At 70.5% G+C, this 57,438-nt stretch carries 46 protein-coding genes, 1 tRNA gene, 1 pseudogene and 1 riboswitch (1 of these 49 only partly in view); of the genes and pseudogenes, 30 read left to right on the top strand and 18 right to left on the bottom strand.

Going from position 1 to position 57,438, the window contains the following annotated elements; genetic code table 11:
• On the top strand, positions 1–148 hold the final stretch of the coding sequence (locus tag K8640_RS40885) for an alpha/beta fold hydrolase (protein ID WP_223752022.1). The gene continues 614 nt to the left of window position 1, outside the view; the window shows 148 of its 762 coding nt (coding positions 615–762); the start codon falls outside the window, past its left edge; its stop codon occupies positions 146–148.
• A gap of 151 nt (positions 149–299) precedes the next feature.
• Positions 300–770: a DUF2730 domain-containing protein gene (locus K8640_RS40880; RefSeq protein WP_223752021.1), complete on the top strand. Its 471-nt coding sequence runs from the start codon at positions 300–302 to the stop codon at positions 768–770.
• Between the two features lie 15 nt (positions 771–785).
• Here K8640_RS40880 and K8640_RS40875 read toward each other — a convergent pair whose 3' ends face one another.
• Entirely contained in the window at positions 786–2,402 is a 1,617-nt protein-coding gene (locus K8640_RS40875) for an alkaline phosphatase family protein (protein WP_223752020.1), read from the bottom strand.
• A gap of 100 nt (positions 2,403–2,502) precedes the next feature.
• Between K8640_RS40875 and K8640_RS40870 the strand changes: the two genes are divergently transcribed.
• From K8640_RS40870 to K8640_RS40855, 4 genes are all read left to right on the top strand, one after another.
• The gene (locus K8640_RS40870; protein WP_223752019.1) at positions 2,503–2,913 is read left to right on the top strand and encodes a thioesterase family protein; all 411 of its coding nucleotides are present in this window, start codon (positions 2,503–2,505) and stop codon (positions 2,911–2,913) included.
• A 13-nt stretch (positions 2,914–2,926) separates the two neighbouring features.
• Positions 2,927–3,895 (top strand): class II fructose-bisphosphatase, encoded by a 969-nt coding sequence (gene glpX / locus K8640_RS40865; RefSeq protein WP_223752018.1) that lies wholly within the window; start codon positions 2,927–2,929, stop codon positions 3,893–3,895.
• 33 nt (positions 3,896–3,928) lie between these two features.
• On the top strand, positions 3,929–4,354 hold the full coding sequence (locus K8640_RS40860; protein WP_223752017.1) for a type II toxin-antitoxin system RatA family toxin: 426 nt from the start codon (positions 3,929–3,931) through the stop codon (positions 4,352–4,354).
• A gap of 384 nt (positions 4,355–4,738) precedes the next feature.
• A complete protein-coding gene (locus K8640_RS40855; protein ID WP_194869062.1) occupies positions 4,739–4,915 on the top strand; it encodes a hypothetical protein in 177 nt (58 codons plus the stop codon).
• Positions 4,916–5,034: 119 nt separating this feature from the next.
• On the opposite strand, the gene K8640_RS40850 is transcribed toward K8640_RS40855, so the two are convergent.
• Positions 5,035–6,102 carry an ADP-ribosylglycohydrolase family protein gene (locus K8640_RS40850; protein WP_223752016.1) on the bottom strand — a complete coding sequence of 356 codons (1,068 nt, stop codon included), beginning with the start codon at positions 6,100–6,102 and terminating at the stop codon, positions 5,035–5,037.
• A 79-nt stretch (positions 6,103–6,181) separates the two neighbouring features.
• Here K8640_RS40850 and surE point away from each other — a divergent pair, with 79 nt between their 5' ends.
• The 4 genes from surE to K8640_RS40830 all read left to right on the top strand — a co-directional run bounded on the left by surE (position 6,182) and on the right by K8640_RS40830 (position 10,327).
• Positions 6,182–6,964 (top strand): 5'/3'-nucleotidase SurE, encoded by a 783-nt coding sequence (surE, locus tag K8640_RS40845; RefSeq protein ID WP_223752015.1) that lies wholly within the window; start codon positions 6,182–6,184, stop codon positions 6,962–6,964.
• Between the two features lie 2 nt (positions 6,965–6,966).
• Positions 6,967–7,923, top strand: coding sequence for a peptidoglycan DD-metalloendopeptidase family protein (locus K8640_RS40840; RefSeq protein WP_223752014.1), 957 nt, complete (start codon positions 6,967–6,969; stop codon positions 7,921–7,923).
• A gap of 124 nt (positions 7,924–8,047) precedes the next feature.
• A complete protein-coding gene (locus K8640_RS40835; RefSeq protein ID WP_223752013.1) occupies positions 8,048–9,172 on the top strand; it encodes a hypothetical protein in 1,125 nt (374 codons plus the stop codon).
• A 15-nt stretch (positions 9,173–9,187) separates the two neighbouring features.
• Positions 9,188–10,327, top strand: coding sequence for a lipopolysaccharide assembly protein LapB (locus K8640_RS40830; protein WP_223752012.1), 1,140 nt, complete (start codon positions 9,188–9,190; stop codon positions 10,325–10,327).
• Between the two features lie 33 nt (positions 10,328–10,360).
• On the opposite strand, the gene lexA is transcribed toward K8640_RS40830, so the two are convergent.
• The gene (gene lexA, locus K8640_RS40825; protein WP_046714584.1) at positions 10,361–11,026 is read right to left on the bottom strand and encodes a transcriptional repressor LexA; all 666 of its coding nucleotides are present in this window, start codon (positions 11,024–11,026) and stop codon (positions 10,361–10,363) included.
• A 198-nt stretch (positions 11,027–11,224) separates the two neighbouring features.
• Here lexA and K8640_RS40820 point away from each other — a divergent pair, with 198 nt between their 5' ends.
• The 7 genes from K8640_RS40820 (at position 11,225) to K8640_RS40790 (ending at position 27,954) form a co-directional block, all read left to right on the top strand.
• On the top strand, positions 11,225–14,551 hold the full coding sequence (locus K8640_RS40820) for a response regulator (RefSeq protein ID WP_223752011.1): 3,327 nt from the start codon (positions 11,225–11,227) through the stop codon (positions 14,549–14,551).
• Positions 14,548–16,395, top strand: coding sequence for an ATP-binding protein (locus K8640_RS40815; protein ID WP_223752010.1), 1,848 nt, complete (start codon positions 14,548–14,550; stop codon positions 16,393–16,395). Before K8640_RS40820 ends, K8640_RS40815 begins: the two co-directional genes overlap by 4 nt.
• A 36-nt stretch (positions 16,396–16,431) precedes the next feature.
• The gene (locus tag K8640_RS40810) at positions 16,432–17,400 is read left to right on the top strand and encodes a FecR domain-containing protein (RefSeq protein ID WP_223752009.1); all 969 of its coding nucleotides are present in this window, start codon (positions 16,432–16,434) and stop codon (positions 17,398–17,400) included.
• Positions 17,401–17,475: 75 nt separating this feature from the next.
• A riboswitch (cyclic di-GMP riboswitch) is annotated at positions 17,476–17,556 on the top strand.
• A gap of 93 nt (positions 17,557–17,649) precedes the next feature.
• Complete coding sequence (locus K8640_RS40805) at positions 17,650–19,323, top strand: hypothetical protein (RefSeq protein WP_223752008.1); 1,674 nt, start codon at positions 17,650–17,652, stop codon at positions 19,321–19,323.
• A gap of 52 nt (positions 19,324–19,375) precedes the next feature.
• Positions 19,376–21,274, top strand: coding sequence for a hypothetical protein (locus K8640_RS40800; protein WP_223752007.1), 1,899 nt, complete (start codon positions 19,376–19,378; stop codon positions 21,272–21,274).
• A 68-nt stretch (positions 21,275–21,342) separates the two neighbouring features.
• Positions 21,343–24,882 carry a flagellar motor protein gene (locus K8640_RS40795; protein WP_223752026.1) on the top strand — a complete coding sequence of 1,180 codons (3,540 nt, stop codon included), beginning with the start codon at positions 21,343–21,345 and terminating at the stop codon, positions 24,880–24,882.
• A 9-nt stretch (positions 24,883–24,891) separates the two neighbouring features.
• Positions 24,892–27,954, top strand: a complete 3,063-nt coding sequence (locus K8640_RS40790; protein ID WP_223752006.1) for a hypothetical protein — start codon at positions 24,892–24,894, stop codon at positions 27,952–27,954.
• Between the two features lie 9 nt (positions 27,955–27,963).
• Here K8640_RS40790 and K8640_RS40785 read toward each other — a convergent pair whose 3' ends face one another.
• The gene (locus K8640_RS40785; protein ID WP_223752025.1) at positions 27,964–29,367 is read right to left on the bottom strand and encodes a response regulator; all 1,404 of its coding nucleotides are present in this window, start codon (positions 29,365–29,367) and stop codon (positions 27,964–27,966) included.
• A gap of 13 nt (positions 29,368–29,380) precedes the next feature.
• On the opposite strand from K8640_RS40785, the gene K8640_RS40780 reads away from it, so the two are divergent.
• The 3 genes from K8640_RS40780 to K8640_RS40770 all read left to right on the top strand — a co-directional run bounded on the left by K8640_RS40780 (position 29,381) and on the right by K8640_RS40770 (position 33,240).
• Positions 29,381–29,767 (top strand): VOC family protein, encoded by a 387-nt coding sequence (locus tag K8640_RS40780; RefSeq protein WP_141323825.1) that lies wholly within the window; start codon positions 29,381–29,383, stop codon positions 29,765–29,767.
• A gap of 54 nt (positions 29,768–29,821) precedes the next feature.
• Positions 29,822–31,234: a general secretion pathway protein GspE gene (locus K8640_RS40775; RefSeq protein WP_223752005.1), complete on the top strand. Its 1,413-nt coding sequence runs from the start codon at positions 29,822–29,824 to the stop codon at positions 31,232–31,234.
• Between the two features lie 113 nt (positions 31,235–31,347).
• Positions 31,348–33,240, top strand: a complete 1,893-nt coding sequence (locus K8640_RS40770) for a hybrid sensor histidine kinase/response regulator (RefSeq protein ID WP_223752004.1) — start codon at positions 31,348–31,350, stop codon at positions 33,238–33,240.
• Between the two features lie 87 nt (positions 33,241–33,327).
• On the opposite strand, the gene K8640_RS40765 is transcribed toward K8640_RS40770, so the two are convergent.
• Complete coding sequence (locus K8640_RS40765; RefSeq protein WP_223752003.1) at positions 33,328–35,436, bottom strand: protein kinase domain-containing protein; 2,109 nt, start codon at positions 35,434–35,436, stop codon at positions 33,328–33,330.
• 78 nt (positions 35,437–35,514) lie between these two features.
• Entirely contained in the window at positions 35,515–36,867 is a 1,353-nt protein-coding gene (locus tag K8640_RS40760) for a trypsin-like peptidase domain-containing protein (protein ID WP_223752002.1), read from the bottom strand.
• A 243-nt stretch (positions 36,868–37,110) separates the two neighbouring features.
• On the opposite strand from K8640_RS40760, the gene K8640_RS40755 reads away from it, so the two are divergent.
• Positions 37,111–37,725 (top strand): response regulator, encoded by a 615-nt coding sequence (locus K8640_RS40755; RefSeq protein ID WP_223752001.1) that lies wholly within the window; start codon positions 37,111–37,113, stop codon positions 37,723–37,725.
• Between the two features lie 3 nt (positions 37,726–37,728).
• Here the strand turns inward: K8640_RS40755 and speB are convergent, their stop codons facing one another.
• From speB to K8640_RS40730, 5 genes and pseudogenes are all read right to left on the bottom strand, one after another.
• Positions 37,729–38,766 carry an agmatinase gene (gene speB, locus K8640_RS40750; RefSeq protein ID WP_223752000.1) on the bottom strand — a complete coding sequence of 346 codons (1,038 nt, stop codon included), beginning with the start codon at positions 38,764–38,766 and terminating at the stop codon, positions 37,729–37,731.
• Positions 38,767–38,809: 43 nt separating this feature from the next.
• Positions 38,810–39,334 (bottom strand): hypothetical protein, encoded by a 525-nt coding sequence (locus K8640_RS40745; RefSeq protein ID WP_223752029.1) that lies wholly within the window; start codon positions 39,332–39,334, stop codon positions 38,810–38,812.
• Positions 39,335–39,379: 45 nt separating this feature from the next.
• Positions 39,380–40,180, bottom strand: a pseudogene (locus K8640_RS43380) (DUF4215 domain-containing protein); the annotation flags it as partial.
• 141 nt (positions 40,181–40,321) lie between these two features.
• Positions 40,322–41,344 carry a hypothetical protein gene (locus K8640_RS40735; protein ID WP_223751999.1) on the bottom strand — a complete coding sequence of 341 codons (1,023 nt, stop codon included), beginning with the start codon at positions 41,342–41,344 and terminating at the stop codon, positions 40,322–40,324.
• A gap of 13 nt (positions 41,345–41,357) precedes the next feature.
• Positions 41,358–44,189, bottom strand: a complete 2,832-nt coding sequence (locus K8640_RS40730; protein WP_223751998.1) for a serine/threonine protein kinase — start codon at positions 44,187–44,189, stop codon at positions 41,358–41,360.
• 453 nt (positions 44,190–44,642) lie between these two features.
• Between K8640_RS40730 and K8640_RS40725 the strand changes: the two genes are divergently transcribed.
• The gene (locus tag K8640_RS40725; protein WP_223751997.1) at positions 44,643–45,176 is read left to right on the top strand and encodes a hypothetical protein; all 534 of its coding nucleotides are present in this window, start codon (positions 44,643–44,645) and stop codon (positions 45,174–45,176) included.
• Here K8640_RS40725 and K8640_RS40720 read toward each other — a convergent pair.
• Positions 45,173–46,162, bottom strand: a complete 990-nt coding sequence (locus K8640_RS40720; protein ID WP_223752024.1) for an NAD(P)H-quinone oxidoreductase — start codon at positions 46,160–46,162, stop codon at positions 45,173–45,175. The two genes, K8640_RS40725 and K8640_RS40720, sit on opposite strands and share 4 nt — an antisense overlap.
• 85 nt (positions 46,163–46,247) lie before the next feature.
• Between K8640_RS40720 and K8640_RS40715 the strand changes: the two genes are divergently transcribed.
• The 3 genes from K8640_RS40715 to K8640_RS40705 are packed head-to-tail and all read left to right on the top strand — an operon-like array spanning position 46,248 to position 48,267.
• Entirely contained in the window at positions 46,248–46,457 is a 210-nt protein-coding gene (locus K8640_RS40715) for a DNA gyrase inhibitor YacG (protein WP_141333120.1), read from the top strand.
• Positions 46,454–47,185, top strand: coding sequence for a tyrosine-protein phosphatase (locus K8640_RS40710; protein WP_223751996.1), 732 nt, complete (start codon positions 46,454–46,456; stop codon positions 47,183–47,185). The genes K8640_RS40715 and K8640_RS40710 overlap by 4 nt, the downstream gene beginning before the upstream one ends.
• Before the next feature lie 17 nt (positions 47,186–47,202).
• Positions 47,203–48,267: a lysylphosphatidylglycerol synthase transmembrane domain-containing protein gene (locus tag K8640_RS40705; protein WP_223751995.1), complete on the top strand. Its 1,065-nt coding sequence runs from the start codon at positions 47,203–47,205 to the stop codon at positions 48,265–48,267.
• Positions 48,268–48,274: 7 nt separating this feature from the next.
• On the opposite strand, the gene K8640_RS40700 is transcribed toward K8640_RS40705, so the two are convergent.
• The 3 genes from K8640_RS40700 to K8640_RS40690 are packed head-to-tail and all read right to left on the bottom strand — an operon-like array spanning position 48,275 to position 49,210.
• On the bottom strand, positions 48,275–48,727 hold the full coding sequence (locus K8640_RS40700; RefSeq protein WP_223751994.1) for a hypothetical protein: 453 nt from the start codon (positions 48,725–48,727) through the stop codon (positions 48,275–48,277).
• 58 nt (positions 48,728–48,785) lie between these two features.
• Positions 48,786–48,956: a hypothetical protein gene (locus K8640_RS40695; protein ID WP_223752028.1), complete on the bottom strand. Its 171-nt coding sequence runs from the start codon at positions 48,954–48,956 to the stop codon at positions 48,786–48,788.
• A complete protein-coding gene (locus tag K8640_RS40690) occupies positions 48,953–49,210 on the bottom strand; it encodes a ribbon-helix-helix domain-containing protein (protein ID WP_046714565.1) in 258 nt (85 codons plus the stop codon). Before K8640_RS40690 ends, K8640_RS40695 begins: the two co-directional genes overlap by 4 nt.
• A gap of 179 nt (positions 49,211–49,389) precedes the next feature.
• On the opposite strand from K8640_RS40690, the gene K8640_RS40685 reads away from it, so the two are divergent.
• Both K8640_RS40685 and K8640_RS40680 read left to right on the top strand, forming a co-directional pair.
• The gene (locus K8640_RS40685; RefSeq protein ID WP_223751993.1) at positions 49,390–49,947 is read left to right on the top strand and encodes a hypothetical protein; all 558 of its coding nucleotides are present in this window, start codon (positions 49,390–49,392) and stop codon (positions 49,945–49,947) included.
• Between the two features lie 231 nt (positions 49,948–50,178).
• Positions 50,179–51,501: a hypothetical protein gene (locus K8640_RS40680; protein WP_223751992.1), complete on the top strand. Its 1,323-nt coding sequence runs from the start codon at positions 50,179–50,181 to the stop codon at positions 51,499–51,501.
• A 331-nt stretch (positions 51,502–51,832) separates the two neighbouring features.
• Here the strand turns inward: K8640_RS40680 and K8640_RS40675 are convergent.
• Positions 51,833–51,906: transfer RNA gene (locus tag K8640_RS40675), tRNA-Ile, on the bottom strand.
• Between the two features lie 106 nt (positions 51,907–52,012).
• Between K8640_RS40675 and K8640_RS40670 the strand changes: the two genes are divergently transcribed.
• Complete coding sequence (locus K8640_RS40670) at positions 52,013–53,233, top strand: site-specific integrase (RefSeq protein ID WP_223751991.1); 1,221 nt, start codon at positions 52,013–52,015, stop codon at positions 53,231–53,233.
• Here K8640_RS40670 and K8640_RS40665 read toward each other — a convergent pair.
• The gene (locus K8640_RS40665) at positions 53,195–53,617 is read right to left on the bottom strand and encodes a helix-turn-helix domain-containing protein (RefSeq protein ID WP_223751990.1); all 423 of its coding nucleotides are present in this window, start codon (positions 53,615–53,617) and stop codon (positions 53,195–53,197) included. The two genes, K8640_RS40670 and K8640_RS40665, sit on opposite strands and share 39 nt — an antisense overlap.
• Positions 53,618–54,111: 494 nt before the next feature.
• On the opposite strand from K8640_RS40665, the gene K8640_RS40660 reads away from it, so the two are divergent.
• A complete protein-coding gene (locus tag K8640_RS40660; RefSeq protein ID WP_223751989.1) occupies positions 54,112–55,176 on the top strand; it encodes a hypothetical protein in 1,065 nt (354 codons plus the stop codon).
• A gap of 663 nt (positions 55,177–55,839) precedes the next feature.
• Entirely contained in the window at positions 55,840–56,589 is a 750-nt protein-coding gene (locus K8640_RS40655; RefSeq protein ID WP_223751988.1) for a hypothetical protein, read from the top strand.
• A 615-nt stretch (positions 56,590–57,204) separates the two neighbouring features.
• Here the strand turns inward: K8640_RS40655 and K8640_RS40650 are convergent.
• A partial coding sequence (locus K8640_RS40650; protein ID WP_223751987.1) for a DUF932 domain-containing protein occupies positions 57,205–57,438 on the bottom strand: 234 nt, incomplete at its 5' end.

The raw sequence follows: 57,438 nt of genomic DNA, 5'->3' as shown, positions 1-57,438 counted from the left end.
GCACAACCAGGGGCCGGACGCGTACCAGCACGTGGTGTCCGAGCTGCCGTGCCTGAAGGTGGAACCCGTCACCGGACACTGGCTCCAGCTCGATGCGCCTGTGTGGGTGAATGGCGTCCTGGATCGGTTCCTCGCGACCACAAGTTGATCCACGGACGCGTCGGCCTCATCCTCGTTCCGAAGGGCGGCGAGGGTGTCGCGTGGTGGGCATTCGTGGTGTGCGGGCGTTGCCGGGAAATGTCGTGATGTGAAGATTCGAAGCGTAGGGCCAGCGTCGCGCCGTCATCCCCCAGCCGACCATGATCAAGTTTCCCAAGAAGCCCGGGGCCCGAGGGCTGCCGGACATTCCGCCGAAGGCGTCCGTCCCCGCACGTCCGCCTGACCCGAAGCCCCTGGCGCCGACACCGGGGAGGGCCAGCGCGTCTCCCAAGGACGCGTTCCAGCCCACGGCCAGCGTGCCCCGCACCGGCTTCGCGGCCTCGCAGGCGCGACTGTCGGTGCTGACCACGAAGAAGTCCGAGCTGGAGCTCCAGGCCCAGCACATCCTCCAGTCGCGCAACCAGCTCAGCCACCTGATTGGCGTTTTGTCCAACCTGGCGGCGAAGCACCCACCTGGCTCGCGCGAGGGACGGACGCTGGAGTCGCGCATCGCGAACATCCAGCAGGTGGACAAGGCGTTCGAGCTCCAGTTGCAGCAGCTCTCCACCCAGCGTCAGTCGGTGGAGGCGGAGCTCGACGCCGTCCAGAAGCTCATCGCGAAGACCCCCTAGGACCGGGGACTCGCGTCACTTGCCGGTGAGGATCTCCGCCCGGGGCTTGCCCTCCGTCGACGCGGGCATGCCCATCTCCATCAGCGCCGCGAGCGTGGGCGCCACGTCCACCGGGTCCAGCTCCGTCATGTACGTGCCCGGCTTGACGCCCTTGCCCGCGAACACCACGGGCACCTGCGAGTCGTACGAGTACGGCGAGCCGTGCGTGCTGCCCTGCGCGTCGTAGTAGACGACCTGGAAGGGGGCCAGCATGTAGAGCACGTCGCCGCTGCGCTCCGGGTAGTAGCCCTTGCGCAGCGTGGCCAGGTGGCCCGCCGGGTCCGGCGCGGAGAACAGCTCCTCGCGCGTCACCGCCGCCACCACGATGGGCTGCTTCTTCAGCCAGTCCACCACCGCGCGCCGCACCTGGGCTCCATCCACCTTGCCCGACGCCAGCGCGGGGCCTCCCAGGTACACGTCCAGCTCCTCCATCGCCACGGTGACATCCGGCCCGAAGCGCTCCTTCACCATCGCCGTGATTCCCTCGCTGATGGCCTTCGGGTGCATCCGCTGCGCGGGCAGTCCCGCCGCGGCCCACTCCTCGGGCGCCGCCGCTCCGCCGTGGTCCGCCACCAGCGCGATGCTCAGGTTGGCGCGACCGCCCGCCGCGCGCTCGGCCGCGGAGATGAGCTCCCCCAGGGCCTTGTCCAACCGCAGCACCGTGTCCTGCATCTCCCACGAGTACGGGCCGTACTCATGGAACACGTTGTCCGTGCCGCTGAAGCTCACCATGAGCAGGTCCGGCACCGCGTCCTTGCCCAGTCCCTCGCCGGCGATGGCCGCCTTGGCCGCCTCCACGAGGAACTCGTGCGAGTCCGGGGATACGCCGAACGCCTTGTAGAAGTCCGTCCCCGGCGCCTTCAACCCTCCCATGAGCGGGTGGGGGAACACGCGGCCCAGGCCGTACGAGTCCGCCTCGTGGGGCAGGTCATCCTCGCCCACGTACTCGGCGCGCGGACGCGACAGCTCCCATGTCTTGCCGAAGGACCGGTCCGGAAGCTTGCGCGCGTTGAACTGCTGGAGCCACTGGGGGAACTCCTTCGCGTACCAGGTGCCGGTGACGAACTTGCCGCTGTCCTCGTCGAACCACCACGCCTGACCCAGCCGGCCCGCCATGGCGATGGCCGAGCGGGACTTGAGCGACATCGACACCGCCTTGCCGCGCTGCTGCGTGGCCATGCGCAGCCGGTCCGCCAGCGTCTCCGCCATCAGGTTGACGGGGCTCGCGTCCTGGCCCGGCTTGGACGCGGCCTCCAGCACCGGGTGCGCCGGGTCCACGAACGAATAGACCCGTTTGCCCGAGGCCCGGTCCCACCAGCGGTTGTCGACGATGCCGTGGCGCCACGGGTTGGCGCCGGTGGCCAGCGTGGTGTGGCCCGGCGCCGTGCGGCACTTCGCGTAGCCATAGCGCGCGTACGGGAAGTAGGCGCCACTGTCGAGCAGTTGACCCAAGCCGCCCTGGAGCCGGGGCCGGTTGCGCAAGAGGACGTCGCTGCCGAGCGCGTCCACGGTGATGAGCAGGGTGAGTCGGGGAGGACGCGCGGCGGCGGGGAGCGACGCCAGCACCGCGGTCAGGACGAGGGCGCGAATCATACGTCCGAGAAGCTGCACTGCCCGGCCGCGTGGATGCAATCCAGAAGGTACGTCGCGGCTTGGACGCAGGCGCCCACCCCCTGCTACGGTCCGCGCCCTCATGGTCGAGGCCCGACTTCGCGTCATCTACGGCGACACCGATCAGATGGGTGTCGTGTACTACGCGAACTACTTCCGCTACTTCGAGTTCGCCCGGAGCGAGTTCTTCCGCGCGCGCGGTGGCAGCTACCGGGAGCTGGAGGGCTCCGGGTTGATGCTGCCCGTGGCGGAGGCGAGCTGCGCGTACAAGGCGCCCGCGCGCTATGACGACATGCTCGTCATCCGCGCGAGCGTGAGCGAGTTGCGGCGGGCCTCGGTCGTGTTCACCTACGAGCTTTTTCGCGAGGGCGAGCCGCGCACGTTGCTGTGCACCGGTCGTACCCTCCACGCGTGCGTGGGGCGCGACGGCAAGCCCACGCGGTTGCCGGAGTCCGTGGCCCGGCTGCTGGAAAATCCGAACGCAGGACCTTGAAGGAGCACAGAAGATGGATCGCAACCTGGCAATGGAGGTGGTGCGCGTCACCGAGATGGCGGCCATCGCCTCCGCCCGCCTGATGGGCCGTGGGGACAAGAACGAGTCGGACCAGGCCGCCGTGGACGCGATGCGCCGCGCCTTCGACGCGCTGCACATCGACGGCACCATCGTCATCGGCGAGGGCGAGCGCGACGAGGCGCCCATGCTCTACATCGGCGAGAAGGTGGGCCGCCGCGCCGACGGTGACCCCGCGGTGGACATCGCGTTGGACCCGCTCGAGGGCACCAACCTGTGCGCCTACGGCCGTCCGGGCTCCATCACCGTGGTGGCCATGGCCAGCAAGGGCGGGCTGCTCAACGCGCCGGACACGTACATGGAGAAGCTGGCGGTGGGCCCCAAGGCCCGGGGCGCCATCGACCTGCGCAAGAGCCCCACGGAGAACCTGCGTACCATCGCGGAGAAGATGAAGGTCTACGTGTCGGACCTCACCGTGGTGGTGCTGGACCGCGAGCGGCACCAGGACCTCATCAAGGAGATCCGCGCCGCGGGCGCGCGCATCCGGCTCATCGAGGACGGTGACGTGGCGGGCGCCATCGCCACGTGCTTCGAGGGCACGGGCGTGGACGTGCTGATGGGCACCGGCGGCGCCCCCGAGGGCGTCATCGCGGCGGCGGCCATCCGCGCCACCGGCGGCGACATGCAGGGCCGGCTGGTGCCCCGCAACGCGGGCGAAGTCGAGCGCGCGAAGAAGATGGGCATCACCGACATGGCGAAGATCTACGCGGCGGAGGAGCTGGCCCGGGGCGAGGTGATGTTCGCGGCCACGGGTGTCACCAGCGGCGACTTCCTCAAGGGCGTGCGCTTCTTCGGCGGCGGCTGCGAGACGCACTCGGTGGTGATGCGCAGCAAGACGAGCACCGTGCGCTTCATCCAGTCCCTGCACAAGTTCGACAAGAAGCCGGGATACGCTTCCATCTAGGCCGTCCCCTCGACGCTTTCGGAGACCGACACCATGCCTGGCGCCACGCGGACCATCGTCATCAACGCCCCCATCGAGAAGGTGTTCGATGTCATCACGCAGTACGAGCGCTACCCGGAGTTCCTCCCGGAGGTGAAGGAGATCCGCACCGCCAACCGCAAGGGCGACACCGTCGACGTCCACTACAAGGTCGACGTGATGAAGACCGTCCGCTACTCCATCCGCGTGGTGGAGGAGCGCCCGCGCCGCATGGCCTGGACCTTCATCGAGGGCGAGGTCATGAAGGACAACAAGGGCAGCTGGCTGCTGGAGGCCGAGGGCGAGGGCAAGACGCGCGCGACCTACAACGTGGAGATGGCCCTGGGGCTGCTCGTGCCCAAGGCCGTCGTCAACGCCCTGGTGGACACCTCGCTGCCCAAGATGCTGGACGCCTTCAAGAAGCGCGCGGAGTCGCCCTGAGTCAGGGGTCCACCCGGACCCCTTGCCGGACGTTGACCCCGCCTGTCACGCGGCAGGCAGGCGGGCGAGCCCTTCCAGCAGGGAGGCTGACCTCCCTGAAGGGCGACGTGTGCCCGAGAAGGGTCTGCTTGCGGGCCGTCGTGAGGGCATTAGAATCAACACCATCCCGACCGGAAGTTTCGGATGTCCATGACATCTATGCCACGGTTCCCCTGGCCCTGATGTCGGATGGCGGACGAGCAACCGTGCGAGATGGCGGCAGCGTACCCAGTGCGGAACCGGGGTTCTTAATTTGCATCTGAGTGTCGTGGAAGTCGAAGCGCTTTTCGGGCGGGACGGCGGGCGTACATCGGGGTACGTAGGCTGAGGGGAGACGGAAGACCCATGCTCGACGCCTTCATCATCGAGGAAATCAAGCGCCGCGAGCGCCGCCGCGAGGACCACGACAGGCCCGTGGTGGAGCTGCCGCTGCCCATGCCGGACGACCGCCCTCGGCGGCGGACGGAGACCGAGGAAGAGAAGCCCCAGCGGGGCGTGGTGGTCATCGACATGCTCTCGTGAAGAGACAACCTCACGCGGCCCCATGGCCGCGTCGTGTGGCCAGGAGCCCGCGGCGGACGTCCCGATGAGGACGGTCCACCGCGGGCTTCGTGCATCCTGGGCCCGGGCGGGGACGGCCCTCAGGTGGCCGCGAGCCCCAGCAGGTGGCGGGGGTGGTAGACGTCCCACAGGGGGCCCTTCTGGGTGGAGAGGGCCTCCAGCACGTGCTTCCGCCACTCGGCGGGCAGGGCCTCCTCGCCGTGGAAGGCGCCCACCAGCGCGCCGGTGACGGCGCCGTGGACCTCGGTGTCTCCGCCCCGGTGGATGACGTCGATGAGGGCGGCCTGGGCGGTGGGCGCGTGCAGGAGCTCCCAGAAGGCCAGCCGGAAGGCGACGTGGATGGCGTGCTGGGCGCGGTGCACGTGCAGCTCCGGGCCGTACAGGCGCGGGTCGTCGTCCCGGGCGCGCGCCAGGTCCTCGCGCAGCAGCTGCTGGGCGAAGGCCACCTCCTGGACGTAGTCGGGCGCGGAGCGGCCGAGCGCCGCGCCGGCGAGCAGCAGGCCGGACTCCGCCGCGGTGAGCACGTCCTCGAGCTTGAGCTCCGCGCCGCTGGTGACGGCCTTGGCGATGGCGGCGGTGAGGCTCGCGCAGGCAAGCTGGCAGCGTGGGTCGTAGTGGGTGAGGGCGGAGTCCTCGAGCGAGGCCTGGGTGCGGGCCTTCGGGTCGCTCGCCAGGTAGACGCCCAGGGGGGCGACGCGCGCGAGGCTGCCGGCGCCCACGGCCTTGCGGTGGCCCCGGAGCCACACGCGGCGGCCCGCGCCGAGCGGTGGCAGGCCGGACTGGCACTCCTCGAACACTTCCTTGAGGGGTTCGCTGACGTCGAAGGCGTGGGGCTGCCAGGCGCGGTAGCGGCGCAGGGCATCCGCGGCGTCGTAGCGCTTGAAGTCCCGCAGGCTGTGGCCCAGGGCGCAGGCCAGGTGGACCTCCTCCGTCACCTGGCCCTTGCGCAACTGCTGGGGTCCTCCACCGGACATCGCGGTGTAGATGCCGTCCGCCAGGGTGGGGAAGGCGGGCGCGTGGAGGGGCCGGTGCGCGGTGGGCACCGCGAGGGCGTTGCCCACGGCGAGCCCCAGCAGGGCGCCCCTGCGTCGCTGGGCGAGGAGCGGATCAGGCCCCTGAGGGGCATTGCGGCGACGGGGCGGCGGCATTCGGCGGGTGGACACTGTAGCAGCGCGGTCCCCGAGTGTGCTTGCCCACTCCGGAGGGCTCCTCTACAACCGCGCGGCCATGCGGAAACCGCGGATTCTCGTATCCAACGACGACGGCTATTTCTCCGAGGGACTCCAGGCGCTGGTGGAGGCGGTGACGCCGCTGGGAGAGGTCTGGGTGGTGGCGCCGGACCGCGAGCAGAGCGCCGCGTCCCACGCCATCTCCCTGCACCGGCCCCTGCGCATCAAGGAGGTCCGCGAGCGGTGGTTCGCCATCGACGGGACGCCGACCGACTGCGCTTATCTGGCCATCGTCCATCTCCTGAAGGATGATCGCCCCACGCTCATGGTGTCCGGCATCAACCACGGTTCGAATCTGGCCGAAGACGTCACCTACTCGGGGACGGTCGCGGCGGCGATGGAAGGGGCCCTCCTGGGGGTGCCCGCCATCGCGTTCAGCCTCGTGGCGCGAGGCACGTTCGACTTCGCGCCCGCGGCCCGGTTCGCCCGCGCGCTGGTGACGGAGGCGCTGTCGCGTCCGTTGCCCAAGCGGATGCTGCTCAACGTGAACATCCCGGGTGGGGTGGAGCCGGAGGGCTACAGCGTCACGCGGCTGGGGCGCCACTCGTACGGCTACGGCGTGGTGGAGAAGGAGGACCCTCGCGGCCGGAAGTACTACTGGATTGGCGGCAGCGACTATCAGCACGAGGACATCCCGGGCAGCGACTGCAACGCCGTGCACCTGGCGAAGCGGGTGTCGGTGACGCCGCTGCACCTGGACCTGACGGACCATGGTCGCCTCGAGGACCTGGGAGGGTGGAACCTCCAGGGCTTCGCCCGACACGAGCCGGATGGTGCCTAGCGTTGAGGCCCGGCATCTGCATCCGAGCGGCCAGGGCGCTCCTGTTCCTCCTGTCGACCGTCGTCGTGACGGGCTGCGTGGGCCCCCGGGCGTCTTCCTCCGGGACGGAGCTCTCGCTGGTGCAGGAGACCAGGTCGCAGGCCGTCTCGGGTGACGGAGCCGGTGCGTCCGCCGCGTCGGGTGAAGCGCCACCGCCGAAGTCGGGGGCGTTCCCGTTCGCGCTGCGCTCCTCGCACGACGAGCCGGAGCTGGTGGCCGTGCGCCACCGCGTGGCCGCGGGCGAGACGGTGTACCGCATCGCCAAGACGTACGGGCTCACGGTGGACGAGCTCAAGTCCGCCAACGGCATCAAGGACGTGCGCTCGCTGGCGGTGGGCCAGGAGCTGACGATTCCGGGCGTGGAGCGGCGCGTGCCGGTGGATGCGCCGGAAACGATCGCGGCGGAGGCGGACCCGGAGCCGGTGCGCACCTCGGTGGAGACCCCGCCCCGTCGCGGTGGGCCGGTGGTGGCGCGGCGCGAGGAGCCGCCGCGTCGACCCGTGTCGCGTCCGGGCGCGCGGCCCCGGCTGGCCACGCAGGGGATGATCGACTGGCCCCTCAAGGGCGTCCTGTACGGGAGATTCGGGAAGAAGGGGCGCGAGCCGCACGACGGCATCGACCTGGCGGCGCCCTCGGGGACGCCGGTGAAGACGGCGCAGGAGGGCACGGTGCTCTACGCCGGCGAGCAGCGCGGCTACGGCAACATCGTCATCGTCGAGCACGAGAACCGGCTCATCACGCTGTACGCGCACAACCGCGACTTGCGCGTGCGCACGGGGCAGAAGGTCCGCCGCTCGCAGGTCATCGCGACGGTGGGGGAGTCCGGCAAGACGTCCGGTCCGCACCTGCACTTCGAGCTGCGGCTGGATGGGAAGCCCGTGGACCCGCTCGACTACCTGGGGCCGATGCCCAGCCTGTGAGCGCCTGGCCGGGGAGGGCGGGGCTCGCCTCGTCGCCTGCTGGGGGCGGGTTCCCGTGAGAATGTTCCATCGAGGCCGGGCAGGCCCTCCGGGTGGGGGCCGGGGAAGGGTAGAGTCCCGCGCCGTGTCGCGCGTCTTCGCCCAGCTCGTGGTCCTCCTCGTCCTTGCTCCCTCCGCGTGGGCACAGTCCCCCGTGGCGTCGGTGCCGCCCCCCGAGGCTCCGCAGGTGGGCTCGGCCCCAACGCCTCCAGCCTCCGAAGCTCCCGCCGTCACCGCGCCGTCCGCTCCCGCTCCAGACGAAGCGCCGATGAGCGTCGCGGTGCTCGCGTTCGACTCCAATCCTTCCGCGCGTGACTCGGTGACGGGCGTCACCTCGCTCATCACCGCGCGCCTCGCCGAGTCACCCCGCCTCTGGGTCATCTCCCAGCGCGACATCGAGGCGTCCCTCGACGCCGAGCGCCGCCGCCAGCTCGCCGAGCTCGAGACGTGCGACGTCGGCCCGTGCCTCCAGCAGCTCGCCACCCTCACCGGCGCGCGCTACGTCGTGTCCGGACGCGTGGACCGCTTTGGCGACTCGTACCTGCTCACCGCCCGGCTGGTGGACACGGAGGCGGGGCTGACGCTCGCGAAGCCGCGCGCCGAGTCCCCCGAGGCCGACACGCTGTTCCCCACCGTCTACGCCATCGCCGACGCGCTGGTCGCCGAGCTCGTCAACCCCGGCGAGAACCACGGTGCCCGACCGCTGATTGGCGGAGCGCCCCGCACGGGCGGCGGCGGCCTGTCCCTGGGCCTGCGCATCAACAACAACTTCGTCGACAAGCTCGCCACCCTGAACCCGGGCGCCGACGTGGAGGTGGGCTACTGGTTCCACCCCGAGTGGCTCGGTTTCATCCAGGTGGGCTTCTCCTACGTGCAGTCCACCACCGAGGGCGCCAAGGGCGGCCTCAACGTCCTGCCCAGCGTCGTGGGCGCGCGCCACTACCACAACGTGGAGAAGTCCCTGCGCCCGTACTGGGGTTTCGGCCTGGGCGTGCAGCTGTCCTTCGGCGACTTCGGCATCTTCCAGTCCACCGGCCCCCTGCCCACCGTCGTGGGCTTCATCGGGCTGGAGTACCTCATCGCCGGCCACGTCGGCGTCCAGCTGGAGGCGGGCACCAACGTCGCCCAGGCGGTGCTCGGCCTGGCGGAATCCCAGCTCGGCGATGGCCTCAATCTGGACCTCAACCTGGGCATCGCGTACCACTTCTAGGATTCGGAGCCCCTCATGTTCCAGCGCCTGCGCGCCTTCCCGCTGATTGCCCTGCTCGCCGCCGCCGCGTGCGACGAGCGCCCCACGGTGACGCCCAAGGACCACGCGGAGGGCCTCTACATCAAGGGCACCGCCGAGTACCTCCAGGGCCAGTTCACCGCCGCGCTCGCGTCCTTCGACGAGATGCAGAAGCTGGCCCCCAATGACCCCCGGTTGCCCGCCGCCCGAGGCGAGGTCTACCTCTCCATGGGGAAGATCTCCGAGGCCGCCACCGAGTTCGAGGCCGCCCTCAAGCTGGAGCCCAAGCGCTCCACCAACTGGAGCCGCCTGGGCTTCGTCCAGGCCCAGCTGGGCCGCACCGACGAGGCCATGAGCTCGCTGCGCAAGGCCATCGGCCTGTACCCCAACGATGCCAACGCGCTGGAGCAGCTGGGCGAAATCCACTTCAAGAAGGGCGAGCACGAGGAGGCCGTCCGCCACTTCATCCTCGCCGCCAACGTCGCCTCCCATCTGGAGGCGAAGTCCGAGCTCATCCTTCGCGCCGTCGACGTGCTGACGAAGCAGGGGCGCGAGCCGGAAATCCTGGCGCTGGCGCAGAAGTCCGCCAACGAGGGGGTGCGCACCGTGGGCGTGCTCACCACCCTGGGGGACTCACTCGTGCGCGCCAAGAAGCTGCCCGAGGCCGCCGCCGCCTACCAGGAGGCCGCCAGCAAGTCCCCGAGAGACCCGACGCTGTGGGAGCTGGTCGGCACCATCCACCTGCAGCTCGACAAGCCGGGCGACGCCATCGCCGCCTACAAGGAGTCCCTGCGCGTGAAGGACCGCGCCATCGTCCACGTGGCGCTGGCGCGCATCCAGCTCGCGATGAAGAGCAAGGAGGGCGCGGAGCAGGAGCTCGCCGCCGCGCTCGAGACCGTGCAGGGCAACGACGTGCGCGAGCTGCGGGAGCTGGCGGACCTGCTCGTCACCATGGAGCGCAAGTCGGATGCGCTGCGCATCCTGGGCAACCTGAGCGCCGAGAAGGACATGGCGAAGGACGCGGAGCTCCACCTCACCACGGCGCGCCTCGCGCGAGACTTGAAGGACGTCGCGCTCCAGCAGACCGCGTGTGCCCGCGTGCTGGCCGCGGACCCCGCCCAGAAGAAGTGCCCCTGAGCTCCACGGGGAGCCCAGGAGCACGCAAGGCCGCTACGCGCGTCCGCCCTGCATCTTCCGGTACACGCCGACGACCAGGCCCAGGATCATCGTCGAGCGGAACTCCGTGCGGCTCACGTAGATGGGCTGCATGGTCGCGTTCGCCGGCTGGAAGCGGATGCGGTCGCCCTCCGGGTAGTAGCGCTTCACCGTGGCCTCGTCCTCGATGAGCGCCACCACGATGTCGCCCGGCTGGGCGGCCGGCGTCTTCTTCACGAAGAGGTAGTCGCCGTCGTGGATTCCGTCGTCAATCATGGACTGGCCCTTCACCCGCAGGGCGAAGACCTCCCGGCCGTTGACGCCTCCCAAAAGGAAGCTGTCGATCTTGACCGAGTCCTCCATGTGCTCCTGCGCGAGCAGCGGCGCGCCGGCGGCCACCTTGCCCAGCAGGGGGACCTCCACCATGCCCGCATCGCGCTTGGCGCCCAGGCCCAAGAGCAGCCGGGCCCGCTTGGTGGGCACCAGCGAGCGGCTCTGCTGCTCGCCCCGGTTCAGGTAGCCCTTTCGCTCCAGCGCCTTGAGGTGGTCGTTCACCCCGTTGGTGGAGCGGATGTCCATGTGCTCGCCAATCTCCCGGATGGTGGGCGGGAATCCGCGAGTCTCCGTCTCCTTCACGATGAAGCTGAGAATCTCGCGCTGGCGGTCCGTCAGCTCTTCCATGCGCTCCCTCGCTCGGCGGGCCTGATTGCTACAGGGCGGTTGCCCAGGCAACAGGCTTTCAGTGTCCACTCTCCCTGAACAGACGTGTAGAGTCAATTCGTTCAGTGTCCCACCGCGCACCTGGAGTGCGTGCCCATCTTTTCGGCATTCTCAGTTCTTGAGGGTAGTGGACGAACTCGACGTACAATTCCGCCCGCTTTGTCCGAACTCCGCCACACGCTGCTCTTCGTCGACGATGAGGCCGACGTCCTGGACATCCTCACCCGGATGTTCCAGCGCCGGTATCGCGTGCTCACGGCCCTGAGCGGGCAGGCCGCGCTGGAAGTGCTTCGCCGGGAGACGGTGGACGTGCTCGTCACGGACCAGCGGATGCCGGAGATGACGGGCATCGAGCTGGCGGCGACGGCACGCGCCGAGGGCTTCGACGTCACCACGCTCCTGCTCACGGGCTTCACGGACCCCGATGACCTCATCGCGGCCATCAACCAGGGGCAGGTGTACCGCTACATCACCAAGCCCTGGGACGTGAACGACCTGCTCATCACCGTGAAGAACGCGGTGGAGTACACGCAGCTGCGGCGCGACAAGGAGCGGCTCATCCGCCAGCTCCACCAGCGCGTGGAGGCCCTGTTCGTCCTCTACGAGGTCAGCCGCGCGAGCGCGAATGATCCGGCCAGCTACGACAACATCATCGACCGCGTGCTCATCGCCGTGGCCAGGGTGCTGCCGTACGACTGCGGCGCGGCGCTCATCGCCCCGGACGAGTCGCGCAGCGCGACCTTGCGGCTGCGCTGTCACGGCACGGTGGGGGAGCAGGCGCTGCTGGGCGTGAAGGAGTCGATGCTCGGCGCGTACCGCAAGAGCTCCGGCCTGCTGCTTCCGGAGGACCGCGTCATCACCCGCGTGGCGGGCACGACGACGCAGGACGCGGCGGCGCCGGCGGTCTACCCCAGCCAGCTCACGGTGAACCTGGTGGCCGGCGGGCGTCCGGTGGGCATGCTGTCGCTGTTCAGCCAGCGCTCGGACGCGTTCACCGAGGACGACGGCGTGCTGCTGGACGTGCTCGCCAACCAGACGGCGGACGCCATCCAGTCCTTGCGCTCGGCCGAGGAGGAGGCCCGCCACCGCATGGAGCGGATGGTGGAGTCCATGGCCGACGGCGTGGTGCTCACCGACGAGAAGAACGACATCGTGGTGATGAACCCGGCGGCGCGAAGGCTGTTGCACGTGGGGGACGACCCCGCGGAGCACACCAGCCGGATGATGGAGGAGCGCCTGGGCTTCCAGCCGTTCCACCTGGTGCGCGGCTGGGAGTACAGCGGCACGCAGGTGCTGCGCGAGGAGGTGAAGCTCTTCGACCGGCACGTGCAGACCACCACCACGCCGGTGGGCGACGCGCGCGGCACGCTGCGCGGGGTGTGCGTGGTGCTGCGCGACATCACCGACCAGAAGCGCCTGGAGGAGCGCAAGGACGAGTTCGTCTCCATGGTGAGCCACGAGCTGCGCACGCCGCTCACGTCCATCTCCGGCGCGCTGGACCTGGTGCTCAACTTCATGGCCGGCGACATCAACGAGCGGCAGCGCCGTTACCTGTCGCTGGCGCGCGACTCCACCGAGAAGCTCAACACCATCGTCGACGACCTGTTGGATTTGTCGAAGTTCGCCAAGGGCCGCCTGCGGATGAACTTCGAGGTCGCGTACCTGGACGAGCTGGTCCAGCGCGTGGTGGAGAAGTACGGCCCGGCCTTCGACGAGAAGCGGGTGAAGGTGACGCCGGGGCTGCCGCGCCACCCGCTGCGCGTCATCGCGGACCCGAACCGGCTCAACCAGGTCCTCAACAACCTGCTCAACAACGCGGTGAAGTTCACGCCCGAGGGCGGCGAGGTGCGCGTGGAGCTGCACGCCACGTCCAGCCTGCCCGGCTACGTGGTGCTCTCCTGCTGGAACAGCGGAGACCCCATCGCCGAGGACAGCCTGGAGCGCATCTTCGACCGCTTCGAGCAGGCGCGCACCAAGGCCAACCGCACCGTGCGCGGCACGGGCCTGGGCCTGGCCATCTGCCGCAACATCGTGGAGGCCCACGGCGGGCGCATCTGGTGCGAGCCGTGCGTGGACGGCGTGCGCTTCATGGCGGTGCTGCCCACCGAGCCTCCCGCGGAGCTGCGGCAGTCGGACGACGCCGCCGAGGCCCAGTCCCCCAAGCGGCGCGAGAGCCGGGGGCGGGTGCTGGTCATCGAGGGCGAGCACGAGGTGGGCTACATCGCCAAGGCGCTGATGTCCGCGCGCGGCTACGAGGTGCGGCTCGCGTTCAACGCCGAGGAGGGCCTGTCCAGCGCGCGCAAGCACCACCCGGACATGGTGCTGGTGTCCGTGCGCCTGCCGGACGTGGACGGCCTGCGGCTGGCGGAGATTCTACGGCACGACCCGGAGACGCGGCGCGCGCCCTTGCTGCTCACGTCCGCGTTCGACGAGCGCCAGCGCGCCTTCCGCGCCGGCGCCGACGCGTTCCTGGTGCGCCCGCTGACGCCGGACAAGCTGCTGGCCACGGTGGACTCGCTGGTGCGTGGCCGCGCGGGCCCGGCGCACGGGCGCGTGCTGGTGGTGGACGACGACTCGAAGATCTCCGCCATCTGCCGCGAGGTGCTGGAGAACATCGGCTTCGACGTGGCGGTCGCGGGCTCGCTGGAGGAGGGCCGGCGCGCCCTGCGCGAGCGCAGGCCGGACGTCATCCTGCTGGACGTCACGCTGCCGGACGGCGACGGGTTCCTCTTCCTCGAGGAGATAAAAGCCGAGCGCGCCAGCGGTCACATCTCCGTCATCTTCATCTCCGCGCGCGCGGAGACGTCCTCGAAGGTGCGCGCGCTGAAGCTGGGCGGCGACGACTACCTCACCAAGCCCTTCGACGCGCTGGAGCTGGGCGCGCGGGTGGAGAGCGTGCTGCGCCGCAAGGAGCAGGAGCTGTCGGCCTCGCCGACGACGCAGCTGCCGGGCTCCACCGCAATTGAACGCGAGGTGCAGCGGCGGCTCATCGCCCGGCGCCCCTTCGCCTTCTGCTACCTGGACCTGGACAACCTCAAGGCCTACAACGACTACTACGGCTTCGCGAAGGCGGACGGCGTCGTGCGTCAGACGGGCGACCTGATGCGTGAGATCTTCGCGCAGGAGGGCGTGGCCGGGGACTTCCTGGGCCATGTGGCCGGGGACGACTTCGTCTTCATCGCCTCGCCGGAGTCGGTGGACCGGGTGTGCCAGACGGCCATCGAGACCTTCGACCGCATCATCCCGCTCTACTACGACCGGCAGGACCGGGAGCGGGGGCACATCGAGGCGGAGGACCGCTTCGGGGAGCGCCGGCGCTTCCCCATCATGAGCGTGTCCATCGTCGCGGTGATGACCGACGGCACCCAGGACCACGCGGAGCTGGCCCGGCGGGCGGCCGACATGAAGAAGCGCGCCAAGGCCATCCAGGGCTCCGTCTACCTGCGCAGTGACCGCGAGCAGGTGGTACGCTCCGTCGCCGGGTGAGGCTCTACCAGCAGCTGGTCCTGTTCATGCTCGCGGCGACGGTGTTGCCGCTGGCCGCCGTCGGCTTCCTGTTGCTGTCGCGCGCGGAGGCGGAGCTCGTCGCCCGCATCGACGCGGAGCAGCGCACGCAGGCCGCCGCGGCGGCGGAGGCCGTGGGCTCCACCCTCATGGAGGTGGTGGACGCGCTGGCGCGCTCCGCGGAGCTCATCGACTGGCAGGCCGCCACGGAGGCGGAGACGGTGGGCGGCCTGCGGCTGCTCTACGGCCAGTCCCAGGCCGTGAGCGCCGTGCTCAAGCTGGACGCGCGGGGCCAGCCGGTGGGCGCGCCCGTGTTCCGCCCCCGGGATACGGAGGGGCACCCCGGTTTCCGTGAAACGGGGCTCGAGCGGATGGTGGGCTCGGTGCCCGTGCAGCAGCTGCGGGGCGGCGGCAAGGGGCAGGCGGCGCTCGGCGGCGCGTACGTGCACGCGGAGAGCGGCCGGGCGGCGGTGGCCGTCGCCGTGAAGCTGGCCGAGGGCGAGGACGCGCCGTTCGCGCTGGCGGAGGTGGTCTTCGGTCCGCTGGAGGCCGCGCTGCGCCGCCGTCCTCCGGGCGCGCTGGGTCGGGTGGACCTGGTGGACGAGGAGCGCCGGGTGCTCGCCAGCTCCGAGCCCGAGCGGCGGATGGTGACGCTCTCGCCGGAGGTCGCCGCGCACCTGCTCGCGCCCACGGCGCCGGAGCCGGACGTGGTGCGCAGCTTCCGGCTGGAAGACCCGCCGCGCCGGGTGAGCGTGGCGCGCGTGTCGCGAGGCCTGCGCTTCGACGTGGTGGTGGAGGTGGACGAGGCCGCGGCGCTGGCGCCCGTGCGGGCCATGCGGCGCACGGTGCTCTTCTCCATCGGCGGCGCGCTCTTCGTCCTGTTGGGCCTGGGCGCGCTCTTCACGCGGCGGCTCAACCGGCGGCTGGAGGACGTGGTCCAGGGCGCGGAGGCCTTCGGCCGGGGGGAGCTGGACAAGCGCGTGAAGGTGGAGGGGCAGGACGAGCTGAGCGAGCTGGCCAACACCTTCAACCGCATGGGCGCGGAGCTGGAGGCGGCGCGCGCGCGGATGCTGCGATGGAACGACGAGCTGCGCGTGCGCGTGGAGGAGGCCACGGGTGAGCTCAAGAGCGCCCAGGCCCAGCTGCTCGAGGCGCAGAAGCTGGCGGCGGTGGGACAGCTGGGCGCGGGCGTGGCGCACGAAATCAACAACCCGCTGGCCGGCATCCTCGGCAACGTGCAGCTGCTCATGCTGGACCGCGGCTCCGCGGACCCCGACCTGGATACGCTGCGCAAAATCGAGCAGAGCGCCAAGCGCTGCAAGGAGATCACCCAGAACCTGCTGCGCTTCTCCCAGCAGCGCGAGCGTCCGGACCTGCGCCCCGTGGACCTCAATGCCGTGGTGCGCGATGCGCTCAGCCTCACCGAGCACCAGATCCTCAGCGACGGCGTGACGCTCGAGACGAAGCTCGCGCCCGGGATGGGCCGCGTGCGCGCGGACCCCGGCCACCTGTCGCAGGTGGTGCTGGCCCTGTTGTCCAACGCGCGCACCGCGATGATGAAGTCCCCCACGCGCAGGCTCACGCTGCGCACCGGTGAGCGCGACGGGCGCACGTTCCTGGAGGTGGAGGACACGGGGAAGGGCATCCCCGCGGACATCCGCCCGCGCATCTTCGAGCCCTTCTTCACCACGAAGGATGTGTGGTCCAACGTGGGGTTGGGCCTGAGCGTGTCGTGGCGCGTCGTGACGGAGGCGGGAGGAACACTCAGCGTCCGCTCGGAAGTGGGGCAGGGGGCCTGCTTCACCGTGGAGCTGCCGAGGGCCTGAGCATCCCACGCGGCCTGTGATAGCTAGGAGGACTCCATGGCCGAGCCCCGCACTCATCGGCGCCAGACGCCCTTCTACGTCGGCCTCGTGCTGATCCTCGCGGCCCTGCCCCTGGGCTGGTTCCTCTTCCTGCGCCAGCCTCCCGCGCCGCCGACGCCGCCGCCCCCGCCCGTCGTCCCCGTGGTGGCGCCGGTGGTGGAGAAGGCGATGGAGCTGGAGCTCACCGAGGTCACCGGCACGGTGGAGGTGAAGGAGGGCAGCGGCGCGTGGCGCAAGGCGTCCGTGGGCATGGCGCTGAGGCGCCACGACAAGGTGCGCACGGAGGACGGCTCGTACGCCGTGCTCATCGGCGGCGAGGCGGTGGAGTTCCGCATGGACCCGGGCACCGAGGTGTCCGTGGAGGACCTGACGAAGTCCGCGTCGCGCCTGTTGCTCGCCAGCGGCATGGCCACCGCCGTGGTGCGCCCCGGCAAGCGCCACACCTTCGAGGTGAAGGCCGCGCAGAGCGACGCGGTGGCCACCCTGCACGAGTCCGGTGCCTTCACGATGAGCAACAACGGCCAGGGCACCGTGGCCGTGGGCACGCGCGAGGGCGAGGTGACGCTGCTGGGGCAGGGCAAGGTCGTCATCGTCCGTGCGGGCCAGCAGTCCGTGGTGCGCCCCGGACAGGCGCCGTCCGAGCCCGCGGCCGTCCCCACCAGCCTGCTGCTCAAGGTGGACTGGCCCTCCGAGCGCACGCGCCGCGAGAAGGAGCTGCTCGTGCGGGGGCAGACGACGCCGGGCAGCCGCGTGCAGGTCAACGACGTGCGCGTGCTCGCCGACGCGGAGGGCCGCTTCGAGCGCAAGGTGAAGCTGCGCGAGGGCGCCAACACCGTGGACGTGCGGGCCGTGGGCGTCGGTCGTGTCGAACAACGCGAGCAGGCCGAGGTCATCGTCGACACGCGCCCGCCGCCGTTGAAGACGGACTCGGACATCTGGAATCAGGCGAACGATTCAAGCCCCTGAAACCCCGAGCGTCCTGGCAGGCGGTCGGCTTGACCCCTGGCAGGGGGTCTCCCTAGACTTCGTCGCGAAGTCATTCCTGTTCAAGGGCAATCCAGGGCGAAAGCCTTGGTGCGCAAAGCCGCGGGGCCCGAAGCAAGGCCGGCCGTGGTTGCCGTGGGGAACCAGCTCCGGGGAGGACTCCGGGCCCACTGCTGCCTTGTGCGGGCATGGGTCTGTGGTTCCAGCGTCCTTCCGGGAAGGTGGTTTCCGATGCTGCGCGCTCTGTCCCTCGTGACGTGCCTGCTCCCTGCCTTGGCCTCCGCGGACACCCCCGAAGTGGGAACGCTGTCCGGCTTCGCCAAGGTGGTGAACGACAGCCCCGGAGACCAGACGGACCCGCACGTGAGCGGCGCGCTGGTCGCGTACACGAACGAGTCCGGAGGCCGCAGCGAGATCCGCTACCACGACCTGGTGTCCGGCGAGGACGCGGCCATCCCCAACGAGGGCGCGTTCGACTTCGTCTCGGACATCAGCGGGGACACGGTGGTCTTCACCCGCGTCAGCGCCTCCAGCGCCATCTACACGTACCAGGTGGGCGCGGGGCTGCCGGCGCGGGAGCTGGCGCCCCAGCCGGGCAGCAGCCGCAGGGCGGCGGTCATCGGCGGGCGCACCGTGGCGTGGCAGGACTTCGGCTTCACGGGCAGCACGCTCGAGCCGGAGATCGCCCTCTACGACCTGGACCAGGGCACGCTCACGCGGCTCACCGAGGACCGGATGTTGGACCGCACGCCGGCGGTGGCGCCGGACGGCCAGACGGTGGTCTGGGCCAAGTGCAACGCGGAGGGCCTGCAGTGCGACATCTGGCGCGCGCGGCGGGAGGGCGCCGCGTTCTACTCGCAGGCGCTCACCGGCAGCGAGGGCGAGGAGTCCCAGCCGGACACCAACGGAGAGCTCGTCGTCTACGCGAGCACGCGCACCGTCGACGGGGTCTCGGACCGGGACATCTACTGGAAGCCGGTGAACGGTGGCACCGAGCAGCGGCTCGCGCTGCCGGGACTGGATGCGAACCCCAGCATCAGCGGCTCGTTGATCGCCTTCGAGCGGAGGGACCCGACCAAGGGCGACTTCGACATCGCGCTGTACAACCTCGACACGCAGACGCTGTACCTGCTCACCGACTCGCCGGACAACGAGAACCTCAACGACCTGAGCGTGTCCGACGACGGCACCGTGCGCGTCGTGTGGACGGTGTCGAAGAACGGTGACTTCGACGTGCACAGCTTCACCTTCCAGCTCCCTCCGGATGGACCGTGCGATGTCGCGCCGACGGCCTCTCCCGCGCCGACTCGGACCGCGGAGGAGGTGTGCAAGCAGCCGGGGAAGACGCCGCTGCTCGCCGCGCTGGAGGTGGCGCGCACCACGGGACAGCCCAACGCCGTCTCGCTGGGGTTCCACGGCAAGGGCGCCGGGGTGATGTGTGTCGACAACGGCTACAGCGGCGAGCGCGCCACGTCCGGGTGGGTGTGGCTGGACGGGCGTGAAATCGTCGACCCGTCTCGTTTCAAGCCCACCGTGTCGCTCGTGGCGCGTGACGTCACGCTGGGCGGAAACACGTGGCTCGCCGCGCTGATCTCCGGAAATCCAGGGAGCTCGTTCCGCATCCGCGTGTACGGCACCGCGTCCGAGTGTGGCGCGACGGTGTCGCCCGCGGGCTCGCAGCAGGTCGCCGGGCAGGCCATCACACCGATTTCCCTCACGGTGGGCGGGGTGTCATCCCTGACCTTCGAGCCGGGCGAAGACGCGCGGGGCTTCGGGTGCAGTACGAGCGGAACCACGTCCGGGGCGGTGGGGCTGGCGCTGTTGGCGTGGTCGCTGGCGCGTCCTCGGCGTGAGCCGGTGTTGGTTTCGCGGAAGGAACTTCGGCGAAGGGGACGCAGCCTGTAGACTTCCGTGCGTCCTGAACCGTTTTCATCCCCCAGTTCTCCTGCTGCTATGCGTGTGCGCTGCCTCGGCCTGGGCCGACACGCTCGAGCTGCTTGGACCGTCATCGGCGGTGACTCCCGATGGTTTCCCGCTGGCGCTGGTGCGCAGGGATGCCTCGGGTACGCCCGTGCCGTGGGTGGGCAAGCCGGTGGTGACGGTGGAGGGCGCGGAGCTTCGGCCAGGTGACGCACGGCCGCCGCTGGGCACGTACGTCGTCGTGCCTCGGCCGGGGGCTCGGGACGTGGTGGTGCGCGCGAAGGTGGATGGGCTGGAGGCGCAGGCGCGCTTCGTGTTGGGGCCGCCGGCCACCGAGGTGCAGCTGGCGCTGGAGCCCGCCGCGCCGGTGAAGGGGCGCGACAAGGAGGCTCGGCTCACGGTGAAGCTGCTGCGGCCGGACGGCACGGCCGATGACAGCGGCGCGCCGCCCGTGGTGCGCGTGAGCACCGGACGGGTGGCGGACCTGGAGCGGGTGGAGCCGGGCACGTATCGCGCGCGCTACATCCTGCCGGACACGCGCTACCCGGAGGTGGCCATCCTCGTCGCGTTCTCCGCGTGGCCCAGTCCGCAGTCCGTGCACGGTGCCTATGGGCGCGTGCTGGTGCCGCTGGCCGCGTCGGTGAACCTGCCGGGCACGACGGAGAAGGACGCGCGCATCTCCATCGAAATCGCGGGTGAGAGCTTCGGCCCGGTGACGGCGGGGCCGGACGGGCGCTTCCGTCTGCCCATCGTCGTGCCGCCGGGACATCGCTTCGGCAAGGGGAGCGTGGTGGACCGGGCGGGCAACGTGCGTCGGGAGAGCATCGACCTGAACCTGCCGCCCACGGATGGTCTGGCGTGTGTGCTCCAGCCGCAGCGGCTGCCGGCGGATGGGGTGTCGCGAGCGCGTCTGGTGTGCGCGACGAGCGACCCCTTGGGCAAGCCGGTGGAGGACGCGAAGGTGACGGCGCAGGCGCGGCGGGGAACCCTGTCGAATGGCACGCGCGCGGCGGGCGGCATGCTGGAGTGGCTCTACACCGCGCCCAGGACGCTGGCGGATGACGAGCGCATCGAGGCGGCGTGGCCTCAGCGTGGCGCGGGCTCGAAGGAGAGCCTCGCGCTCCAGCTCGCGCAGGGGCCCGCGTCGGAGCTGACGATGTCCGTGGCCGACCCGCTCGTGCACCGTGGCTCCCACGTGGACGTGACGGTGGGAGCGCGGGATGCGCTCGGCAGGCCGCGTCCCGGGGTGATGCTGGCGCTGGAGGCGCCCGAGGGGGAGTTCTCCGTGGCGCGGGAGACCTCGCCGGGGCAGTTCTTGAGCACATGGTCTCCGCCGGCCTCGGGTGGCGAGGAGTCGGTGGCGCTGCGTGCGCGGGCCTGGGGGCCGTTGGGCAGTGAGCCCGCGCGCATCGCGGTGTGGTCTCGCGGCGGCGAGCTGTTCGCGGGCGTGTCCGACCTGGCGGACCAGCCGGTGCCCTCACAGCCGCTGCGCGTGGACGGGCATCCGCTGACGACAGGCCCGGATGGCACCGTGTCCCTGGGCGTGTTGGCGCCGGGCGCGCACGTGGTGGCGCACGGCGTTTGGACGGGGCTGGTGCGCACGCTCCATGTCCTGACGAAGGACGGACAGGTGTATCCGTTGGATCCGCCGCTGGTGCCCGAGCCGCTGACGCAGACGGTGCGCGTGGCGCCCGAGGTCCCCGTCAACGTGCGGCTCCGCGTGGAGGGCACGCGCGTGACGTACTGGCTGGAGGACGCGAAGGGACACACGCTCGAGGGGCGGCGGGTGCACGTCTCGCTGTCGAAGGGCGCGCGGGAAGCCGAGCAGGTCCGCGAGGGCCGCACGTCCTTCACGGTTCGCGCGGCCACGCCGGTGAGTGTCTCCGTGGCGGACGTGGAGACCGGCGTCACGGCGCTGGCCGAGGTACGACCGTGAGACGCTCGGGCCTGGGCCTCCTGCTGGTGGTGTTCTGGGCGGGCCTTGCCGGGGCGCAGGGCGCGTCGATGGACGTGCCGTCGCTGGCGTCGACCATCGCCGGGCGCGTGTGCCAGGACACGGATGGTGACGGGCGCTGTGGCGCGGACGAGCCTGGCATCGCGCAGGTGCGCCTGGTGCTGGCGACGGGACGCGAGGTGCTCACCGATTCGCACGGGCGCTTCCACCTCACCGGCGTGGACGCGCGCGTGCCGGAGGTCACCCGAGGGCTGCACCTGCGGCCGGGGCGTCATCGGCTCAAGGTGGATGCGCGCTCATTGCCCGCGACGAGTCAGGTGACGCCGGAGGCCGCCACGGTGGAGGTGCCCTGGGGCGCCGTCGTCCTCCAGGACTTCGCGGTGCGCACGAGGCCCGCGTCGGCGTCGTCGCTGGGGCTGTCCTTCGAGCGCGCGCCGCCGGTGGCGAGCGTCGCGTCGGGCGAGGGCGCGGTGCTGTTCCGGGTGGCGGGGCAGGCGTCCGTGGGGGACCACGTGCGTGTGGGGGCCGCGGAGGCGGAGGTGGATGCGCGCGGCGGTTGGAGCGCGCGGGTGCCGCTCATCGCGGGCGCCAACGAGCTGGCCATCACCGCGACGGCGCCGGATGGCTCGGTGCGCCTGTATCGCCAGCGCATCGACGTCGTGCAGCGCGCCGAGGGCTGGCTGGTGGTGCCCAGGCCCCTGGAGCTCCTGGGCTCGGTGCGCCTCCCCGCGGCGCGTGACGAGCGCGCGGCCACCGGCGTCGCGCGAATGAAGGTCGAGGCCCGTGAGGGCACGCTGGTTCGCGGCGTGGGGCGAGAGCCCCTGTTCGTGGGGCCGGAGGGCTGGGTGGAGGTCCCCGTGACGCTGTCCCCGGGCCTCAACCGCGTGCCCCTGGTACTGGCCCCGCCGGGCGCGAGCGAGCGCGAGCTGCTGCTGGACATCCAGGCGGAGGCGCGGCCCTTCGCGGTGGCCCTGCTCGATGTCGAGGTGTCGTTCGCGCCGGGAGACAGCGACTGGCAGCTGCGAGGGCGAGGCTCCGCGCACGCCGAGCTGCGCCTGGGGCCCGTGGACGTGGTGGGCGAGGTGGACCTGCGCGACACGGACGCGCGCACGCTGCGCGGCAAGGAGCTCCCGGACTGGCTGCGTCCCCGGGTGCCCGAGCGCTTCGAGCGCGTGGCGGACCCGGACTTCTCTCCGGCGGAGTGGGGCGATGACTCGGTGTCGCTGACGCCGAACGCCTCCGAGGCCCGCCTGCGCGTCGAGGCCCGGCACGCGGAGCATGGCCGCGCGGGCCTGGGCACCTATCGCGCGCTGGTGCAGGACCGCGAGGTGGGCCGCTATCACCGTCCGCTCTTCGGTCCCTACGCGGAGCTGGCGACGTCGGCCGACGCGCGCGACGGAGCGCTCCGGGCCGGCGTGGACGCGTTCGGTGGAAGCCTCACCGACCCGACGCGAGGGCTCGCCGCGGTCCCCGCGCACGAGGAGCTCCGCGCCACGGGCGGCAGCCTCTACTACCTGGGCGCAGTGTCGGTGGCGGAGGGCTCGGAGTTGCTGCGCGTGGAGGTGCGCGACGGTGTCACGGGCCTGCCGTTGGCGGAGCGGCACCTGGTGCGAGGTCGCGACTACGACATCGACTACTTCGCGGGCCGCATCCTGCTGTCCCGGCCGCTGTCGTTCCTCGCGAGCGACACCTTCTTCCGGACGGACATGGTGACGCAGGCGCCGGAGCCGGTGCTCGTCGCGGACTACGCGGCGCTGCGCTCCATGGACACCGAGGACTCCGGCGGCGGTGAGCTGTGGGCCGAGTGGAAGGGCGCCCGCGTGGGGCTCGCCGCGGTGCGGGAGGGGCGCGGCGAGGGCCGACCCTACACGCTCTACTCCGGCCGGGCCTCGGCGCGTGTCGGTGGCTACGCGCTGGAGGCGGAGGGGGCTTCCAGTCGCGGCTCCGCGGTGGACGCGGGGCTCTTCGGCGTCTCGGATGACGGAGGGCTGAGCTATCTGCGTCCGACGGGCGCCGTCGCGACGGGCGGCGAGGCGCTGGGCCTGCGGCTGCGCGGTCCGGGGTTCTCCGGCGATGGCTCCGTGGATGCGTCCTACCGCTGGCGCGCGCGGGGCTTCTCGGATGGCGCGCACCTGGACGCGGCGCGCTTCCAGCAACTGGCGCTGCGGGTGCGTCAGCCCCTGGGCCGACTGCGCCTGTCGCTGCTCGCGGATGGACGTCAGTCGGCGGACCCGCGCGAGCCCTTCGTCGACCATCCCTTCTCCGCGAGCACCGTCGGCGCGAGCGTGGGGTGGGAGGAGGCCGACTGGGGCGTGAGCGTGGAGGCGCGCGACGCGCGCTTGAAGGCGGCCGAGGTCGTGGGGCAGGGCGAGGCGCTGACGGGAGGCCGCACCTCCGTGGGCGTCGCGGGCCGCTACCGGTTGCTCGAGGGACTGTGGCTCCAGGCGTCGCACCGGCAGATGCTGGCGCTGCATGGCGCGGGGCCCGGTCGGGTGGATGACACGTTCAGCGCGGCGGGCGTGGACGTGGCGCTGGGCCGCGACACGCGCGTGGACGTGCGCGGCGGCTGGGGGCCGGACCTGGGGCCCCGGGCCTGGGCCAACGTGGAGTCGCGTCGTGGCGCGGACGTGTACTACGGCGGCTACTCGGTGGACGTCGACGGGCCGGACTTCGGCGCGGGCCGGACGCTCACGGGCGCGCGCACGGAGCTGCCCGACAGCGGCACGGCGCTCTTCGTCGAGGAGGTGGGCCTGCATGATGCCTCCACCCTCCGCATGTCTCGCGCGGTGGGCTTCCAGAAGACGGTGCTCGACGGCTTGAGCGTGGGCGCGCGCTATGAGCGCGGCGTGCGCAGCCTGCTGGACCTGGACCCGCCGCTGCGGCGCGACGCGGGAGGCGTCTTCGGCCAGCTGCTCCTGAGCCGGCTGCGACTGGAGGGCCGCTTCGAGCTGCGTCGCGAGAAGGGCACGCCGGAGCGGGGCGCGACCGAGGCCGTGGACCGGCTGCAGACGGTGGTGGCGCTGGCGGCGGAGGCGGAGCTGCCGCGCGACGTGACGGCCTCCGGCCGTGTGGACTTCGCGCGCACCGTCAACGACGACGCGCTGGAGGCCCGGCTGCTGGAGGGCTACGCGGCGCTGGCCTGGAGGCCCGGTCCGTGGCTGGTGGTGGCGCGCTACGGTGTCACCCGAGAGCTGTTGCCGGGGACTCGGGCCGCGTTCGGAGACAGGGCGCTGCAGATCCTCTCGCTGATGCCCGCGGTGCGCCTGGGCGACCGGTTCTCCGTCGCGGCCGGGCTGCACGCGGGGCGCAGTGAGCTGCGGGGCTCGTCGCGGTGGGTGTGGACCGGCACGGTGCGTCCGGCGGTCCGGGTGGTGGGGGCCGTGGAGGTGGCGGCGGAGGCGGCGCGCAGGACGGCCTCCCTGGACGGAGAGCGGCTGACGGCGGTGCGGGCGGAAGTGGCCTATCGGATGGATGAGCGACTCCGGATGGCCGTGGGGTACACACTGCTGGGCTTCAGCGGCTTGGGTCTGGCCACCGAGTCGTCGGAGAATCAGGACCGGCTCTACCTGCGGGCGGAGCTCGCCTACTAGGAGTCTCGCGTGCGCGCCGGCATCCTCATCTGTCTCTGCGTGGGAGTGTCCGCGGTCGCCTCCGCGGAATGGAAGGTGGGGCCCGGCGTGCCGGGAGAGCCCCGGGACGTGCGGGCCTGGGGCCATGAGCGTGTGGCCCTGGCGCACTCCACGGGCGCCGAGCTCTTCGAGAACGAGGAGCAGGTGGCCTTCCGCTTCCTGTCTCCCGCGGTGGGCACCTTGCTGACGTCCACGGGCTGCTTCGCCGGCGTGCACGCGAATGGAACCCTCTACGCGTACGACAGCTGCCTGCCCGACTCCAAGTTCATCCCCGAGATTCCCACCTCCACCGTGTTCGATGTGCGCCGGGTGATGCAGACGCAGTCGGGGAGCAGCTACGCGGCCATCACCGTGGACACGAACGAAATCCTGGTGCTGGGCGCGACGCCGTCCGGCACCGGTGTGCTTCCCTGGAACACGCGCATCCTGCAGACGAGCCAGTTCAGGGCGACCTCGGTGATGGGGGTGACGGACACGGCGGGCGCGGTGCCGCACGCGCTCCTCCAGGTCGTCGGGCCGCCCAACCTCATCTACGTGCGCGGCGACCAGCGCCTGGCGGAGTTCAGCGTGCCCACCGCGCTGACGACGCTCCCGTTCCTGACGCTGGACCTCTTCGCCACGAGCGGTCCCCATCCCGTCGCGCTGCTGGGCAACCAGGACGGGCTCTTCCGGGGGCAGCTCACGTCGGGCGTGCCACCGAACGACACGTTCCAGCGCGTCACCCTGCATGGCTCGGGGCCGGTGAGCATCACGTCCGTGGACCTCACCACCGAGCAGGGCAGCGCCCGGGGGACGGGCTTCGGTCTGGCGGTGGGCGTCGACAGCAATGGGGAGCCGGTGGTCCTGGGCGCGGTGCCCACCGCGAGCGCGGCGGACTCGGGCACGACGTGGCGCATCCATCCCGCCTTCGCGGGCGCGTCGCTGCCCGTGTCGGCCCCGTTCAACCAGGTGTCCTGCGTGGACCCGACCTTCTGCGTGCTCACGCTGAGCAACATCGAGCCGAACGTCATCTACTACTCCAACGCCGCGGCGCCGGTGTTCGGCTCCTTCCCGGACCCGGTCCTCATCGACGAGCGCACCACGCGGACGCTGGACATCACCGCCACGGACCCCGACGGCGACGCGGTGCGCGTCTCCGTGGACGCGGCGCAGTCGACGCTGAACGTCAGCGCCACGCCTCGTCCGGACGCGGTGACGCTGACGCTCACCGCGCCCGAGGTCTGCGAGCCGACCACCACGCAGCTCATCGTCTTCGCCGCCGACGGCCTGGGCACGCATGACCGGCAGACCACGGTGAACGTGCGTGTCGAGAACACGGCGGGGCCCGCCACGCCGCGCGTGCAGCCCGCCCAGGCCTCGACGAGCGCGGGAGGCCCCTCGCGCGTCTTCACCGCGTCCCCCGGCGCGGGCTTGTGCGAGTCGGTGGACTACGTGTGGAGCTCGCCTCCGGGACAGCCCGTCCTGGTGACCGAGGGCAACGGTGGCAGCGCCACCTTCGTGCCGCCGGAGTTTTTGTGCGCGGCCTCCGGCGCGCGCTACACGTACGAGGTCCGCGCGAGGGACCGGGGCCAGACGCCTTCGCCGCCCACGACGTTCAGCGTGGACGTGCAGCCCTGGGGCCGTCCTTCGGCGCCCTTCGCGCCGGACGCGGTCCGCCGGTTCACCTCGGGCGAGAGCGTGGAGGTGCGTCCGGACTTCCTGCATCCGTGCGCCGGCGCGCAGGCGCTGCCCGGGGTCCAGACGGTGTGGCGGCTGGCGGACGGGAGCACCACCGTGCCTGCGGGGCTGACGGTGCGGGATGACGCTGGCGCCGCCGTCGACCTGTCCGCGCCCGTGACGGCGCGCGCGCTCCAGGTGTCGGCCGAGGGCTGCGCGAGCGCCTCGCTGACGTTCTCGGTGCGCAACCGCCTGTCGCTGCAGGACGGGACGGTGCTGGAGGGGCCGGAGGCGTGGGTGAAGGTGGAGGCGGCGCCTGCCCCCGAGGACGTCTCCGCCGCGAGCCTGGACCTGTCGATGCAGCTGTCGGGTGGCCAGGACGCGGAGGCGCGGCTGGGCACGTCGCTGCGCTGCCCGGGCGCCCACGCGCTCAAGGCGCGCGTGTTCCTGGAGTCCGCGTCCGGCGAGCCCATCGCCTCGGACGTCGTCCCCGTGCCCGGGGTGTGGCGCTTCACGCTCCCGGCGGTCTGCTCGGTGACGCCCTTCACGGTGCGCGGCGAGCTGTTCTCGGACGGGCCCACGCCCGTCGAGGCGGGGCGCGCGAGAGAGACCTTCACGGCGCAGGCGCGCCCGGTCGCGCTGGGGGAACTGGACGGTGAGGCGCTGGTGGCCCGATGTGGCGAGGGCGCGACGGCGCGGCTCACCCAGGAGATTCCCGCCGACGCCTGCAGCGAGGTCAGCCTGTCGTGGTCGCGCGAGTCCGGCCCGGCCCTCACGCAGGACTCCCTGTCGGGCCCGAGCGTCACGCTGAGCACGCGGGAGACGGGGCTGCAGGACCTGGTGGGCGAGTCCCTCAGCCTGCGCGTCACCGCCAGCGCGAGCGGCGGCGGTCAGGCGGACCGGGTGCACTCGGTGCCGATTGTCGCGGACCCCTTCGTCGACGTGCGCCATGAGACGGAGGCCGCCGCGGGACAGGAGACGGGCCTGGTGGGCGTGGTGGTGGCGCTGCGCAACACCACCGCGTGTGACGTGACAGGCCTGCGCTACGTCGAGCACGTCGAGGGCATGGACGTGGTGCCCGGCAGCGTGCGCGTGGAGGGACAGTCGCTCGCGGAGCAGGCGACGGAGGGCGGCTTCTCGGTGGAGGGCGTGTCGCTCCCGGCCCACGCGCAGCGCACGCTGACGTACGTGGCCCGGCCCCGGCTGTTGGGCTCGTCGCGCTTCAGCGGCGAGGTGTTCCTCAAGGGCGTCCCGGTGTCGGGGACCCTGGACCGTGAGCCGCCGTCGTCCTGTGGCTGCTCGCAGGGCGGCTCGGGCGCGGCGCTGTTCGGCCTGCTCGCGGTGGCTCGGCTGCTGCGCCGTCGCCGCGAGGGCTGACGGGGCGGCTCAGAGCCCGAAGGAGATGCGGTGACGGCGGCTGGGCGTCTCCGGCCGCTCCTCCAGCACCCCGAGCAGCTCCAGGCCCCGCAGCGTGGCGAGGGCCTGTCGCTCCGACACGTCCACCAGCGCGAGCAGATCCTCCACCGTCTTGCTCCCGTCGGCGTACGCGAGCAGCAGGGCCTGTGGACCCTGCAGCTTCAGCTCATGCAGGCCGTACGGCGGGTCGGCGGTGGGGAAGAGGCGACGTCCGGCGGACATGCGCTGGCGCAGCGCGACCAGCGTCTCCGTCTTCTCCACGCCCTCCAGAATCAAGTCGCCGGGGAAGACGGACAGCTTCACCAGGTCGGCGCGCTGGGGGCGCATCGCGCTGAAGCCGTACGCGCCCTCCGTCCAGGGGAAGGTGGACCAGAGCAGCTCGCGCACCTGCTCCTCGAGCAGCTGCTTGCGCCGGCCCGCGTCCAACAGGCCCAGGCGAATCATCGCCTCGCCCGTGCGCAGCCCCTGCTCCTTCGCGACGGTGGCGACCTCCGCGAGCCTCGCCTCGTCGAGCACACCCCGGCGCACGCAGAAGCGGCCGAAGCGCTCATGGGCCAGGTTGGAGGCGGCGTACACGATGCGGCCGGACTCGAAGTAGACGACCTTGAGCACGGAGCCCTGGCGCAGCTTCAGCTCGCCGTGGTGGCGCGACTCGTAATAGGCGTTGAGCAGCCGCGCGACGGACGTGTCCTTGAGGTCCCCCGCCAGCGACCACTCGGGCAGGGCGCGCCGGGCCTTCGCGGGCGCGGGCGTGGGGGACGCCTGCTCGCCGGACCACACCTTGCCCCGGTGGGCGAAGGGTAGGGGGAGCGCGGGCTCCTCGCTCTCCAGGCCGGGCAGCGGCGCGGAGTCGGGGATGGCCTGCATGGGCGAGCCCGCCTCCCCCGCGTCCTCCGGGGTGGGCATCAGCTCCTCCAGCACGATGAGGTCCGCGTCGTCGAGCAGCACGTCCTGCGCGGCCGCCTCGTCCACGGGGGGCGGGGCGCGCGGCACGGGCTCGAAGCCGCCGGCCTTCTCCAGCGCCTCCAGGACCTGGATGAGCTCGAAGGGCTTCTCGAAGAAGCCGCGGGCGCCGTGAATCTGCACGGCCTCCTGCGCGAACCGGTCCCCCTTGTAGACGCCGCTCACCGCGATGGCGGGGATGCCATGGGCGCGCAGGGCGCCGAGCACCTCGCTGCCCCGGATGTCGGGCAAGAGCAGGTCCACCAGCGCCGCGTCCCAGCGCGTGCCCGGGCTGAGCGCCTCCAGGGCGGCCTCGCCCGTGTGCACGGCGCGCGCGTCATGGCCCCGGCCCTGGGCCGAGGAGACGATGAGGGAGGCCAGCTCGTGGTTGTCCTCGACGATGAGCAGTCGCGCCATGGGCGGGCGGACCATACCATCGGGCCCCATGAACGTTCAGGGCTTCCACCACGTGGCAATCCAGGCGAGGGACGTCGAGCGGGTGACGGCGTTCTACAGGGACTTGCTGGGCTTTCCCGAGCTCGCCCGGCATCCGAGGCCGGACGGCACCTTGAGGAGCATCTGGGTGGGCGTGCCCGGGGGCGGCTTCCTGGCCATCGAGGCGTCGAGCGGCGAGCCCGAGGGTCGCCCCTTCCGCCACGAGCACCCGGGCCTGCTCCTGCTGGCGTTCCGCATCGCCCGCTCGGAGCGGGAGGGTGTGGTGTCCGAGCTTACTCAGGCGGGCGTGACGCTGGAGCACCAGACGAAGTGGACGGTGTACGTGCGAGACCCGGAGGGCAATCGCGTCGCGCTCAGTCATCATCCAGAGGACTAGGCGAGGGCGGCGGCGTGCTTGCGGAGGGGGATGGGGCACGGCTACAAGCCCGGCATGCGCCTGGGTGAACAGCTCCTGAAGGAAGGCCTCGTCACCGCCGAGGGACTGGAGGAGGCGCTCGAGGCCCAGGTGGTGCACGGCGGCCGGCTCGGGACGAACCTGGTGGAGCTGGGCCTGTTGTCCGAGCAGGACCTGGCGAAGACGCTGGGCGCGCTGCACAACGCCGCGTTCGCCTCCGGGGAGATGGTGCCGGACCCGAAGGCGCTGGAGCTGGTGCCGCCCAACCAGGCGGACGACAAGGAGCTGCTGCCCATGCGGGTGGACGCGACGCGGCTGAGCGTCGCGGTCGTCAACCCGCACGACTTCACGACGCTGGACGCGATTGCGTTCAAGACGGGCAAGCGCGTGGTGCCGGTGGTCATCCCCGAGTTCCGGATGAACCAGCTGCTGCGCCGCTACAGCAAGGCGTTCCGGCCCCTCCGGGCCATCGACATGAACGCGGTGCGGCCGCGCCCCAAGCCCGGCTCGCGGGAGGAGGTCGAGCTCGCGAAGTCGCGTGAGAAGCCGCCCGACCTGATGAGCGAGGAGGAGTTCCAGTCCCTCTACGCCCAGGCCCTGCGCGGCGGCGCGGACGGCGACGTCGACATCGAGGTGGGCGAGGAGGAGGTCATCACCGGCGTCGAGGTGCTCGAGGCGCCGCCGATGCCCGTGGCGCCGCCTCAGCCGCAGCGCCCCGTGGCGCCGCCTCCCGTGCAGATGGTGCAGCCTCCCGTGGCGCGGCCTCCGATGCAGGTGGGCGTGCCGGTGGCGCAGCCTCCGATTCAGGTGGGCGTGCCGGTAGCGCAGCCTCCGATTCAGGTGGGCGTGCCGGTGGCGCAGCCTCCGATGCAGGTGGCGCAGATGTCTCCCAGGCCGCCGGTGGCGCAGCCGCCCGTGGCCGCGGCGCCGCCGACGCCGCCCCCTCCCGCGCCGCCGCCGACGCCGCTGTCCTTCGCGGAGGCGCAGGCGGAGCTGTCGCGCAGCCTGGACCGCGAGGACGTGGCGCGCACGGTGCTGCGCTTCGCGATGGGCAAGTGGCGGCGCAACCTGCTGCTGTCGGTGCAGGGCAGCCTGGTGACGGGCTGGCACGGGATGGGCTCCGGCGTGCGCGAGTCGGCGGTGCGGCGCATCGGCGTGGCGCTGCGGGAGCAGAGCACGTTCCGGCTGGTGCGCGACACGCGCTCGCACTACGTGGGCCCGGTGCGCCGGGACGCGGCGATGGCCGTGTTCTACAAGCTGCTGGGCGGGGGCTTCCCGACGACGGCGGTCATCCTCCCGCTGCTGGTGCGGGGCAAGGTCGTGCACCTGCTCTACGTGGACAACGGCCCGGACCAGCTCACGCCGCCGGACGTGGGCGAGTTGATGATCCTCTCGCAGAGCGTGGGCCGCTCGTACGAGGCGATGATGCGTCGTCGCAAGAGCGCGTAGCGTCGCTCGGGATGAGCGAGACCGCGACGCGTGTTCGTGGTGGCCGCGAGATGGCGTCGTGAGAGGGCGCGCGCCGCGTCGGCATGACGGGTGCGGCGTCTCGGGAGCAAGGCTTGGAAGACGATGGCAACCACAAGACGGGGAGCGACCAGGCGCAGCTGCGCGCGCTCCTGGCCGCGATGGAGGCCGCCCACCAGGGTGACTTCTCGCGGCGCGTGCCCGTGTCGGGGACGCATCCGTTGCTGGACCGCATCGCGGAGACGTTCAACGCCGGGGCCGAGCGCTTCGTCCTGCTCACGCGCGAGGTGACCCGCGTCTCCCGAGAGGTGGGCGTGGAGGGTCGGCTGGGGAGCCTGGTCGACGTGCCGGATGCGTCGGGGGCGTGGCGGCAGCTGGTGGACGGCGTGAATGTGCTCGCCAGCAGCTTCACCGTGCAGGTGCGCGACCTCATCCGCGTCAGCGGCGCCGTGGCGCGGGGCGATTTGACGCAGACGCTGGAGGTGGATGTCCGGGGTGAGTCGCTGGAGCTGAAGACCCTCGTCAACACGATGGTGGAGCGGCTCACGGACTTCGCGCGGGAGGTGAACCGGGTGGCCCGGCAGGTGGGCGTGGAGGGGGCGAGCACGGACACGGGGGCCTCCGGCGTGTGGAAGGACCTGACGGACAACATGAGCTTCACGGAGAAGCTCGCGGTGGCGTCACGGCACAAGAGCGAGTTCCTGGCGAACATCAGCCACGAGCTGCGCACGCCGCTCAACAGCCTGCTCATCCTGGCGAAGGTCCTCTCGGAGGACTCGGACCATCGGCTGGGGCCTCGCGAGGCGGAGTACGCCCGGACCATTCACGCCTCGGGCGTGGACCTGCTGGACCTCATCAACGACCTGCTGGACCTGTCGAAGGTGGAGGCGGGGAAGCTGGAGGTCGTCGCGGAGGAGGTCTCGCTGGCGGAGGTGAAGTCGCTCGTCGAGCGGGACTTCGAGCACGTCGCGGACCAGAAGCGGTTGGGGTTCGGCGTGGTGTTGTCGGGTGGGCTGCCGCGCTCCCTGCGGACCGACTCGATGCGGCTGCGGCAGGTGCTGAGGAACCTGCTGTCGAACGCGTTCAAGTTCACGGACGTGGGGCGGGTGGAGCTTCGCGTCGCGCCCGTGGCGAAGGGGCTGTTCCACTTCGAGAGCGACGTGCTCAACCGCGCCGAGGCGGTGCTGGCGTTCAGCGTGGCGGACACGGGAATCGGCATCCCGCAGGACAAGCTGCAGCGCATCTTCGAGGCCTTCCAGCAGGCGGAGGCGGACACGAGCCGCAAGTACGGCGGCACGGGGCTGGGCCTGTCCATCAGCCGGGAGCTGGCGCGCCTGTTGGGCGGAGAGCTGCAGGTCGCGAGTGAGTCGGGGCGCGGCAGCACGTTCACGCTCTATCTGCCGGACGTCTACGTGGGCGCGGAGGTCGGGGGGCGCGACGCGGTGGTCGAGGCGGGCGTCGGCTCGCCGCTTCATCTGGAGGCGATGGAGTTGTCGGCGACCGACTTCGCCGGGGGCTCCCGGGAGGATGCGGAGTCGGAGGTGGCTGGGTGGGAGCCGGTGGACTCGCGTGAGGCGCTGATGCGTCAGGAGGCCTTGCTCGAGCGGCCCACGCGGCACCGGGTCCTCGTCGTGGACGACAACATCCGCGAGGTGTTCTCGCTCATCAGCGTCCTCGAGTCGCGAGGGCTGGAGAGCTTCCACGCGGAGAGCATGGGGGAGGCCCTGCGCGTCCTGTGGGACTCGCCCGAGGTGGATGGGGTGGTGCTGCTCGTGCCCATGACGGACGCGGGCTACGACGTCCTGCGGACGATGCGGAAGGACGCGCGCTTCGGAGCGCTGCCCATCGTCGTCGTCGCGTCGCAGCTGACCGACGAGGAGCGGGGACGGTGCCTCGCCGCCGGCGCGAGCGACTACGTGGCCCGCCCCGTGGATGCCCACCGCATCATGGAGTTGCTGAGGCTGGAGCCGCGTCTCGGCAGGTCGTGAGCGGCGTGGCCTGCGTCGCGATGCCCCCACCGGTGCGCCGCGCGCCCGCGCTGTCGGCGCGCGGCTTCGGTGGGGACCTCGGGTGAATCACTCCTCGGGCGGCGCCTCGAAGTCGACGTCGAACGAGATGCGCTGGCCGGGCTCGACCTTGAAGGTCTTCTGCCAGCGCGCGCCGTTCGCGATGACGAGGAGCTGGTGGGTGCCCTCGTAGACGTCCTGCTCCTCGACCGGCGCGGCGCCGATGAGCCGTCCATCGAGGGTGACGATGGCGTCCTTCGGCGCGCGCACGTTGAGGAAGGCCTTGTTCAGGTAGAGCTGCTGCGCGTTGCGCCCGTTCGCGGGGATGGTGAACGTGCGAGACAGCTGGATGCCGAGCACCGCGTTGGTCAGCGTGAACACGTGCCGTCCCGCCGGAAGCGACACGCTCAGCGGCGTGCGCCCGAGGAAGCCGCCCGGATAGGACACGTCCACGCGCGGGTCGACGGTGAGGTCCAGGTAGCCCATCGCGATGGCCTGGGCTCCCGCGTCCGTTCCCGCATCCGTCCCCGCGTCGCCGTCCCCTGCCGCCTGCGCCACGGTGGCGGGGCCGGCGTCCTCCAGCGAGGCCTCCACCTGCGTGGGCAGCCGCTGGACGATGACCGCCGCGCCCGCGAGCGCCAGCGCGGAGCCGACACCCACGATGGCGAGCCAGCCGCGCGAGGACTTCCTCGGCGCCGCCGCGCTCGTCGGAGGAGGCACGGGGCCCGCCGCGGTGGCGGTCGCGGGCTGGGTCGACGAACCCTGCGCGCTCGTCGCCACCGGCTGCCGCGAAGGTGCGCCGACGACGGGTGCGCTGCCCGTGCCCTCGGAGGACTTCGTCACCACGGCCGTGGGCTCGGGGGACTTCGCGGCCACGACCGTGCTGTCCGTGGGCTCGCCCGCCTTCGCGGCCACGGCCGTGCTGCCCGTGACTTCAGCGGCCGCGCTGACCGTGGGCGAGCTTCCCGTCGATTCGACGGCGGTCGATGAAGCACTGCTCGCGGGAGCCGAGGCCGGGCCCTCCGTGCTCACGGCCTGGGCCGCGCTCGTCGCAGCCGTGCTCGCGGGCTCCTTCGCCCCCTGCGCGGAGGAGGGCTCGGCGATCTGCACGTCGCTGCTTCCCCCCGACACGGCGGCCAGGATGGACAGCTGGCCCTGCATCGCCGGCCAGACCTTCGGGATGATGGCGGCGGGCAGGGCGCCGGTGGCGAGGAACTCCGCCACGGCCGGGGGCGGCACGCCCGTCTTCTGCAGCACGTCCGCGATGCCCGCGTCGATGACCCGGCGCCGCGCCGCGCGGGCCTCGTTCTCCGGCGGGAAGAGCTTGGCCAGGTAGTCGGCGAGCAGCGTGTGCGCGGGCAGCGTGCCCACGGCCTCGACGATGGCCTCGCGGAAGGCGTGCGCGGAGGCGTACCGGTCATACGCGCGCTTCGCCGTCGCCTTGCGCACCACCGCGTCCAGCTTCAGCGGCACGTCCTGCGACATCGTCGGCAGCGTGCGCGTGAGCGTGGCCTTGTCCGGGTCCGCGTTGTCCTTGAAGGGCATCTTCCCGGAGAGGCACTCGTGCAGCACGAGCCCCAACAGGAACACGTCCGACTGGACGTTCACCGCCTCGCGTCCGCCGAGCAGCTGCTCGGGAGCGCTGTACGCGCGGCGGTTCTTCACGCGCTTTCCGTCGCGCTCGCGCGGGGCCACGCTCAGCGCGCCGTAGCCCGTCACCTTCGTCAGGCCGCTGAAGGAGACCATCAGCGTCTCCGGCCGCACGTCGCCGTGCACCAGCGGCGTGCCGTCGTCGTTGCCGGCCATGTGCGCGTAGTGCAGGCCCGTGGCCGCGTCGGCCGCCACCAGCGCGGCCAGGGGCGGAGGCAGGCGCGGGCTCGCCTCCAGCACGCGACGCAGGGGCTCGCCGTCGGCGAACTCGGTGACGCGGGCCAGTCCCCCGTCCTGGGCCGCGAGGCTGTGGACGCGGAGGATGTTCGGGTGCTCGAAGACGAGCGCGCGGCTCGTCTCTCGCGTCAGCTTCGCCGTCAGCTCGGGGCTCTGGACCACCTCCTGGGGCGCCCAGATGAGGACGACAGGACGAGGAGGCAATCCATCTTCCAGGGCGAGCCCCAGGAAGGCTCGGGAGCCCGCCCCGGCGAGCAAGGGTCCAAGGGACAGGTAGCGCACGGTGCTCATGGGGCACGCATGCTAGTGCGAGATGCGCGCCCTTCGAAATCCGAGGAACCCGAACCCCAGCTCGGTCGGAGGGCAGCCCTACAGGCTCTGCCCTGTGTCCTGCTCGAAGGGCAGGGTGATGTGATAGCCGTAACGGCCCCGTCTCACGAGCAACAGGACGCTACGTCCGCGACGCGCGGTGAGCAGGGCCTCCTTGAAGGCGTCCGCCGTCGTCACCGGCTGGTTGTTCACCCGGAGGATGGTGTCCCCGGGCTCCAGCCCCACCTCCGCGGCCGCCGAACCCCCTCTGACGCCCGACAACGTCAGCACGCCCCGGTTCTCCTTCACCCGCAGTCCCAGCCTGTCCCAGGCGAGCGCCTCCACCATGCGCGCGGGGAACTCGGAGGGGGTGACCTGGACGGTGCGCGAGGCGCCTTCACGAAACAGCACCAGCGCGAAGGCGGAGCGGGCGGGGTAGCCGCGCACGCGGGTGTCGAAGTCCTCGGCGTCCTGGATGCGCGAGCCGCCCAGCTCCGCGACGATGTCCCCGCGCCGCACACCGGCCTGGGCCGCGGGGCTGCCGTCCTCCACGGCCGTCACCAGCGCGCCGTAGGAGCGGTCCCACCCGAGCTGTCGGGCCGCGCGCGGCGTCAGGTCCACCGCATCCATTCCCACCCACGCCGGGCGCAGCTTCCCGAAGCGGGTGAGCTCATCGACGATGCGGCGGACCTTGTCGGCGGGGATGGCGAAGCCGATGCCCTGCGCTCCGCCGCCGAAGATGGCGGTGTTGATGCCGATGATTTCGCCGTCCACGTTGAGCAGCGGTCCGCCCGAGTTGCCGGGGTTGATGGCCGCGTCCGTCTGGACGAAGTCGTTGTACACGCGGTTGTCGGCGCGGAAGGTGCGCCCCGTCGCGGACACCACGCCCGCCGTCACCGTCTTGCTCAGGCCGAACGGGCTGCCGATGGCGACCACCGTCTCGCCAATCATGAGGTCGGAGCTGATGCCCAGCTTCGCGATGGGCAGCGGTTCCTTCGTCGTCACCTTGAGCACGGCCAGGTCGTTGTTGGCGTCGCTGCCGATGACCTCCGCGTCGAGCGAGCGCCCATCCGCGAGCACCACGTGGATGGTGGACGCGCCCCGGATGACGTGGTCGTTGGTGACGATGATGCCCGTCGGGTCGATGATGACGCCGCTGCCCAGGCCCTGGATCTTCTGTCGCCCGCGCTCGCCGCGCTCACCCCCGAAGCCGCCGAAGAACTCCTCCAGCGGGGAGCGGCGGCGGAAGCGCGCCTCCACCTCCTGCTCGGTGCCGATGTAGACGACGGCCGGCGAGACCTTCTGGACGACCTCCACGACGGCGTCACGCCGCCGGGCCAGGTCCGCGCTCGCGCTCCCCGTGGCGATGAGCGCCGCCAGCAGGGTTGCCCACCTCATGACTCCACCCTTCATGTCACCCTCCGTGGGCCTCCAGCGGATTGTCCGGCGAAGGACAGGTGGACTGTCGGGAAGCCGGCGTCATTCCCACGATTCGCTGGAGGCGGTGCTGCGCCTTTCATAAACCACTCCGCACGTCCGTGAACGATTGCATCTCCGGGTGGTGGCCGTTCCCCGAGGATTCTCGCTTCATCCAAGGGGCAGGCCGAGTCCTGGCGGCGTGGCTTGGGGGCCACGCTGGTGCGGAGGAGCGGAAGCATGAGTCTGGTCCTGGTCGCGGATGATGAGCCCGCGGTGCTGGAGGTCCTCAGTCAGGTGGTCGAGGACCTGGGTCACGATGTGGTGAAGGCTCGCGATGGCGAGGAGGCCCTGGCCCTGGCCCGGACGCGTCGCCCACATCTGGTGGTGACGGACCACATGATGCCGCGCCTGAGCGGGGTGGAGCTCTGCCGCCGGCTCAAGCGCGACCCGGACCTGCACGGTGTGCCCGTCATCCTGCTGAGCGCGGTGTTGCCGCAGGGGGCGCCGGAGGCGGACGCGTTCCTCCACAAGCCGTTCGAAATCACCGACTTCGAGGCGCTCATCCACAAGTCGCTGGTGGACGCGCCGAAGGGGGCGGCGGTGGGCGGGGGGCTGCCATTGGGGGCGTGGGCGGCCCGGGCGCTGCAGGGGCCGCTGGATGAGGCGCGGCGGCAGCTGCGGCGGCTGGAGGCGGGGGCGTCGGTGGACGCCGCGGCGCTGGAGGTGCTGCACGCGCAGCTCGAGTCGATGGCCTCGGTGGCGACGGAGCTGGCGCGCCAGCAGGGTGTGGAGCCCTCGGTGGTGCGGAGCGTGCCCTTCGGCGTGCGATTGCCGAAGGGCGGGGTGAGCTGACGCTCAGGCCTTCTGGGACTTCAGCATCCAGCCAATCATCTTGTAGAGCAGGCGGGCGCCGACGTTGCCGTCCCACTCGCTGCCCTCGGGGTCGGGGGCCACCTCGGTCAGGTCGAAGCCGACGATGGTGCGCCCGGAGCGGACGACGCCGGCGATGAGGGCCACGGCCTCCGGGAAGGACAGGCCGCCGGGGACGGGGGTGCCGGTGTGGGGGCAGAGGACGGGGTCCAGGCCGTCGATGTCGAAGGACAGGTAGACCTGCTGGGGGAGTAGGGCGACCATCTCATCGACCTGGCGGTTCCAGGGCACGCCGTCGAAGCGCTTGTTCTGGAGGGCGGCGTCGAAGAAGCCGTGGACGCGGCCGTTGGAGTCCTCGATGTAGCGGTGCTCCTCCTGGCTCATGTCGCGCAGGCCGACCTGGACGAGCGTCTTCACGCCGGGGATGCGCTCGGCGACGTTGTACATGATGGAGGCGTGGGACCAGGTGAAGCCCTCGTAGGCGACGCGCAGATCGGCGTGGGCGTCCAGGTGGAGCACCCCGAGGCCGGGGTACTTCTCGGCGTGGGCGCGGATGATGCCGTAGGAGATGGAGTGGTCTCCGCCGACGGCGGCGACGCGCTTGCCCTGGTCGAGCCAGTGCTGGGTGGTGCGGTAGACCCACTCGTTCATCTGGTCGCAGAGGGCGTTGACGTCCTTGGCGGCGGCGAGGAGCTCGGCTTCACCGGAGTGGATGCCGCCGGCCTCGATGACGACCTGGGCGCGCTCCTTGGCGCGGGTGTTCCAGTCGCGCAGCTGCTGGGGCTCGGGGAGCATGGCGATGCCGCGCTCGTAGGGGCGGCCGGTCTCCACGTCGAAGAGGTCCACCTGGCGGCTGGCGTCGAGGACGGCGGCGGGGCCCTCGGAGGTGCCGCCGCCGTAGCTGGTGGTGGCCTCGAAGGGCACGGGGATGAGGACGACGTGCGCCTCGTCGGGAGAGTGGGGGAGTCCGAAGACGCCGGAGCCCGGCTGCGCCGCTGCGCTGGGGTCGAAGTGGGTGGCCATGGCGGCGGAGGATACGGACCCCGGGACGGGGCGCAACTGTCCGTTACGGACTGCGTCGGACGCCACACCGGCCGACGGGTTGGTCGTCGTCCTTCAGGCACTCATGGCGGCCATCGACCGGGTCACAGTCGCGGTCATCGGTGCACCCCGTGCCGGCCGGGCAGTCCATGCCAGTTCCTCCGCCCAGGGACGTCACGGTGAAGCCGGGGTTCACCACCGACTCGATGATGGGCTGATTGCCCTGGGGCCCTGGATGACGATGCTCCAACTCCAGACGTGTCCCTCCATCGGGTCGGCGGACGTTCAGTCGGAGGGCAGGCGGAGGCGCGAAGCTGCCTGCGTCCGGAGTGTCGCAGCCCTGCTTGGTCTCGTGGGTCGTAGCGTCACCGAGCGCGGAGAAGAGGTGGTCGGCCACGTCCATCCCGCTGCCCGGGGCAGAGGGTCTCACCTGGGCATGCGTGTCGAGGACCTCGCCATCGGTGTCGAACTCGAAGATGCAGCGGCCGACACCGTCGCTGACGATGAGGATTTCGCCATCCCGGACGCCCCCGTCCACCAGGTCGAGCATGATGACGCCTCGGGCGTGGGCAGGCTCCTGCTGATGGGTGCAGGTCGCACTGCATGAGCCACATGCGCTTGTATTGCCGTCATCGCATTCCTCGCGAAGTTCATTCGTGTCGAGGACGAAGCCGTCTCCGCACGTTGCGTTCTTGCAGGTGCGAGGGCACGCATCGGTGTCGATGTCATTGCCGTCGTCGCATTCCTCGCCTGGGTCCACCAGGGCATTTCCACACTTCTTGAGCGAGCGGCAATCGGAGCGACAGGGACCGTCGAGAAGGGGACCGTCATCACAGGCTTCGTGGTCAGCTCCCTGGCTGTTGGTGAAGCCGTCACCGCAGCGGGCGCTCACGCACGTGGTGAGGCAGTCATCGCTGTTGGACTCGTTTCCGTCGTCACATTCCTCGCCGATGTCTCGAATCCCGTTCCCGCACGCCTCCATGGACTTGCAGTCACTGCTGCACTTGTCTCCGTTTGCCCTGTTCCCGTCATCACAGAGTTCGCCAGGGTCGAGGAATCGGTTCCCGCAGCTTTCGGTGGAGGTACAGGTCGCATTGCACCCATCACTCGAGGCTTCGTTGCCATCGTCGCAAGCCTCTCCGGGGTCGAGGACTCCATCGCCGCAGCGCCTCTGCGCGCAGTATTGATTGCATCCGACGCCGCCGTCGGCGTTGTAATCACATTCTTCATGCAGGTCCATCAGCCCGTTTCCACAGCGTTCGAACATGCAGTCGGGGCTGCATCCATCTCCAGCCACGGAGTTGCCGTCGTCGCATTGTTCTCCTTCGTCTTTCTGGGTGGTCGCATCGCCACAGAGACCCTGGATGCAGCGGTCTTCCTCGGCGGCGCAGACCATCCCAGCAGGACATACGAGCCCGTTCTTGCAGGTCACGCTCTTGGACTCGATGCATGCGGCGGTCGTGAGGACTGCGAGGCATGTCACGACGATGCTTGGGATTGAGCTCGGGGAAGCATTGGGGAACACGAAGCGCCTCCTTCAGAAGCGAATGGTTGCCACGACGCTCTGTGATTCGGATTCGACGACGGGGACGATGACCACGGGGGGCGCGAGGTCCTCCGCCGTCAGCCGATAGGACCGCTGCCGGTTCAGGTAGAGCAGCACGGTTCCCGTGATGGCGGTGGCTCCTCCCAGTGCATAGCCGCTGTAGGCAGCCGCCCTGAAGCTCGCGCCCTTCTTGTGAAGGCTCTTCAACTCGGGCGTGAGCGTGCTTCCCTGGGGACGCTCGATGCGTGCATCGAACTTCCCGAAGGACTCATTCGCCATCCAGTGCATCCAGCCACCTCCGCCCGCCGCCGCCAGTCCCGCGCCCAGCACGGTCCACGGCACCCACGCGGACCACCGTCGTCGGTACCGGATGACCTCCTCCTCCGTATACAAATCCAGCGCGAGCTTCGTCCGCTCCCCGGGCATCAAGGCCTGACGCTTCTCCGTCGGCAGATATCCGTCCTTGAAGGCAATCACGCTGTGCATCCCGGGCCGGATGAGCCCCTGGTATCTCCCCGGCCCCGTGAACAGCGGCTGTCCATTCAGCGTGACGATGGCCCCCCGCTCGTCACACCGGACGTCCACCCACGCCAACTGCTTCTCGAGCAACGCCTTGTACGAGCGCGCATGCTCGTACCGGTTCGAATCCAGCGGGTCCGCCCCATGACTCAGCGCCGATTCCAGGTGCTTGTGCACCTCGATGGGCTGGTCCAGGTTCATCAACGCCAGCGCCAGGTTGTAATGAATCGCCGGATGGTTCCAGTGCCGCAGCGCCCGCCGATAGCTCCGGCTGGCCTCCACGAAGACCGACTCCCGCAGCCGCTCGTTCCCCTCCAGGAAGAGCGCCTGTGCCGCCTGCTGCTCGTCCCGAGGCACCCCCTGCGCCCACGGGCGATTCCCGCCGACCTCCAGCGGCGAATCCAGCCGCTGCGCCTGCGCCAGCATCCCCCACAACGACACCACCACCACGGCCAGCCCGCGCCCACGCGAGCCCCAGCTTCGCATCACCGACATGGCGTGCCTCACGTCACTTCAACGTTTCGATGAAAGGACTTCCGAGCGTCGACTGGATCCGCAGCGTCCGCTCCTGCTCGCGCTGCAACAGCCGCTCCGCCTCGGCGCGCGCCTGCCGCGCACTCAACGCGCTCTGCTCGGCCCGCCGCATCGCCACGTTCGCATGGAAGCGCGCCCACTTCGCCCGCTTCAGCGCGGTGACGAGCTCGGCGTTGCGCAGCACCAGCGTCTGGTTGGTCGCCTCGACCCGCTCATTGGCCTCCTCCGCGCGAGACTGCGCCGCCCGTCGGTCCTCCTCCTTGGCGCGCACCTCCGCGAGCCGCTCCTGCGCCTCCGCCTCCGAGCGCTTCGCCAGGAACTCCGCGTTGCGCGCCGTCGCCTCCGCGCGCAGCGCGATGATGGCCTGGTGCTCGGCCTCCTGCTGCGCCTCCCGGATGAACACCAGCGCCACCGCCGCCGCCGCGAACAGCATCGACACCAGCGCCACCGCCCCCACGATGAACGCCCGCTTCACCCGCGCCAGCCGCTTCGCCTGCGCCCCCACCGCGTCCAGGAACGCCCGCTGCGACTGCGGCAGCTCCCCCCGGTAACGACGCTGGAAGCGCCGCGCCTCGTCCGCCATCTCCCCCCGCCACAACAACCCGCCGTCCCGCCCCTTCGCCTGCCACTGCCGCGCCGCCGCGCGCAACTGCTCCAGGAACGCCGCATCCTCCTGCCCCTCGTCCAACCACCGCTTCAGCGTGGGCCAGCTCCCGATGAGCGACTCGTGCACCAGCTCCACCGACGAGCCCGAGCTCCCGCCCGTCTGGATGACCAGCAGCCGCGCCTGCACCCACCCATCGATGAGCCGCTGGAGCGCGTCGGTGTCCCGCGTCAGCTCCCGCAGCTCCTCCATCGACACGATCGCCCGCGTGCGCTCCGCGGTGACCAGCCTCAGGCACACCGCGCGCGCCAGCGCCCGCTCCTGGGACGACAACCCCGCCAGCACGCTGTCCGCATGCGTCGCCAGCGCGCCCGAGATTCCCCCCATCCGCTGGTACGCGCCCTCCGTCAGCAGCCGCCGGCCCGGGTCTCTCGCCTCCCACAGCCGCGTGGCCGCGAACTGGAGCAGCGGCAGCGCGCCCGGCGTCGTCTCCAGGTGCTGGAGCATCTGGTCCACCATCTCCGGGGACTCGAACCGATAACCCGCCAGCTCCGCGGGCTGCACGAGCGCATCCCTCAGCCCGTCCTGCTGCGGCGCCGTGAGGAAGAACAGCCCCGGCGACAGCTCCGCCATGAACCGCTCGTCCTCCGACACCCGGTCCAGGAAGTCCGAGCGCAAGGAGAGCACCACCCGGATGGGCGACGTCGCGTCGTCCGCGATGCCCGACAGGCAGGCGGTGAAGGCGCGGCGCTCGGCCGCGTCCGGCACCAGCGTGTACAGCTCCTCGAACTGGTCGATGAAGAGCACGATGCGCCGGCGCTCCCGCCGCGCGCGGGCCCGCAGCACGGCGCCCACGTAGCCGGGCTCCCGGCGCAGATGGGCGGAGATCTGCTGCTGCTTGCGCAGGTCCTCCTCCAGCGTGGGGGACGACGTGACCAGCGGCGCCACCATGCTGGCCAGCGCGGCCAGCGGGTCCCTCCCCGGGCGGATGATGAGCGACTCCCAGGGGATGCCCGAGCGCTTGAGCACCGGCACCAGTCCGGCGCGCACGAAGGACGACTTGCCCGCGCCCGAGGGCCCGACGACGGCGAGCAGCGGCCGGTCCTGCAGCCGGTTGACCAGCGCCGCCGTCTCCCGCGCCCGCCCGAAGAACCGCGGCGAGTCCTCCTCCTGGAACGAGCCGAGCCCCGCATAGGGGCTCTCGTCCACGCCGACGTCGGGGATGAACCGGCCGGGCAGGAACGGCTCCAGCGCGCGCAGCACCGCGAGCGCATCCGGGAAGCGCTGCTCCTTGGGCTTGAGCAGGCAGCGGTCCACCACCGAGGCCAGCTCCCCCGGGATGTCCGGCAGCACCGCGCGCAGCTGCGGCATCGGCTCGTCCATCATCGCCGTCACCATCAACTGCGGACCCCGCAGCGGCTCCAGCGGATGTCTGCCCGAGAGCATCCGGAACAACATGATGCCCACCGCCCAGATGTCCGTGCGGTGGTCCACGCCCACGCCGTTGCCCCACTGCTCCGGGGACATGTACGCCAGCGTCCCCAAGAGCGCTCCCTGGCGCGTCAGGTGGACCGACTGGTCCATCCGGCCCGGCGGGGGGAGCAGCCGCAGGCCCTCCAGCAGGACGCGCGGGTCCGTCTCCGCGCCGTGCTCGTCCCCCTGCAGCACCTTCGCGATGCCGAAGTCGAGCACCTTGATGGTGCCCGCGTCCGTCACGATGATGTTCTCCGGCTTCAAGTCGCGGTGGACGATTTTGTGCGCGTGCGCGCACGACAGCGCCCGCAGCACCGGGGACATCAGCTCCACGGCGCGCGACGGCGGCAGGCGCGGACTGCTCTTGAGCAGCCGGTCCATCGGCTGCCCCTGCAGGTACTCCAGCACCATGTATGGGCTGCCATGGGCCTCGCCCACCTCGTAGATGATGACGATGTTCTCGTGGCTGCACCGCGCCGTGGTGCGGGCCTCCAGGATGAAGCGCTGGCTGAACTGCGCGTCCTTCGAGTGCAGCAGCTTGATGGCCACCCGGCGGCCCAGGCGCGTGTCCCGCGCCAGGAAGACGGTGCCCATGCCTCCGCTGCCGAGCTGCCGGATGAGCTCGTAATGCTGGATGCGGGCTCCGGGGCCGAAGGCTCCAAGACCCATCGGAAGCGGAGCGCTGGGGTGGGGCGCACTGCGGGCGGACAGCGAGGGTTCTGGCTTCATGGTCTGCACTCGACGAGGCGAGGGGACACCTCTGGAAAGCACGCGCGGCCCGCGCCACCGCGAAGGGTGCGGGCCGTTCATCGGGGACGCGGAAATGAGCGCTGGCGCGCCAGGGATGGGGCCTCGGGCCCGTCCCTGGTCGCGGGGGTGACTGACGCCAGCCTGGGCGAGAGCGTGGGGGGGACTCGGGAGTCGGACTTTCCGGAGAAAGCTCTCGTTGCCAATCTTGAGCGGACGCGTCTGCTTGCCTATGTGAACGCGAGGGCAGGCGTCTGTCATTTGATGGGCGCCGGGCCGGAACCATGCAGACACTTGCGCGTGCGGTCCTGGACCACCCCGGCGCTGCTCAGCGCGTGCGAAGTCGGCAATCCGTCAGCGCGCCCCGCGTCAGGAGTCCAGGGGCTCTGTCGGTTCGAGGACGCTCGGGGGCCATCCGTCTGCTATCGTCACGACATGGCGAAATGGCTCGTGCCCCTGCTGACGCTGCTGGGAGCGGCGTTGATGACAGGATTGGGATATCTGTCGTTCACGGCGGCGCTGGCGGTGCCGCTCCTGATGCTGGCGGGGGCCGGGTTGGTGCTCGTCGCGCTGGTGCTGGCGGTGCTCCCGGTGCGCAGGAGGGTGAACTTCCTGTCCCTGGCCTGGATGCTCGCGGGCCTCGTGCTGTCCTACCTGGGGCTGACGCGCGGCACCTCCTGGCGCTTCGACCAGCTGGAGGTCCGCTTCGCTCCGCTCATCGCGGCGCTGGAGTCCTATCACGCGAGCAAGGGCGCCTATCCCGAGTCCGCGAAGGAGCTGGTGCCCGAGTGGATCGCCCAGGTGCCCACGTGTGATGGGGTCGAGCCCGAGGGCCCGGCCGCCACGTTCGCCATGGACATCGGCTATCAGCGTCGGGAGGACGGCTCGTTCGGCATCACCTGCTACACCATCGTCTTCTGGAAGTACTCGTACGACTCACGCCAGAAGCTCTGGTATGGCTGGGATTAGTCCCAGCGCACCACCAGCTTGCCCACCGAGTCGTTGCGCGCCATGCGCTCCAGGCCCCGCGCGAGCTCGGCCCGGGGCAGCACCGCGTCCACCACGGGGCGCAGCGCGCCCGAGCGGAACAGCGGCAGCAGGTGTCGCTCCGCGCTCTGGACCAGGGCCATCTTCTCCTCGAGCGGCCGGCTGCGCAGCACGGTGCCGGTGATGCTCAGGCGCCGGGTGAGCCACAGCCCCAGGTTGACCTCCGTGCTCGCGCCGGCCACCAGGCCCACGAGCAGCATCCGGCCCCTGGGCGCCAGGGCCTGCATGGACTCGGGCACGTAGTCCCCGCCCACCAGGTCCAGGCACAGGTCCGCGCCCCGACCTTGTGTGAGCTCACGGACCGGGTCCGCGAAGCGCGGCGGCGAGGACTCGCACACGAGCGTGTGCTTCACGCCCCACTCGGAGGCGCGGGACAGCTTCGCCGCGCTGCGCCCGGTGCCCACCACGCGCGCGCCCGTGGCCTGACACAAGAGCGCCGCCGCCGAGCCCACGCCGCTGGCCACCGCGTGCACGAGCACCGTCTCGCCCGGCTTCAGGCCTCCCTGGAGCACCAGCGCGTCGTACGCGGTGAGGTACGCCTCCGGCAGCGCCGCGGCGTCCGTGAAGTCCAGGCCCTCCGGCATCGGCAGCGTCTCCCGCTCGTGGGCCAGCAGCTGGTCGGACCACGCGCCGCCGCCCACCAGCCCCATCACGCGGTCTCCCACCTTGAAGCGGTGCGTGCGCGGGCCCACCGCCACCACCTCGCCCGCGTACTCCAGGCCGGGGACGTCCGGCGCCACGTCCGGCGGGGCGGGGTAGAGCCCGCGAATCTGGAGCAGGTCCGCGCGATTGAGGGCGGTGGCGCGCACGCGCACGCGCAGCTCTCCAGGGCCGGGGATGGGCTCGGGGCGCTCGTCCTCGGCGAGGACCTCGGGGCCTCCGGGCGTGGTGATGCGGATGACCTTTATGGCGGGCCTCCTCCTGCTGGCGGGCGGGCACGAAACGTCCTGGCCCACGAGAGCGTCAAGGCTTATCTAAGAAGGCAGGTCCCACATGAGCACGCCCTCCTGTCCCATCTGCAAGAAGCCGGTTCCTCCCCGTCCCGAGAACACCTCGTTCCCGTTCTGCTCGCGCCGCTGCCGCGCGGTGGACCTGGGCAAGTGGTTGGGGGAGGAGTACCGCATGCCCGACCGCCAGTCCGATGAGACGGAGGACGAGCTGCCGCCCGGAAGCCATCCCGACCGCCAGCGCGAGGATGCGTGAAGGGCTACGTCGACCTGCACTGCCACCTGCTGCCCGCAGTGGATGACGGCGCGCGCTCGCTGGAGGACGCGCTGGAGATGGCGCGGGCGCTGGTCGACCTGGGCTTCTCCACCGTCGCCCCCAGCCCCCACGCCCGGCCCGAGTACGCCCCCGTGGACGTGGTGGAGGCCCGCCTCGCCGAGCTGACGGCCGCCCTGGCGCGCGAGCGCATCCCGCTGACGCTCGGCCGCAACGCGGAGAACGTGCTGGACGACGCCTTCCTGCGCGCCCTGGGCACGCCCGCCGCGCGCATGCTGGGGGCGGGGAAGGTGACGCTGGTGGAGCTGCCCTACACCGCGCCCGTGCCCGCGCTGCCGGACATCCTGTTCCGCATCCGCACCAAGGGCGTGGTGCCGCTCATCGCCCATCCGGAGCGCTGCGTGGAGTTCGAGCGCAAGGGGCGCGCCGCGGAGGCGGTGCGCACCGGCGCCCGGCTCCAGCTCGACGTGGGGGCGCTCATCGGCCGCTACGGCCCCACGCCGAAGAAGCTCGCGCGCGCCTTCCTGGAAGAGGGCCTCTACGCCGTCGCCGCCACGGACCTGCATGGGCCGGTGGGGGCGCGGGACTGGCTGGGGCGCTCCCTGGCGGAGCTCGTCGGCCGGGTGGGGGAACAGACGGCCGTCCGGCTCCTGCGGGACAACCCCTCCCGACTGCTGGCCGGAGAGTCGCTGGAGTCCGACCAGGACTGACGGTATACCCGGCCGCCGTGAAACGCGCCGTCAAGCTCGCAGCCAGCCTGCTCGTTACCCTCGTCTTCCTCTGGTGGGCCTTCCGGGACACGGACTGGGGGACGCAGCTCAACAGCCTCAAGTCGGCCAACTACATCTGGTTGCTGCCGTACTTCGGTTGCCTGCTGGGCATCCACGTCTTCCGCACGCTGCGCTGGGGCAGCCTGTTGTCGGGCCTGGAGCGGGTGCCCTTCCGCAAGCTCAACGAGGCCTCCGCCATCGGCTTCATGATGCTGCTGGTGCTGCCCTTCCGCCTGGGCGAGTTCGCCCGGCCCTTCCTCATCGCCCAGCGCAGCTCCATCCGCCGCAGCGCCGCCATGACGTCCGTGGTGCTCGAGCGCATCGTCGACGGCCTCTTCGTCGCCGCGTCCATGCGGGTGCTGCTCTTCTTCGTGCCCACCGAGACGCCAGAGGTGCGCTACGTCAAGCTGGGCTCGTGGCTGATGTTCGCGGTGTTCGGCGGCGGGCTGCTCTTCCTGCTCTTCGGCCTGTGGCAGCAGGAGCGCACCGTGCGCCTGGTGCGCGCGACGGTGGGCCGCTTCGCGCCGGGGCTCGCCGACAAGGTGGCCGACATCGTCGACACCTTCGTGGGCGCCATGCGGCAGCTGCCGGACGCCAGGCAGGTGGTGCTCTTCTTCCTCTTCACCGTGGGCTACTGGGGCCTCAACGGCTTCGGGATGATGCTGCTCGCCAACGCCTTCGACTGCTCGGGCGTGGCGGCCGGCGCCGCGTGCCAGCCCATGGAGCTGTCGCTCTTCCAGGCGTACGTGGTGCTGTGCGTGCTCGTGGTGGGCGTGATGATTCCGGCGGCGCCGGGCATGGTCGGCACCTTCCAGGCGGCGTGCAAGGTGGGCCTGAGCCTCTTCCTGCCGGCCACCGTGGTGAACGCCGGCGGGCTCGCGTACGCCAACGTGCTGTGGATGGCGCAGACGGCGCAGACGGTGGGCCTGGGCCTCATCCTCATGTCGCTGGGCCACATGTCCTTCAAGGACATCGCGGGCAAGCTGGAGAAGGAGGGCGAGGCTACGGCCCCCAGCGCGTGACGCGGGCTCAGTACGGGGCGTCGTCGGGCTGCGTGTCGGCGCCCGGCGCGCTGTCGGCCGGAGGCGTCGACTTCCTCGGCGCCTTCGTCGAGCCGAGCGAGCTCTTGAAGCTGCCGAAGGGAGTGTCGATGCGCTGCTCGTCGCGTGTCTCGATGGCGTAGCCCTCCGGCGCGCACACGGCCTTCGCGGTGTCACGGATGGAGACGATGGGCGTGTCGACGGCGGTGCGCTCTCGCGTGGTCGACTTGGCGACGAGCTTGTCCTCGCGCATCAGCACGCACTGGTCGTCGCCGTAGTACCAGGCGGAGGACCGGTCGGGGAACTCGTGGGCGCGGGTGGGGCCCTGGCCCATGGCCTCGACGACCTCCCGGGACGTCATGCCGGGGTAGAGCTTCTGGAAGCCACCGGGGCCGGCACAGCCGGAGGCGGCGAGGGCGGCGACGAGCAGGACAGTGCGCATGGCGGCAAGCCTAGCCCGCGCGAGTCGGTCGCCTCCAGGTGCCGCGTGGGCGGTGCTCCTACAGCTCCTGGTCCAGCCAGCGGATGATGGCATCCCGGATGGAGGAGGGGCGCTCGGAGGAGGGGCGCGGGCGGGGCAGGCGGAAGGCGCCGTCCCACTCGCGGCGTCGCAGGACGGGCTGGGGCTCGCCCAGACGCGGGGAGGCGCCTCGCTGGGCGAGCATGCTCACGACTGGCCCTCGGGCTTGGCGGCGCCACGGCCGTACTTGCCGAGCAGGTCCTCCACCGCCTCGCGCAGGTACTCGCTCTGGTGGATGCGGGTGCGCCGCGCCAGCTCGCGCAGCTTCTGCACCTGCTCCTCGGGGACCAGGACGTGGGTGGAGACGATGTCGGCCTCGGGGCCCCGCGCGTCGACGGGCGTCTCCGTGGCGCCCGGTGACGGGGCGAGCTCGGGGCTCAGGGGGCTGGCGCTTCCATCCTGCATGGGGGTTCCTCCCGGGGGGACTGCTACAGGCCGCTACTGACGTGTCCGGGCATTAGGAGGGTGGTCCGGGGACTCGTCAACAAAACGGCCCGGCCCCCGAGGGGTGGAAGTGACACCTTTGTTAGCCGGTTTCTCAAATTGGTGTGCTAATCCGCGCCTTCCTCACCTGGAGCACACTGATGAACTTCCGTCGTCTGATGGTTGCGGTGGTCGCTGTGTTTTCTTTCTCCGCCTTCGCGGAGGGGGGTCGGGAAGTCGCGACGGTGGCCAAGGCGTGTACGCCGGTGCCGTTCTCGCTGACGTCCATCAATGCCTCATCACTGGAGCCCGCTCGCGCGACGTGGAACCTGGGCTCCAACGGTGGTGCGTGGCACTACCTGCATCCGATTGCCGCGTACATCACGCCCCAGTGTCCCACCACGCCCACCACCATCCAGGCGGTGATGCAGGAGCTGGCGTGGGAGAACCAGGGCTTCCCCTCCGCCGAGGATGGGACGTTCACCAACCGGGCCGGTCTGTCGCAGAGCATCCTGTTGACGTCGAACTACTACGGCAACGGGCTGGCGCTGCTGGCCGCCATCGACGCCTTCGCGGGCGGTGGCGAGGTGCAGGCGTGGCTGTCGACGCAGGAGGTGCCGTGCCACAACTGCCATGAGTTCAACCAGTTCGCGGTGCTGTACTACCCGGCCAGCCGCAAGGTCGTCGTGCTGCAGGGCTACACCGGCTACGACTCCTGACGTCTCGTCGTCCCCGGGCGCCGGTCCCCTGTGCTGGGGCCGGCGCCTTTTTCGTTTCATGTATCAACCCAGGTCTCCTCGGGGCCCGCGGCGCTGTGACGGGATTGACACGTCGTGCGGCCGGGTGTTCACGTTATTGTGATTTTCCCCGATTAGCCCACCTGGAGCGGAATGATGCGTCTTCGCAAGGTATTGATTGCATGTCTGGCGTTGTCTGGAGCGACGGGCTGTATGGATTCGGGTGGGGAGCCGGCGCCCGAGCAGGCGCTGGCGGTCTCCGAGGCGGAGGCGACGGCGACGCGCATCTACGCGTCCGAAGCGTCGCTGGAGCTGAGCTTCGAGACGATGGGCACGTTCGAGACGCGCAACGGGGTGCGCTCGCTGGTGTTGAAGGCGACGGCGAACCGGTATCTGCAGTACGTGTTCAGCTTCGTGCCGGATGACGCCTTCGGCACGGCGAACATCATCAGCGAGCGCCGCTTCGAGGTGGTGCTGCCGGTGGGGCACGAGCTGAACTCCATCCTCTCCGGGCTGCCGCTGTTCATCACGGTGAACACCTTCACGGGCACGCCCACGCAGTACACGGCGCGCATCGAGGTGTACCCGCGCTTCTTCGACTTCCGGGGCACGTCGCCGGTGTGGATCGACGAGAAGGTGGACCCCGTCTACGTGAAGGACCCCATCAGCAGCCTGGTGTACCGGGGCCGCGCGGACGTGCTGGCGGACGGGCTCCTGGTGACGGGGCCGGATGGGATTCCGCAGGTGTCACGCGTGGACGCGGACACCTTCAATCTGGACTGGTCCTACTCCGCGGTGGAGCAGGCGATGGACCCGACGACGATTCCGCTCGCCTTCAACGTGATTCAGGGCGGGCAGGCGGTGTCGCAGAAGACGGCGCGGCTGGTTCCGAGGGTGACGAGCCTGGCGGTGACGACGGGGGACCCGTACGAGGTCTGGCCGACGCCCGCCTGTGAGCTGTCGGTGTATGACTGCATCCACGCGCAGCCGGCGGGGACGCTGGACTTCGGGCTGTGCGGCTCGTACCGCCAGGTGTCGCGGTGCCAGTACGTGACGAACATCTGCGACCAGACGCCGAACGTGCCGTTCGCGCTGACGGAGATCGACGCCTCGGCGCTGGAGGCGGCGCGGGATGCGTGGAACGACGGCTCGAACAACGGCGCGTGGCACGGGCTGGACTCCATCTCCGCGTACACCACGCCCCGCTGCTCGCAGCCGGCCGCGAGCCTGCGCGCCGCGTACGACGCGCTCCAGTGGCCGGGGTACCGGGACATCCCGACGTTCGAGGCCGGCACGGTGACCAACCGCGCGGGCCTGGCGAACAGCATCCTCTTGAGCACGAACTACTACGGGGACGGCGCGGCGCTGCTGGCCGCCATCGACGCGTTCACCGGAGGCGGTGAGGTGCAGGCGTGGCTGGGCACCCAGGAGGTGCCGTGCCAGAACTGCCACGAGTTCAACCAGTTCGCGGTGCTGTACTACCCGGCCAGCCGCAAGGTCGTGGTGCTGCGCGGGTACACCGGTTACGACTCGTGAGTTGCTGAGGTCGTGACTCGGGCCGGTGCCCCTGGCCGCGCATGCTGGCGCGGTGGGGCGCCTGGTTGAGTTCCTCCACGAGTGCTCGGTCCGCCGTGGCGAGTGGCCCGGCGGCTCGCTGGCCCTCCTGCGCGGCGACGTGTCCTGGGGGATGGAGGGCCCCGAAGTGTTGGAGGCTCGTGGTGGCCTTCCCGGGGGAGCAGGGGGGGCCAATCTCCACCCGGGTCCTGCCCTTGCAGGCTGGCCCGCGCGGGGATGCCAGGTCCGCTGAAGTCCCGGTGCCACGAAAAGAAAAGCCCCGGAATCACTTGGGAAAGTGATTCCGGGGCAGTGGCCAGGGTCGGACTTGAACCGACTACCTGCGGATTATGAGACCGCCGCTCTAACCAGGTGAGCTACCTGGCCGTAAGTTCTAACCTACGGCTTTTACTGCGGAACTTCTACTCCCTCAATACTGCCTCTCCAGGGGTTGTGCAACTTGTACGGACTTCGTACGGACTGGAGAACTGACATGCCCCGGTGGACGGGAAAGTGGGCCGGTGGCCGGACCTACGTGAACAAGCAGGGCGGCACCGTGTGGGTCCTCGAAAAGCAGGTCCACGGGCGGCTCTATACCACACGCTTGGCGGCGGGCAACGAGAACGACGCGCTGGGGGAGCTGGCGCTGTTCAAGAGAGACCCTGACGCCTACATCGCCAGGGCCCAGGCGGCAGGGACGGCCCCCGAGCCGGAGGCCGCCACCTCGCCGGTCTACATGGACCCCGAGCGGGTGGGGCGGTTCCTCGAACACCTCAAGCGCCAGGGCCGCACGGAGCGCCACCGGAAGAACGTCCGGAACTACCTGGCGCAGTGGGCGGAGGCGCTCTTCGAGAAGGACCTGCGGACCCTTCGGCTCCAGGACCTCAAGCAGGTGTTGAACGGCTGGTACGACGACGCGAAGAAGGAGATCGTCGCCAAGCGCCACCGCATCGCGGCCATCAAGTCGTTCTTCTCCTGGCTGCGCGAGGAGGAGGCGGTGCTCACCACGGCCGAGGACCCCACGCTCGCGCTGAAGGTGCCCCCGGCCCGCCCGGAGAAGGCCATGCGCGACAAGGGGTACTCCATGCGGGACGTGGAGCGCCTCTACGCCGCCATCCAGGGGTGGGAGTCCAAGAAGTACGGCTGGAAGGGGACGGGCCGCGTGACGGACGTGCAGCCGGTGCGGGACGTGCTGATGCTCCACGCCAAGTGCGGCATGCACGGCACCGAGATTGACCGCCTGGCTCGCGGCGAGGGCAAGGTGAAGGTGCTGCAAGGGCAGGGCGCCATCGCGGGCACCATCACGTTCGTCCACAAGTCGGGCCGGGTCCACGTGCAGTCCGCGGATGCGCAGGCCCTGGGCGCCGCCTTGCGCCTCCAGGCCCGGGGCTCGGCTCCGGCGGACTGGTGGATCCGCCAGGTGGTGAAGCGCGCGGCGAAGTCCATCGGCCTGGAGCCGCTGCGCATGGGTGAGCTGCGCCACAGCTTCGTCACCTGGGCCGCGGAGTGCGGGGTGGAGGTGAAGCCGCTGGATGGCGGCGTGCCGCTCTCGCGCATCGCCGCCACCATCGGGCACCAGTCCGCGGTGACGACGAAGAAGTTCTACGAGGGCGTGAAGGTCCCCCCGATGATCCAGCTCCCCATCCGCCTGGAGCACCCGGAGGACCCCGTGCTGCTACTTGACCGGCAGCTTCGCGATGGCAGCCGCCAGTGAACTCGCATCCTTGATGCGGGACTTGGCGGGGGCGGACTTCGTCGGCTGTGCAGCCCGGGCTGAGATACCTCCGGCCTGCAACAGCGCCTCCACGGAGGACTTGAGCACCATGCGCCTCCTGCCGAACTTCTCAGCGGCTTGAAGTCGGCCCTCATTCAGCAGCTCGTACACCTTCGTGGTCCCGCAGCCCAGCATGGCGCCGGCCTCCTTCACGGTGCAGGCGAACTCTGGGTTTGGGGTGGTCGAGCCAGGGGACGTTTCCGGCTGGCGGACTGAGGGGACCGGCAGGGCCAGGAAGTTCGAGCCCGCGCTGAGCCGCGCCAGCAGGAGGCGGTTCACCTCCACCGCGCGCTCTTCGGCATCAAGTGGCTTCCTGCACTCCACGCAGGGGGCGTCCAGTTCCTGCTCGGTCGGAGGGCGATATGGATGCCACTCCCACCACTCGACGCATCGCCGACACACCCAGCCCTCGGGACGGCCCAGCATCATGGGAGGGGGGAGACGGAGAAAATCTGGCGGTGGTGGAGGCGGTGGCGCGCAGGCAACTCCCCTGGGAACGGCAGGAAGGCGACGGGGCCCCTTGCTTATCGGCTTCGGTCCGTCTTCCGGCACTTCGGCGTTCCCTGCGGGTGGCAGGAGGCCCGTGCTTGATTCACCCACGCGCTTCGCCATCACTCGTCTCCTCAACAGGGAAACAGTAAGACGGCTGGCCACCCCCATCACCGAGGACGTATCCGGCAGGACGGGCCCCAGAGGGGCAAGCACGGGTTGGCGGGTCGCTACCGGGATGATGCGCCTGCCGCCCGCCGGGTTGATTCATTGAGGAGCGCACGGGCAGCAGCGTCAGCCCTGTTGCGATGCCCAAGAGGAGCGGGGCCATGAGCGACACACAGACGGGCGGTGTGCCCAGCGGCGGCAGACAGAGGAAGATTCCCTATCATGCGCGTCCTCTGCCGCCTCGGCTTCCGCTGCCCACAGGGAGCGTGCTGGACGCATGCCCGTACCTGGACCTCGTGGACCGATGGCTCACGAACGTGGGGAAGGTGCAGGAACTGGTGGTGGCCTGCGGCTACGCCCCTTCCGCGTACTGGCAGGAGGCGCTGATTCATCGCTACGGGGACACCCGCCTGGTGAGTGACGAGGAATGGACCTGGTTGTTGGCACAGCCGCTCGGCATCCACGAACGGCATCCGCTCTTCAAGCTTCGGCAGACGCTGGTGGAGATCGCCGAGACGGCCCATCCGCCCGCTATCAGTGAGGAGGACACCCTGGTCATCTGGGGCGCCCCATCGCCGAGGGGTAAGCCGTTCTACCGCACGGCCGGGGTGCTACTTCGGAGCGAAAGGCTACGAAAGGCTGTTGAGTGGCGCCCCGAAGATGGGCTGTCCGACTATCTCGACTTCATCAGGGCATGGGCTCAAGCCAGTGGCGTTGGGGATGGCAATACCCTCCGAGGACTGGAGGGCCTACTTGCCCGCTTCAGGGACAACCTGCTCAACGAACACCCTGAAAAATCCTTTGTTTCGCTGGGGCGCGACAGCCTGGAATGGGTCCGGTTGGTGAGTCAAACGCACGGCCCCAGGGCTGCTTATTATCTCTTTCGGTGTTTGCAGCGGCTGGCGGCCTACATGCGAAAGGACACGCAGGCCCAAGGCTGGCTAGCTCGCTGGAGATCGACCTGGTTGCGCGGATCAAGAACCAATCCAGATGCGATTCCGGGAGCCTCCACGCACGCCCGGGTTCTCACGGAGCTGCTGCGGACTCATGTCTTCGAGCCAGAGCCCTACCAGAACTACTCGGCCGGCCACAAAGCAACCACCTACAAGCTCAAGTGGGCTCCAGATACCGGCCCGTACACCGAGGAGGACGCGGCCAGGAGACTCGGGCTTGAGCTGAGGGACGGGAAGCCGGTACGCAGCAACAAGCCCGCTCGCTTCAACTAGGAACAGCCCTTTACATGCTGTAATTGTAGGGGCTCTCTTCTTCTGTCGAGGGCTCAGTAAGAATCGAGAGCCTCTCTCAGGGGAGCACCTGACATCTTGTAATTCGGGTGCCCTCTTCATTCCTCCGAGGGAGGGGTGGAAGTCGAGGACGAAGGATTCGAGAGCCCTTGATATCTCGTAACTTCTCGGCCCTTTCTTTCAGACGAGGACTGGATTCAAAGTCCTCTTCTACTTCTCTCTCTATTCTCCTAATATATTGTAATTACATAATATAAAGAGAATGGAAGAAGAGGGAAGGACTCAAAGGTCCCTTCTCTCGGCGCTGAAGAAGGAGGCCAAGAACTACAAGATACCAGGAGTCCTTCGGGACAGAGCCCTTGAAAAACCACCCCTGTCCTCGTTCGAGAAGAGACCCAGAACTTACAAGACACCAGGAGTTCCTGGGGCCTCGCTCGGATGTTTCATTGTCAGCGGGAGAGCAACCAGTGGGAGCCATCTTCCCTCTTCCCACGAGGCGAGACCCCGCCGGACAATCCTGACATGAACGCTCCCGTCCGCTCCGCCCTCCAGGCCGCGCAAGCCGCAATCAACGGTGCCTGCTCGAAGGGCCCGAAGACTGCCGAGGGAAAGTCCGCCTCCTCGCTCAATTCGCTCCGTCATGGGTTGAGCGCCAATAACCTGTTGCTGCCCGGTGAGGACGCTCAGGCATACGAGCACCACCTCGACCGGCACTTCACCACCTTCGCGCCCACCACACTGCCCGAGGCCGTCATCGTCGCCCAGCTCGGGGACTTGAGCTGGAAGATGGAGCGCCTTACCAAGCTGGAGAACGGGCGATTACTCGCCCGGCTGGAGGAGGAATTGGAGAAGACCGATGCCTTCGGGCTCGTCACCAGCACGCGCCGGGCCCTGGAGGCGCTGTCCGGCCTCGTGGCCGCCCTGGACGCCCGCCGCACGGCCCCGAAGGAACCAGAGCTGACGGAGGCCCTCCTGCGCGGCCTGGAGGGCACCCTGACCCTCCTGCGCGAGGTGCCGGGGCTGCCGCAAGCTGTCATCCACCCGCTGAGCCTCGCGGTTGAAGAGGCTCACGACACTCGGCAGGACGGACGCCTGGAGCAGACCGCCTACGAGCACCTGGGCGATATGGCGAAGCTGGCGCGAGGCGCCCTTACCGCGAAGCTCGCTCAGGAAGAGGCCGCCCTGGACCCCGTACGCGAACGGCTCGCTGCCGAGGTGCTGCTGCTGGAGGACAAGGACCTGCGCAAGTTGGAGAGGCACCGTCGGTTGCTCGAAAGCTCCATGTCCCGCCAGCTCGGTCTGCTCAGCCAGATTCGGGTCCAGGTCACCGCGTCCAAGCCCGAGGTGCAAGCCGAAGCCCGGGAGCTCCGCGTGAAGCTGCGGCTGGTGAGGTGACGCCCGGGTTCGTTTTGTCAGGCCCTCCCGGGCTCAGACCGTTCCCATCACCTCGCTAATCGGTAGGGCTATCCGAACGTGGCAGGCCCCCCACCTCCCAGGGGGACTGGGGTTCCCTTGCCTCGGGTCCACCATGGAAGGCCCCGGTCTTCTTCGGGCTGCCCGGGGGCGGGGGCGGGCTCGAAAATTTTCGGGGTCTACCTGGCGCCGGCCTGCCCCCATCAGGTCCTGATGACCGCACCCCAACCCCTGTGTTCGCCCTCTCGCTTCTCGCGCACGAGGGGTCGGGGCGACTCCGGCACTTCTGCTTCTTGGGGATGGACCGGGGAAGGTGCCCAGGGACTTCGGCCCCCCGTGGGTCAACCTCCGTCCACCTCCACCTGCAACCAGGGTGAGGCCCCGGTCCACCCGGTGCTTGAGCGGTAAGAAGAAGGGTGGGGCCGCCGTTGAAGCACGGCCCCACCCTCCTACGTCACCGCGCTTCCCTGCGCCGTCCCAGGAAGTCAGCCACCACCGCGAGCATGGCGGCGGCCACCTCCCGGACCAGGCGCGAGGTCAGCGCCTTCTTGAGCCAGTCCATGGTGCACCTCTGCTTCGAGCTTCCCGCCTCGGGCCTTACGCCACGAGCCGGAGCTGGGACTCGCCCAGGATGGCGTTGAGGGCCTGCCGCTTCATGCTGGCGGCCTTGCCCATCCAGATGGACTCCAGGCGCATCGCGTCCATGCGCCTGCCCTGCACGGCCCGCGTCTGCCGGTGGTGGTCCGCGTACTCGGCCACCGCCTGGAGGGCCGCCCAGGCGGAGCCCTGCATGTCGCCCTCGATGCCGACGCCCGCGTGGTACAGCTCCAC

Source organism: Myxococcus sp. XM-1-1-1, assembly GCF_020037095.1.
GTDB classification, from domain to species: domain Bacteria; phylum Myxococcota; class Myxococcia; order Myxococcales; family Myxococcaceae; genus Myxococcus; species Myxococcus fulvus.
This window is presented reverse-complemented; position numbering and strand designations above follow the sequence as displayed.

What these genes read in the sequence shown, in the direction of transcription:
- K8640_RS40730 (WP_223751998.1), bottom strand. Translation starts at nt 44,189, where the DNA reads ATGAAGCCAGAACCCTCGCTGTCCGCCCGCAGTGCGCCCCACCCCAGC.
- K8640_RS40810 (WP_223752009.1), top strand. Translation starts at nt 16,432, where the DNA reads ATGGCCGAGCCCCGCACTCATCGGCGCCAGACGCCCTTCTACGTCGGC.
- K8640_RS40760 (WP_223752002.1), bottom strand. Translation starts at nt 36,867, where the DNA reads ATGAAGGGTGGAGTCATGAGGTGGGCAACCCTGCTGGCGGCGCTCATC.
- K8640_RS40715 (WP_141333120.1), top strand. Translation starts at nt 46,248, where the DNA reads ATGAGCACGCCCTCCTGTCCCATCTGCAAGAAGCCGGTTCCTCCCCGT.
- surE (WP_223752015.1), top strand. Translation starts at nt 6,182, where the DNA reads ATGCGGAAACCGCGGATTCTCGTATCCAACGACGACGGCTATTTCTCC.
- K8640_RS40850 (WP_223752016.1), bottom strand. Translation starts at nt 6,102, where the DNA reads ATGCCGCCGCCCCGTCGCCGCAATGCCCCTCAGGGGCCTGATCCGCTC.
- K8640_RS40690 (WP_046714565.1), bottom strand. Translation starts at nt 49,210, where the DNA reads ATGCAGGATGGAAGCGCCAGCCCCCTGAGCCCCGAGCTCGCCCCGTCA.
- K8640_RS40725 (WP_223751997.1), top strand. Translation starts at nt 44,643, where the DNA reads ATGGCGAAATGGCTCGTGCCCCTGCTGACGCTGCTGGGAGCGGCGTTG.
- K8640_RS40880 (WP_223752021.1), top strand. Translation starts at nt 300, where the DNA reads ATGATCAAGTTTCCCAAGAAGCCCGGGGCCCGAGGGCTGCCGGACATT.
- K8640_RS40700 (WP_223751994.1), bottom strand. Translation starts at nt 48,727, where the DNA reads ATGCGCACTGTCCTGCTCGTCGCCGCCCTCGCCGCCTCCGGCTGTGCC.
- K8640_RS40805 (WP_223752008.1), top strand. Translation starts at nt 17,650, where the DNA reads ATGCTGCGCGCTCTGTCCCTCGTGACGTGCCTGCTCCCTGCCTTGGCC.
- K8640_RS40830 (WP_223752012.1), top strand. Translation starts at nt 9,188, where the DNA reads ATGTTCCAGCGCCTGCGCGCCTTCCCGCTGATTGCCCTGCTCGCCGCC.
- K8640_RS40775 (WP_223752005.1), top strand. Translation starts at nt 29,822, where the DNA reads ATGCGCCTGGGTGAACAGCTCCTGAAGGAAGGCCTCGTCACCGCCGAG.
- lexA (WP_046714584.1), bottom strand. Translation starts at nt 11,026, where the DNA reads ATGGAAGAGCTGACGGACCGCCAGCGCGAGATTCTCAGCTTCATCGTG.
- speB (WP_223752000.1), bottom strand. Translation starts at nt 38,766, where the DNA reads ATGGCCACCCACTTCGACCCCAGCGCAGCGGCGCAGCCGGGCTCCGGC.
- K8640_RS40670 (WP_223751991.1), top strand. Translation starts at nt 52,013, where the DNA reads ATGCCCCGGTGGACGGGAAAGTGGGCCGGTGGCCGGACCTACGTGAAC.
- K8640_RS40755 (WP_223752001.1), top strand. Translation starts at nt 37,111, where the DNA reads ATGAGTCTGGTCCTGGTCGCGGATGATGAGCCCGCGGTGCTGGAGGTC.
- K8640_RS40780 (WP_141323825.1), top strand. Translation starts at nt 29,381, where the DNA reads ATGAACGTTCAGGGCTTCCACCACGTGGCAATCCAGGCGAGGGACGTC.
- K8640_RS40765 (WP_223752003.1), bottom strand. Translation starts at nt 35,436, where the DNA reads ATGAGCACCGTGCGCTACCTGTCCCTTGGACCCTTGCTCGCCGGGGCG.
- K8640_RS40795 (WP_223752026.1), top strand. Translation starts at nt 21,343, where the DNA reads ATGGACGTGCCGTCGCTGGCGTCGACCATCGCCGGGCGCGTGTGCCAG.
- K8640_RS40745 (WP_223752029.1), bottom strand. Translation starts at nt 39,334, where the DNA reads ATGCTCGACCTGGTGGACGGGGGCGTCCGGGATGGCGAAATCCTCATC.
- K8640_RS40870 (WP_223752019.1), top strand. Translation starts at nt 2,503, where the DNA reads ATGGTCGAGGCCCGACTTCGCGTCATCTACGGCGACACCGATCAGATG.
- K8640_RS40860 (WP_223752017.1), top strand. Translation starts at nt 3,929, where the DNA reads ATGCCTGGCGCCACGCGGACCATCGTCATCAACGCCCCCATCGAGAAG.
- K8640_RS40785 (WP_223752025.1), bottom strand. Translation starts at nt 29,367, where the DNA reads ATGGTCCGCCCGCCCATGGCGCGACTGCTCATCGTCGAGGACAACCAC.
- K8640_RS40680 (WP_223751992.1), top strand. Translation starts at nt 50,179, where the DNA reads ATGGATTCGGGTGGGGAGCCGGCGCCCGAGCAGGCGCTGGCGGTCTCC.
- K8640_RS40855 (WP_194869062.1), top strand. Translation starts at nt 4,739, where the DNA reads ATGCTCGACGCCTTCATCATCGAGGAAATCAAGCGCCGCGAGCGCCGC.
- K8640_RS40660 (WP_223751989.1), top strand. Translation starts at nt 54,112, where the DNA reads ATGAGCGACACACAGACGGGCGGTGTGCCCAGCGGCGGCAGACAGAGG.
- K8640_RS40875 (WP_223752020.1), bottom strand. Translation starts at nt 2,402, where the DNA reads ATGATTCGCGCCCTCGTCCTGACCGCGGTGCTGGCGTCGCTCCCCGCC.
- glpX (WP_223752018.1), top strand. Translation starts at nt 2,927, where the DNA reads ATGGATCGCAACCTGGCAATGGAGGTGGTGCGCGTCACCGAGATGGCG.
- K8640_RS40735 (WP_223751999.1), bottom strand. Translation starts at nt 41,344, where the DNA reads ATGTCGGTGATGCGAAGCTGGGGCTCGCGTGGGCGCGGGCTGGCCGTG.
- K8640_RS40685 (WP_223751993.1), top strand. Translation starts at nt 49,390, where the DNA reads ATGAACTTCCGTCGTCTGATGGTTGCGGTGGTCGCTGTGTTTTCTTTC.